This window comes from Peribacillus sp. NPDC056705 (genome assembly GCF_043656335.1).
Map to the genome: position 1 here is coordinate 57672 of NZ_JBHTYI010000014.1, position 48068 is coordinate 105739.

The following is a 48068-nucleotide window of genomic DNA, read 5'->3' on the forward strand; positions in this document are numbered from 1 at the left end:
GTGGTCCTTTTAATATTAAAGGTCAAACTTACCATACTAAAATATAACATGTGATCGTTTATCAATCTGGATATTTTGAATTTGCTATCTATACACATTCAATTATTTCTCTTTTTGTATGTCTTCCCAAGGTTCAAATGAAAAGGGAATTCCAATCATTTTAGCAGTCAATTCATCATAGGAAACTAAATCTTTTTTTGACAACTCCTTTAAGGAACGTTTCCCCATCGCTCTTAATGCCATTTTCATTTCTTCTATACTTGCTGTAAAGAATTTCTCTGCTGCTTTTACTCCATCTTCTATCTTAAATTGATCCTTGAATTTACCTTGATTCCAAACAACTTGTGTAGGTGGTTCAAAGGGAAGAGCATTCAATGCTTGACTATGTGAGACAGCAAATAATATGGCAGATCCTACATAAACAGCATCAGCACCGAGTGCAAGTACTTTTAAAAAGTGCCCAGGTACTAATAGCCCTCCTGATACAATTAAACTAATTTGTCCCTTCATCTTTCTCTTTTCTAAATGATTAACAGCCCGGACAACTGCATGCAATGTTGGTATTCCCATGTCATCGGATAAAATGGGGGGGGCACCGTGTGTGGCTGCTTGGCCGCCGTCAATCGTAATGAAATCAACACCGAGTTCAATTAAATGATCTATATCATCTTCGATTTTTCCACCTGCCCCTATTTTTATACCAATGGGAACACCACCAGTTATGCTCCGAAGTTCATTAACAAGATTTTTAATATCTTTCAATGTTTGATTTTCAAAAAAATGTTCAAAAATGACTCCATCCTCATTTTCTTTAAGCCCCATCACTTCACGAGCCCTACCTGTTAAATTTTCGGGTGAAATTTTTCCACCCATCCCAACTAGTGCGCCTTGTCCTAACTTAATTTCAATCATGTCGGCACGCTTAATAAGCTCTTCTTCCTTTGACCATTCTGTTTTTGAAAACTGTAAAATATATTTTCCTGCTTTATCTAATTCTTCAGGTATAACTCCGCCTTCTCCGGAATTAATCGCGGTTCCTACGTTTTTTGCTGCTTCTGCCAAAGATAGCCTTGTTTGTTCACTAAGTGCAATACCATAGGCCATCCCTGTAATCATAAGAGGAATTTTTATTTTCATTGGTTTTTTTGCTTTTGGTCCAATGGTCACCTTAACATCAACGTCTTCTTCACCATCAATAGGAAATGGTGTCGTTTGTGCAGGGATAAAGGTAATTGGATCCAAATGCGGCCATTTTTTTGAAGAGCCAAGTGGTCGATGCAGGACGTCGCCTGTTTCTGCACGTAAGCTATTTTCAAGCATATTTTGAACTCCCATATGCCTTAGTCCTGGCATCAACTCCATAATATTTTCTTGATAGCTGTCGGTTAAAATGATTTTCCCCATTTTCTTAACTAAACGTTTCATAATCCAACGCCAACCAATAAGCATGAATAAAAATAGGACAAATATTATTGCAACCATTACAAAAGATAAATAAGATAGAATGTTCGACATATTCACTTCTCCACATAATCAAATTAATTTAACAGCTCAATATCCTTGCTGTTTTCAAAAAAAGGAAAGTTTGTTATAGGGTGAAAGTCATTGCAGAGAGCAATTGAAAATACAAGTCACATCAAATGATTTTCTGGGCTTTTTTCAGCCCTTAACTAAGTAGATATAAAGGAGATACTTTTCATGAACTTACTAGATGATAACGCTCACCGTCCTTGGCCAATACCTTCAAAAAAGTGGATTATGCAACAATCTTGGAGAAATCTCTTGTTTATCCATTGGCCTATTCCAGCTGAAATACTAAGACCGCATATTCCTCCTCATTTAGAAATTGACACCTTTGATGGATATGCCTGGTTGGGAGTTATTCTCTTCGTTATGGAGGGAATTTATCCTCGTGGATTGTCATCTGTATCATTAACCCCTAAATTTTCAGAAATCAATGTAAGGACATATGTTCAATGTGATGGTAAACCCGGTATCTTTTTTATGTCTCTTGACGTTGAGGACTGGGCCTCCTATACAATAGCCAAGAAATGGTTTCGTTTGCCCTATTATTCTGCACAAATTTCTTTAGAAAAAAAAGGACAAACCTTTCATTGTCAAAGTATTCGTAAAGGAAAAACAAATACTCCAATTAGATTTAATGCAAAGTACGCTCCAATACCAGTAGTCCACTTTCCTAAAAAAGGAAATTTAGACCATTGGCTCACAGAGAGATATTGCTTGTATAGTACGGATAATGGAGTCAATATCTATTGCGGAGAAATACACCACCGTCCTTGGCCGCTACAAAAAGTAGAGGCAGAAATATGTACGAATACACTTTTTACTCCCTTTAATTTTGACCTTACTGAAGTCAAACCGCTTTTTCATTTCTCTAAAGGTGTTGATACACTTATATGGAATATTAAGAAAACACGGTTCCAGTGTAAAAAGATTCCTTGAACTATTCATTTCTTTCTAATTCGAGGATTAAGAAACTTCACTTAACTTCAATACTCAATATCCCTCACATCTAAAACTTAAATGTGATCGGAATGCAAATAATGAAGAATCCATTTTATTTAATGAGTAATCCCTTAATGGTCGTTTTGATATTATAAAATAGCCCTTAGCGTGTAAGTAATTTTGAACCCTAACGCAAAATACAAACAAGAACAAGTATCTGGGATGACTCTTTTCGGAGGAGTTATTGCAGTCTTTGGAGCTATTTTAGCAAGTTTAGAATATGAACACCTATTTCAATACCAAGTAGCCCCATATTGATAGAGGACAGCACTCGCTTCCCTTATTATGTTTCTAAATCATTATCAATGGCTAATGGGAATAGAAGAAGAACAGGGTTTTGTTGTAGAGGTCGTCAATCACAAATATGATTTTAAAGCTATCGTAAGAATCATCCAAGAGAACATAAAGGCTTTATAAAAAGATTCGAATTTCATCTAGCATTCAAGCAGAATATAAAGTTGAAGATATGCTACAAATGCATGTCGAGCTTTAGATTACAATCAGTAATAATTCGAAAAAGGGGGAACAAGTCGACTGGATCACTTATCATCCTGAAAATTGTAAATTTAAGTCTAACCATTTTCGAAGAACTTTTTAAATATACTTCTCTGTGATTATCTGGTCTTCTTCAAATTCTCTCACACGGCGCGTCAGTATTGCTTTTGAAATACCGGGTAACAACATCTGAATTTCATTAATCATCTTGTTCTTTTAGACATCTTCATCTAGAGTAGATGCATATATGATATAGAGGTGAAGAGATGGCATTTAGGCTATTACGGTATTTTATTTTTTTTCTTGGTTTAACTTTATTTGGATTAGGGAATGCGATTGCGGTAAATGTTCAATCCTTGGGGCTGCACCCATGGGAAGTTTTAAACGTCGCTCTGTTCCAGCGGTTCGGGTTCACGATTGGGACGTGGAGTGTCATGTGTGGTTTAGTACTTGTGCTGATCGCCTTTGTAGTTGATAGGAAGTATATTAGTATTGGTACCTTTCTAAATGCCTTATCAATAGGACCAATCATGGATTTTTTCTTACATCTCAACATTCTTCCTCATGAAACGGAGCAATTATGGTTGAATTTACTCATCTTGTTGATGGGTATCATCATATCCGGCATTGGCGGAGGAATTTATGTGGCTGCTGGAATCGGGGCAGGTCCTCGAGATGGCTTCATGCTAACCGTTTCGGAAAAAACCGGGTTATCGGTCAGCCTGGCAAGAATCGTTGTCGAGAGCCTCATCTTGATATTCGGGTTCGTCCTTGGAGGTCCAGTGTTTATTATGACGTTTGCATATACCTTTATTCAAAGCCCGATCTTTCAGTTTTCCATGAAGCTGATGCGTTCCTATATCGCTAGTTTGGAGAAGAAGCAAAAGGGACAATTTGAGCTTCCATTATAAATTGGAAAGTGGATTAAAAAATGATACAGATATTGATGTACGAATATTTGCTGAGATGATTATCGAAAAACTCAACTATACAGATGAAGATTTTTTAAAGGGATTTGGGTTTTGATAAAAGAGTCAGTTTTTCTTTTCAAGACCACATTTATCACATTAATGAACATTCTAACCAATGGCATCTCTCAGATTTGAATTCGATTTACAATCGTATTGTACAACGGAGGAGCTACTACAACAGGCAATATTGGATGGAAAGCCATTAGAGGAAATATGGAGTAATGTGAAAATATTATAGTGTGCTATATAACTAACGGGTGACCGCGACCAATATGAGCGAGCAAAAAATGAAGGAATCCTCATAAGAGAAGAAGAAGTCTAGTCAGAAAATAAATAATTCCCTATCAAAAAACCACACATCACGGTGTGGTTTTTCATTTTTCTTCCTTTTATGCTCCTTTTACATCCATTCCCTTCATCATCGAACGGTCTTGGAGGCTTTCGGAACGCATGCTATATGCCACAAGCTTCTTCTTGTCCTGTTTTACGACATCCACATGGTCGCCGTACACGAACACCAATAACCGAATCTCTCTTTTGCCTTTTTTCGTATCGATGACCAATGGCTTCACACCGCTCTTTGGGAGTAAAAACAAGGACTCGTTTCCTGGAAATATATGATTTTTCTTCAAAACCATCGCTTGGTTAACATCCTGAATCACTTGGTTCTTCTCTTCCCCTTCCAATCGTTTTCCGTCCATCGTAATCACGGTATCCCCGTCACTAAGTGTTGGATGCATCTTAAATTTATTCAAAAGCCAATTGACGACATCGGTTGGAAGGCAGGTAACAACTAGTTTAAATATCGATAAAATAATGGTCAAAATCAAAACGGGTCCTGTCATTTTTTCATCATCTCCGTATGTTATAAATGTCTCATTATAAACAGCTGCCTCTATATTACCAAAAAGAATGGACATTTTTTCTTCGGAAATATGTCCATTCTCGTAACGTTTTCCTTTTGGGGCGTGGGTATAAACTAACGGACAGGGGTTGCTGCCACAGCCTTTTTTCTTATGGCGCTAACGGGGCAGGTTAGTAACATAAGTTAAACTTATGAATCTGTATAAATAACCCACGATTTTATTTATGTATCATATTTGATATGTTAAAGAAAAGAAAGGGGATTTGAAGTGAGAATTTTTGATGCACATTTTCATATTATTGATTTTGATTTTCCAATCATCGAAAACCAAGGATATTTGCCACCCAGCTATGTTGTAGAAGATTATCAAAATGAAACTGCTGATTTGAATGTATTAGGTGGTGCGATTGTATCTGGGTCATTCCAAGGCTTTGACCAAGAATATTTATTGAAGGCACTTAAACAAATGGGATCAACATTTTGTGGCGTCACACAATTACCTTTTACGGTGAAGGACGAAGAGATTATAAGTTTAAATAAAAATGGGGTAAAAGCATTACGTTTTAATATAAAAAGAGGCGGTTCAGAAGATTTATCGAAGCTCGATTACTTTGCTAGGAGAGTTTATGATTTAGTAGGGTGGCATAGCGAGCTTTATATTGATTCAAAAGCGTTACCCGAAATTGCATCAACTATTGAAAAATTACCTGCGATATCAATTGACCATTTAGGATTATCTGAAGAAGGATTACCTCATTTATTAAAGCTGGTGAATAAAGGCATTCGAGTTAAAGCCACTGGTTTTGGTCGTGTAGAATTGAATATTGAGAATGCCTTAAACTCAATTTATGATATTAATCCAGACGCTCTTATGTTCGGAACGGATTTGCCATCTACAAGGGCGAAAAGGCACTTTGAGTATGCGGACATTGAATTGATTCAGCGTCTATTTGATGAAAAAGCTACCGAAAAAATATTGTATACGAATGCATTAAAATGGTATTTTAAGTAATTCATCCATAAGATTTAGAATGAAAATTTAAAGTTTGTGAGTGAGTACACTTAAACTAACGGGGCAGGTTAGCTGAATAAGGATAAGTCGAGTAGCAGGTATGAACTGACCCCATAAAGTAAGACAGGAAACTTTCATTTTATTTATATATGGTTTAATCCTATAATTAGGAATAAGAATATAAGTTTATTTTCAAAAATTACAGTCGTAAGTTGGAGGAGATTTCATGACGGATTTCGCTATACGCCTTGCCACCCCTGAGGACCGCAAAGAGATTTTCAATGTTCACCGTCATTCAGTCCGCAACCTCTGCTCAGAGCAATACACGGAAGAGCAGATCAACATGTGGCTGGATGGGAGGGAACCGGACATGTACCTCCCTGCCATAGAACACGGGGAGCTTTGGGTCGCCGTGTCGGACAGGAAAATCCTTGGTTTCGTCGAAGTGGAGGGCAACGAGGTAACCAAACTCTTTGTCTCCGGAGCGGCAGCGGGTTCAGGAGTCGGTAAAGCCTTGATGGTGAAGGTCATCGGGCACATTCGAAAGAATGGGAAGACACGGATCTACTTAGAAGCCACAACCACGGCGCGGGATTTCTATCGCAAATTGGGCTTTGTTGAGACGGGAACAGGCACTTTCTCTCAAGGCGGAGCGGCGGTTTCGTTGGAAATCGTCAAGATGGAACTGGTCTGAATCCGGTGCCGGGCCGACCGTGCAACGAGAATTGCACTCACCAATGACAGTATAAGTAGAAAACCACCAATAGGGTCGCTCTTTAGTAGAATAGCCTCTCGGCATTCCCCGAGGCAGGTGGTGCAAGGATTCCCCTGCACCACCAAAATTGTAATCCTCCCACTTTCGTAGGGGGATTTTACCTCCTAAGTATGTTTCTAAAAAAGACTGTTCTTGCTAAGCTATGGAGTATGTAAAGAAGAAATTTCAAGGCCTAATGAACAATATAAGGACTAAAATAAAAGTCTATTATACCTTTGAAGAGTCAATTAATCCTTCATGTTAGTGGATTGCTTGACTCTTCATTTTCGTTTACCTGCAAGTTTCTTTTCGGAAAAGCAAAGAAATCACGAGATTGTACTTACCCTTTGGCATTGCGCGGGAGCTTATTAGTTGGATTAATTGCTTTTTCCAAGTCTTCTGCTGCGATCACTGGATCTACTGTATTGCTATTAGCTTTTCCCTTTTGACTATTGCCTTTATCACGCTTTTGGCTCATGCTCAGAACCTCCCTCCATGTAGCTTCATTTGTTAAGATGGATTAATAGATGGCGACTTATTCACCAAACGAGAAGGTTCTCGTTTAGTTGTGTATACATCCATATAGGGTTTAATATGTAAATGATGTCAGCTAATGTTGTATAGACAATTCAATGTTTAAACATTACCATCTTTAAATTGTATTGATATTGTGAAATGTTGTACTTAAACAAACAGGTGCGTTAGTTCAATAAGGGAGGTTGCTGAAGCAACCTTTTTGTTATGCAACTAAAGGGGCAGTTAGTTTAATAATTTTGTTAGCAGAGTTTTATTTAACAAAAGGAGGCGATAGCTTGTTTTTATATCATATGGTCATTGAAAATGATAGTGACATAAATATAAGTCCGCAAAGGGTTTTAAAGGAAGGATTAAATCATAGAACAGCAACAAGATGGTATTCAAACAGCGGTAATTTATTTCCAGAATTAACAGAGCGTTTCAGACCTGAAAATTCACCAAAATGGATTGATTTTAAAGTTGCTTTCGGTGCAGATTTGAAACCGTATGAAAAACCTCACTTTCAATTTCCTGTGTTTAGTGATAAAATACTAGCTTTTAACCGAGATATATCAAGTGATTTATTTGCCTATATTGAAGATAAATATGATGGGGACAGAGGGTACTTTGTTGAAGGATTACCTTCAAAGGAAGATTTAATGAAACAGTATTGGGAAAGTATGTACTCTTGATGAGTTTTTGAAATGCAAGCCTTTTAATAACCCTGAAATTTATATTTTTGAAACAGTTCCAGCAATGTTAATTGAGTATATAGAGTAAAATCTTGTTCAACTAACGGGTAGCTTTAGTTCAATAAGGGAGGTTTCTGATGCAGCCTTTTTCTTATGGCACTAACGGGGCAGGTTAGTTCCATAAAGTTTTATAATTTTCTTCGAAAGAATACCTTGCATTATAAAGTAATATAAAATATATTAATTCCAAGAGGTGGAAAAATTGGAGATTAATAAAGAAGTCTTAAAAGGTCACATAGACACGCTCATCCTGTCACTTTTACATAGGAGGGATATGTACGGCTATGAATTAGCCAAAATCGTTCGAGAAAAGAGTGATGATCAATTTGAATTAAAAGAAGGTACACTTTATCTGTCTTTAAAGAGATTAGAAAAGAATGAATGGATTTCTTCTTACTGGGGGGATGAGCAAGGACCAGGTGGAAGAAGAAAATATTACAAACTTACATCAATGGGTGAAGAAGGATTTGAACAAAAGCGTTTGGAATGGGAATTTGTAAGAGATGTGATTGATTCGTTTTTGGATTGGGGGAGAAAAAATGAGAGAAATTGAAACATTTGTTGATTCGGTTTATCAAAATGTTGGTGGAAATAAAAAAGAAATACAAGAATTAAAAGATGAAATGAAAGGTCATTTATTAGAGGCTGTTCACGAGTTAAAATTAGAAGGAAAGTCTGAACAAGAAGCTATTGAAATTTCCATTGAACGTTTCGGCGGAGAAAAAGAAATGCGTTCTATCGTCGGTCAATTATTCAAAGCACAAAAGGTATTTGCCAAACGTGTGCTTCATATAGCATTATCATTTTTTGTTCTTACATCAGTTATCATTGGAGTTTTATGGGCGATGGATGAAGCAGATATGAACGAGAACTGGAGTGTTACTGAAAAAATAATCGGTACAGAAAAAACAGTTGGCATCTTGGAGGGGAAAGAAACGATTTCAGAAGATATGAAAAAAGAAATTGATGCTTTAGTACAAGATAAAAATCAAATTTTAAATCTTCAAGTCTACAAAATGGCTGATGTTAAAAGAGTAACTGAAAGTGGCTCGATTTCATATCACGTAGATGAAGCTACACCAGTTTATCGAATTGGAAAATCACCTTCTGATGAGAAAAATTGGATGTTGATTGATTTAGGTTATGAGGTAAACGATAACAATACATGGTTTGTTCAAATGGAATCAATTAAACTTTTTGCGTTTATACCTTTTGTTTCATTGATCGGTTTTGCGATTTATGCGACTTTGTTTACCATTTGGGCAACAATCAATGCGTATCATCATAAACGATTGAATGTTGGTTGGGTCATTGCTTTTGCTTTCTTGAACGTTGTAGGTTATTTGATTTATTTTTTAGTTGGGAAAAAGGTCACATCTAAAACAATTAGTTGATTTCTTCTTGAAATAAAAAGAATGGTCGCCTTTTTTCTTTTTTCATAAGACAAAAAGATTGTGAAATATTGTACTTAAACTAACGGGTGCGTTAGTTGAACAAGGAGTTGTCTTTAAGGCAGCTTTTTTTTATGCAACGGGGCAGTTTAGTTCAACAAGAAAATTGATTCATAAATGTCACATTAGGCTAAAATTACGACATAAAGAAGTACAATTAATCAGCAGTATATTTGGTTGATTCATCAAATTCTTTAACAGAGAAGGTTAAAAATCTCCATAAAAAAGAAGCTACGATTTCTTTACTCATTAATTCTAGTAATATCACAACTCAATTAACGGTTGATAAAATGAGACAAGGGTATTTATATGAATCATGTTGAATTGTTAAGTAATTGAAGTTATTGGAAAGGTGTGTTAATTTTGGATGTTGAATTAAAATTTTTTTCCGAAAAGGCACTTAAACATATGTTTATTGGAAGTCAATTGGATGGAGTAAAATTTGGTGTTGGACCAGGTGCAATTCTGATTCGATTTATGAATTATAATAATTCTAATAATCAACCAGATGATCTATGGCTAAATATTGAGTCAAAATGGAATGTTTTTTCTTCAGGAAATAATGATTATCCTAACTCGGAGGATGAAATGAGCGAGTTAACTGAAGAGGATGAATATAATTTAGTCTTTAAATTACGGAGAGAAAAAGTTGTTGACATTAAATTAGGTGAAACTGTTCCGCACCTTTTTATCGTTTTTCAATCTGGTCAAACCTTGTTTGTAAACGGGCATCACAACATGTATGAATGTTGGCAAGCAGGTGACGGTGCTGGATATACTGGTGATAATTGGCTGATAGTTGCAACCCCTGGTGACGATATCGATATTGCTTCTTGGGCTCCTGATGAATTTTAGGAAAGGAGTGAACGACAATTGAACTAACGCATGAGTTAGTTATTAATAAAGACACCTTGAGTGGATTAAAATAACTATTACTTTAGCTCTGTTTGTTATTATTTCATATTTTTTGTATCTCTAATTCTTTTTCTTATGGCACTAACGGGGCAGGTTAGTGGAAGAAGAAAAAGGAATAATGAAAAGTAAAATAAGAAGTTGAGTAACATCACTAGAGGGGAGAAAGTAATATGGTTGATATAGATGACCGAACGGTGTTTGAAAATATCCGCATAGATTTTTGGGTTTGTGATTGTATAACAGAACCGGAGTATATGTATAGTGTTGACGGTGAATATGAAACAACTTTAATTGAATTCTGGAAAAACTACAATCGTTTTCCACTTAAGGTTATCCATAACTTTGTAAGGGAAATGGATGATTTAGATAACGATGATAAAGTGTATAGATACCAAATTGACGAGGTTCATTCGATAGATGAACTAAAACATGTTGGGTGGAAATTAACCTTGGAAGACTTTTTATTCGCTGTTTTCATATAGATTGTTGCTTTCCTAGTTATACTGAACGAAGGTCCGTCCTATATTGGTTTCGATGGATCGAAATTGATAAACTTTTGAACTTTGAAAAACAGGTGGAGGAAATACTTATTTCAGCCTGAAAAAATCAAACGACTTAACTGTTAATGCGTTTAGATGTGCTGTGTAATCAAAAAAGATAGAGAAAATTCTCTACCCTCGGTCTTTATCTTCTTTCTCTTTCAAATAGTTTTCATAAGCCTCTTTTGCTTTGTCTGGTTTTGGTGCATCTTTTGATAACCTTTTATGTATGTCGTTTAAAAGATAAAGCCCTCTAAATAGTGCGCCAGCAACTATCCCAAAAGCAAGGAAGCCACCAACCAAAGGTCCCATCATAAGCAATAGATAACCTAATATAACAGATAAAATAATTGATATTAACAAATACAAAGTAAATTCCCCTTTATTCTATTTATCAGTAAATAAACTTAACCTATTATTACCATAATTATATCACATCTAAAAAATCATTAAAAAAACAACAAAGTTTACGAAAACAGCCTTTTTATTACTAATTCGTCAAAGGAAATATGATTTAAGAAAATTGATAGAGAAACATTAAAGGGTAAAATTCCGGCACAGTGCCCTCTATTCGAATTAGGTCCAGGCGATACTCTAACAGAAGTGATTATACACGGACATTCTTTTTTAGTTGGTACAAATGACTCTAATTTATCCACGAAAGAACAAGTCAAAAAAATTGTACTATCCTGAAAGCTATTCATAACTTTCGTTTTTGAACTAACGGGTGCGTTAGCTTTAGATCAAGCTGTCTTTAAGGCAGCCTTTTCTTTATGCAACAGTTGAATTGAAGAAGATGGTAAAATTAATAGCAAAGTAATTCTTGTGGGGAGGGTTATATGGAGCAAGTAAATTTTTTTGACAACAGTCTTTTTTACGAAAAGGTAAAGAAAACTTTCTACTTACACAAAAAGTTAATCAAAGAACATTTGCCAGAAGCTGATGTCCAGCACGTTGGAAGTACAGCTGTCCCTAATTGCCTTACAAAGGGTGATTTAGATATACAAGTGCGTGTTACTACTGAACAATTCCCAATGGCAGTTCAGACACTTTCAGCCTTATATGAACTAAATGAAGGTAGTGTCAAAACCGACAGTTTCAGGGCATTTAAAGATGATTCAACCGTTCCTCCTCTCGGTGTGCAATTAAATGTAATTAATTCTGAATTTGATTTCTTTTGGAAGTTCCGAGATGTTTTATTAATAAATGATAAATATCGAAAGGAATACGATGATTTAAAGAGGAATTACGAAGGAAAAGAAATGGATGAGTACAGGGAAGCCAAAAATGAGTTTTTTCAAAGAATTATTGAAACACCAGAGTTTAAAAAACTGTGATCCTTAATTAACTAACGGGTGCGTTCGTATTATAAGGTTAGCCAGTTTTTACTGGTTGACCTTTTTTAAATAGAATCTATTATATCAGTAGCCAGGGTAGGACGTACGGGTGCGTGGGACTTGATCCCGTGAACTAAACAGTCCGCCCCCTACTTGTAGAAACATGTTTGAGGCTGGTTGGGACGAAGATCTCGTATAACAAGCGAAGCTATGACACTACATGGAGGACTAGGGGTACTGGTTAGTAAGTAGAGGAGGAAAAAACAATGAATCCAGTTGTTGGTCTGGATGTGGTAAAAGGAGAGAGCCAAGTTCAGGCATTTTTAGACCAATCTAAACCGTATGGGAAGAGCTTTTCAATGAAGCATACCAAAGAGGAGTTAGAACATTTTTTAGAATTTCTAAAAGAAATTGAAGAGGTGACAGGGCAGATGCCTATGGTCATTTTAGAATCTACAGGGCATTACCATCTCCCGTTATTCAATTCTTGGAGGATCAAGAGATTCTATATATCTTACTAAATCCGATTATTTCTTATCAGGCAAAGAAGTCCAGTTTACGGAAGGTAAAAACAGACGCTATCGATGCGTACCAGTTGTGTGTACTGTATTACAAGGAGGATTTAGAACCTCATAAAATGAGAGGAATTCAGCTATTAGACCTTCGGAATTTGTCCAGACAACAGGAAATTGTAACGAATATATATGTGGAAGCTAAACTTCAGTTTCACACCATTTAAGATCAAGTGTTTCCTGAATACCGGAAGGTTTTTGGGGATCTATATTCGAAGGTTTCTTTATTGATGTTAAAGGAATATCCTACTTCAGAGGCGGTATTAACAGCCGGAGAAAGTAGACTGGCAGAGAGTGTTATAGAGTTCTGTCCTAGCAGATCGGGTGAATGGGCATGGGGAAAAGCAAAAAAAATAATGGATTCCGCATCTAGAAATCCATTCCAAAAAAACGTGTATGAAAGTCACGTAATCAATCTTCGTATGTATATTGAGTTGCTTTTTCATTACCAGGGACACCTTTCTGATTTGGAAGATCGTATAGTGGCCCTGGCAAATGAACTGGAAGAATATAAGATCATCCAATTGATTCCCGGTATCGGAGAAAAAATCGCAGCCACGATTATCCCTGAAATTGGTGAAATCGATCGGTTTAATCATCCGAAAAAACTGGTGGCCTTCGCTGGAGTGGATCCAAGTGTTCACTCATCGGGTAAGTTTACGGCAACCATTAATCGTATTACTAAAAGGGGTTCGAGCAGACTACGTCATTCTCTGTATCTTGCCGTGCTATACGGCATAAGGAGTTCAAGGAACAAAAAGCTTAAAGCTTTCTTTGATAAGAAAAAATCGGAAGGAAAGCCAGCCAAAGTGGCGATCGTTGCCTGTATGAATAAACTTATTCATTGGGTTTACGCTTTATTAAAGAGAAAAGAAGCATTCCTAGATTTATCCTGATTAACGGTTTTGTGAAACAGAGAAAAATCCTTCCAAAAGGGTTTTGAAGGGTTATTTGGCATGGCCAAAAATAGTATATCATAAGGGAAATGAAAATATTAGAGAAAGATATTGACATCCTATTAGCTGGTTACTTCATTACCAGGAGCTGATCAGCAGCTCCTTTTCTTATGCAATTATAGGGGCAGGATATTTGAAAAAGAGGTATTTTCAAATAGTTAAAAATATTACTTTATAGATAATTAAGTTGTTTAGTTTTGTTTTAGAAATGCAGTGCCCATCTTGTGATGGGAGGTTATTAAAGCTGTCTACTTTAAACAATATTTTAGGAATAATAAAGCTATTTATTTTCAGAAAAAGAATCATATTTTAGTACCAATTCATAAAAAATTAAAATCTAAATCATCTAAGTGTATACATCTAATATCACTCATTCGTTGTATAAGTATAGGGAGGACAAAAGATGAAAAAAGAAAATGTATTAACCTCCTACCTTATCAATTTAGGAGAGGAAGTGTTCAAGCTATTACTAGCGAGAGGAGCCAAAAAAGAAGATGCAGAAGATATAATTCAAAACACCTACTACAAAATTTACACGCTATTGGATAAATTAACAGAGAGCAATATACGTCCTTGGTTTTTTAGAGTATCACTTAATCAATATATTGATTTGAAAAGGAAAAAGGAGCAGCAGAACATTTACTTAACTGAGGGAATTTATTCCAAGCTATCACACATCGATTGCGATTTTGATACGGTTTTAAATAAAGATGAGATTTTTTATTTATTAAAAGACATAAAAAAAGAATACAAAGAAATTTTCTTTTTAAAGTATTACTATGATTTTTCATATGAAGAAATTGCAACTATTTTGGATATTCAAGTAGACAGTGTAAAGCAAAAATTATATCGTGCACGTAAATTTATTCACTCAAAATTAGGAGGACCATATTGATGGAATCTTCGTTAAATGATGCTTTAAAAAAGGCTAAACGAAAACATCTACTAAAAATTATCATCACTTCAATTATTGTAGTACTAATTCTCTTACCTATCTTTTATAAAACAGGTAACTACTTTGCAGCGAAAAGCTCTACAAAGCTTCACGGAAAGCTTTTTTTACATAATGCCATTGCTGAACCTAATATTCAGATCGACTCTCAAGTAACCAGTAATTCATCGATGTTTGGGGGTAACATTATTACAAACCGTTCTAAGAATATTAATGGTTATGTAGTTCAATGGAGCACTCTTACAAGTTCATATGATTGGTTTCGAGTCAATATTGACACGAACGAGTTAGTACCAGGATTTCATTGGTCTGATACAGAGTTCTATGAGTATGATAAACAGACAAAGAGTAAATCAGCAACATTTTATCATCCATCCATAAAAAAATACTATAATGGTGTACAAAATGAATTAGGGGAAATTTCGGAAATGGAGTACCACGTTGCAGAAGTTGCCATTTCCTTTGATAAACCATACACGTTACAGGAAATACAAGCAAAAATCCCTGATAATTTAAACATCGTATGGTTGTATTTGGCTTCTCCAATTAGGGATGAAAGCAAGGGGCCAGCTGGTATGCCAGTTTATGGGTTTGAACTTTCCGACACCCCTAAAGAATCATATTCAAGCTTTGTCGATGGTCTTAAAGAGTATGATTCAAATGGGGATGATGAAACAATTCAAGAATTTTTAAAGGTAAATAAAAATAAGCAGTTCGGTGAAGTGAAAATTTTAGGGGTAATGCTCACTGGAAAAACAAACAATTTCAAAGCCTTAGAGAATCAAAATTTTATCCGCGGTGCTTCAGTAGGTGCCACTGCACAAATCGTTCCTTATATTAAACCTGAAAAATAATATGCAAGAGACCCAATAAAAATTATGTTCTTAATTAACTAAATGGAGAAAGTTTAAGCTTAAGACTGCTAATTAGCAGTGTTTTTTGTTATGAAGCTAACGGTACAGTGTTCTTGGAAAGAGTGCTAATGAGATTTGATCTATTTTAATACATAGAAAACACAGTTTGTGAATAGATGTACTTAAACTAACGGGTGCGTTAGCTGAAGATCAAAGCTGTCATTAAGGCAGCTTTTTCTTATGGAACTAACGGGGCAGGTTAGGCTAAAAAAGTTACGATAAAAAAGCGAGCCTTTTTACCAAGGGCTCGCTTTTTACATTTGTTTTTTTTGATTTAGGATACAAAACTAATTAATAAAGAAGATATTATTACGACAGAACAAATACTTAGAACAATAAACGGAAATCTAGATTTACTGTTAAAAGTTGCATAAGCCAATACAGAGGTAAAAAATAAAAATACTACTTGCATCCAAATAGGCTGTTCAAAAGGTCCAGTACGTAACAAAATAGTTATAGCCAATATAGCAGCAATTATTATTATAAAAAACGAAACCTTTTTCCCTTTCATTTTTATCACCTCCTATATATTTTATGCGCAAGGTCTTGTGCCGTAATACCAACTTCCAGTTTTGCTATAAGATTTACTGAATTTTTTTCCAGCTAAAGTGAAATTAATTTTTGGATTTTGATATCTATATTGATACAAATTTTCACATCCGGTAAATTTTTTGGAACCACTTCTATAATTATCAACTTTAAGAGTACCACTCATTAATTTTGAAGAGAAATAAGTTCCTAGTCCAACAACACCTAACCATGCGCCAATTGTACCAGCATAATCTGTTTTAGCAAACTTAAAACCAGTAAGAAAAGCAGCAGCAAGTACACCGCCAACGACTGTTACTATAGCATTTAAAGAATTTACATGTTTGTTTAAACTAAGAGTGGTAGTAGACATATACTTAGGTGAACTTGAAGTAGCCATTATAGAAGAAACAGTAACTCCTGAATTTACTAATTCTGGTTCTATTGATTCATCAATCTTTAATTCGCCTTTTTCACCATTCAATAAAAAATAATCATCGCCTTTATGATAAACAAATTCTTGTATATCGCCTGTAGATGATTCACTAGTTACTTCAACAGTATCATTTTCAACTGTTTCAATTGTGGAAAGAACAATTTCATTGTCAGTTTCTGTTTCAATAACTATCTTTTCTTCTGTTGATTCTAATACATTTACTGATAAATCTTGATTATCTTTAGTTGAAGCATTAACAGTAATTGGTCCTATACTTCCTAATATAAGTGATGCAGCAAGGATGAACGACAAAGGTTTTTTATACATTAATTAGGCACTCCCTTTTTTAAAATGTAAAGATTAAATTTTCATATTTAATAGAAATAGATATTTACACTATAATTATTTTAAAAATGCTATTAAACTAAATACAAAAGAAATATTAACTAAAATATTTTTGATGAGCTCCTCACTACTAGATATTCAACACACATTGGTAATTATGGACAATTCAGGATATAATTTCAATGATTATTTTTAAATAATTAAAAAATGAAGACAAGATGAAAAGAAAAATTACAAGTTATGGAGTTTCAGATACAATGAGCGATGAATAAAAAAGGAGTCTTTTTTCGTAATGAGGGTTAAAAAGAAAGAATTGCAAACACCTATCTGCGATTCATAAAATCGGGGCTTGTAAGTACATTTCTTAATTATCCATCAAAAAAGTGGTGAAAGTTTAATTCCAAAACTCCCACCACTTTTTTTATTTTCTTCTTCTTTAGCAGCTGCTATTTCTAATATTTTTTCTTCTAATCTCTTATTCATTTGAGTAGTTAGAAGACGATTTCTTTTTTCTACAGCATCATTCATCTTCATTTCAAAACCCTGAAACATGATTTCTCTTTCCTCTTCTATAGCCTTCTTGACTGTTTTATGATTAAGTTTTTCCAATTCACTCTTTGATAAACGGATTTCACAGCGTTTTTCCCCTCTAAATCCATTGATACAACGGCTTTAATCCCGTCTGCAAAAACTACATTATTAGAAAGTGATTTTTTGAGTTCTCTAAGCGCTTTAAAATCGCGTTCATAATAAATTCGATGTTTTTTTTCATTTCGATCAAAAGTATATCCTATTAGTGTGTTGTATAACTTGTGTTCAACAATCGGTCCATTTAACGGAATAACTTATTAAGTGGTGAAAAGTTTGGGGAGAAGATATTACCAAGGGAAGTTTTTATTTCTCAAAATAGTAACTACGCTGCTTATACTTTTATTTTTAATGATGCCATATTTCAGTTCGATTCCTCATAGAATAAATTCATTTTTAATACCAATAACGATAATATTTTTTTTCGTAACAGATTACTTACTTGTTAAAAGAGATTTGAAGGATAAGTGATTTAATTCATATTTATATAAAAGTGAAATGAAGTTTCCTCTCGCAATTGTTGAATAAGCTTCACTTTTCTTCTTCAACTAACGGAGTGCGTTAGTTGAAGATCAGAGGTCTTTAAGGCAGCTCTTTTCTTAAGGAACTAAAGGGGAGTATAAAAGTGGCTTATCGAACCTCGATAAGCCACTTTTAAAATTAAAATAAGGAATAATTACAGAAGTTTTATTCAACTAAAGGGGCAGGCATTTTAGGTTTTATTTTTATAAATATCTTTACCAATATAGTACCTACCATTATTCTTTTTGGTTACTTCTTTCTGTACTACCATAAGAAACAAAGCAGCTCGAACTCATATAATTAATTTTCATACCGTCTCATTTGCGTCACAGTTTGTGTCAACTCACAAAAATTCTTAAAGAACCATCGGTTGCGTTAATTCATTAATGAGCTTTGACATCAGCTCTTTTCTTATGGGGCTAACAGGAGCAGGATGGTTTGAATAAGATATAAGAATGATTTTCATTTCAAATAGATGCATATCCGTTTCGAATCTATTCATTGATTCATATCCTATTAATATTAGGGAGGGGATGAATAGATGGCATCTAATGATGAATTAATTTGTCAAAAGTTTGCTAGGATTATCGGCGGCCAAGAAGGATTTGCGGGTGGAAAATGTGTGACAACCATAAATCGAAATGAAATAAAAGCAAAAATTTTAGGAAAACGTTTTAGGGTGACCTCTTCTTTCTCATTTGAATCAAGGGATAAGACTGGACAAGCATTGTGCCTAGGTAGGGTAGCACTCTTGCAAAGTGAAGTCGAGAATTTTGTTGCTTTGATTCTTAAACAAGGAATAATAGTTTCATCGATACACAATGAGTGGCTATTTGATGATCCGAATTTGATATACGTTAATATCGAAGCTGTTGATGATCCATTAGTTTTTGCAAAGAAAGTCAGAAATGCGTTAAGGAACTAACGGATTTCCCACTTGTCTGATTTTTGATGAACATAATACACGGTGAAAACCCGGTTTTGTTGAACTGATCAGTGCGTTAGCTAATGATTGGAGCTGTCTTTAAGGCGGCTTTTTCTTATGGAACCTAAGTACTAAAGGGGGATTTTTAACAAACGGTTGGAGTAAAATTTCATAAAGAATTGTTTGACTTTTCTTATAACTTTGCTTAATATTCAAGTGTTCAATAAAACACTTGAATAGATAGATGGTGATTTTACATGTTTAATGATCGCGATTTAAAAGATTTATTGTATCAAGAGTTCGCAAGAATAGGTAAAAGCCTTTCTAGTCCGAAACGATTGGAAATTCTTGATATTTTATCTCAAGGTCCAAAGTCGGTGGAGGCATTATCTCAAGCTGCTAATATGTCTGTGGCGAATGTATCTCAACATTTACAAATCCTTGCTAATTCTAGATTGGTAAAGTTTCAGAAGAAAGGGAACTACGTCATTTACGAACTGGCGGATGCAGCCATTTCGGATTTTTTAACTTCCTTGCATACATTATCAGAAAAACAGTTTGTACAGGTTCAACAAATTAAGCAGGAGTTCTTAAATGTCAATCTTGGCATGGATGGGGTTTCACTTTCAGAACTTAAAGAACGGATGGATAAAGGTGAGGTTATTTTGTTGGATGTAAGACCTATGGAGGAATATGAAGAAGCTCATATTCCTGGTGCAGTTTCTATGCCAATTGAAGAGTTAAGTGAGAAGTTTTCAACTTTGCCAACCAATTGTGATGTGGTTGCTTATTGTCGTGGTTGTTACTGTTTAATGTCAGTGGAAGCTGTTGAACTTTTAAGATCCAAAGGTTTTAATGCATTTCGTCTAGAGGAAGGTGTACATGATTGGAAATTACAGAATGATAAATGAGGTATTAACAAATGTCCAATAAAGCAATGTCCAATAAAGCATATCAATTGAACCAGAGTTATGTAGATTCTCAAGAAAAACAAAAAATGTTATACAAACGCACATTAATTATTGTAAGTATTTCTCAAATTTTTGGTGGTGCTGGGTTAGCTGCTGGAATTACGGTGGGGGCACTTCTTGCGCAACAAATGCTTGGCACAGATGCATTTGCTGGACTTCCTTCGGGTTTATTTACTTTAGGGTCTGCAGGGGCTGCTTTAATCGTAGGGAGACTTTCTCAACGTTACGGTCGTCGTACAGGTCTAACAGCCGGTTTTATGATAGGTGGACTTGGGGCAATAGGAGTCATGACTGCAGCTATAATAAATAGTGTTTTCCTTTTATTTGCTTCCCTGCTTATTTATGGTGCGGGTACAGCGACAAATTTACAAGCTCGTTACGCTGGTACGGACTTAGCGAACAATAAACAACGAGCTACTGCTATTAGTATTACAATGGTGTTTACAACATTTGGTGCAGTCGCAGGTCCGAATTTAGTGAATGTAATGGGGGACTTTGCTACATCCATTGGCATTCCATCACTTGCTGGTCCTTTCATTTTATCAGCAGCAGCATTTATCCTGGCAGGTCTTGTACTTTTTGTCATGCTTCGCCCAGACCCATTAGTGATAGCAAGAACGATAGAAGCGTCCAACCAAGAAAGAAAGGTGTTAGAACATTCGACTGATGCTGAACAAATAGCAAACAAAAGAGGAATTATTGTTGGTGCGACAATTATGGTCCTTACTCAAATCGTAATGGTGGCTATCATGACAATGACACGAGTTCATATGGGACATCATGGACATGACTTGGGTGATATAGGCCTTGTTATTGGATTTCATGTATGTGCCATGTATCTCCCGTCACTGGTTACAGGTTTCCTTGTTGATAAGTTTGGTCGTACTGCCATGGCCATTGCCTCTGGAGCCACTTTGCTTCTGGCAGGTTTGATATCAGCGATTGCACCAGGTGATTCCATGATTTTTCTAGTGATTGCTCTTTCCTTACTTGGATTAGGTTGGAATTTTGGTTTAATAAGTGGGACTGCTCTGATTGTTGATTCAACTGAAACTTCAACTCGGGCTAAAACTCAAGGTAAAGTGGATGTTTTAATTGCCTTATCAGGGGCTTCGGGCGGAGCCTTATCCGGAATGATTGTGGCTGGTTCAAGTTATACAACATTATCATTTATTGGAGGGTTATTATCTTTATTATTGATTCCAGTGGTTATCTGGTCCCGGGGAAGTAAAAAAAGGAATTTGAACTAACAGATGCTTTAGCACAATAGGCGAAATAAAAAAGTCATTTCCTAACCTATAGGAAATGGCTTTTTTTGCTAGGAATTGCTTATCATACAAAATGCCGTAGGTTTGGGTGATGCCCCTTCGATGATAAAGGCTCTTTTCGTAAAGATTGTTGTTTTTAAAACTAAACTATTTAAGGTTGATTGCAGCGCAGGTGCGAGACTCCTGCGGGAGCACCGCGGAAAGCGTGCATCTGGAGGGGAAATCAACCACACCGCTTTACTTGGTAAATAGGAACAAAGAATGCGAAAACAGCCATGATAAAAAAGGTAAAGCATGTTTTAAAAGTTTGGTCAAAACATGATTTTATATATTTAATTGAATTGTCCATGGCGAGAGTGAATTCATCGATGAATTATTTGGAGTAGCTTAAGCTTATATTCAATTGATGATCCTAACGTGTCATAACTTCACTAGAACCCAATTACCTAACAATTTGGGTGAATTGTCTGATACAAAAGTTTTTTTCCCACATAGTTTAATAAAAAGTATGACTACTCCAGCGGTGTTTGACTAATCACGGATATTTAATAAAGAACAGTATTCAACATTAGAGTATAAAACTATGCTTGTATATGAGATTGGAACATAATGAATCTGTCGTGACCTTACCCTTATTTTGGCGGAAAATACTTTTAAATATATTACAGGAGGGGTTTTCATGGAGAACGCAATAATTGTGCCTTGGGAAGAAGATGAACTTACTCATGAGTTTTTTGTTCCTGAATATATTGAAAAAATGGCACTGGAAGTTCTTGAACATTACGGTTTCTCCGTTCAGAACATGCATGTTGTTACAACAAAACCAGATAAAGGCGGCTCTATATGGAAAATGGAAACAAGTTCAGGGCCGAAGAGTTTAAAGCTTTTGCACAGAAGACCTACAAGAAGTAAATTTAGCTTGGGAGCTCAAGAATATTTAGTCAATGTTAAGGAAGCAAGAGTACCGCCTATCGTGAAAACCAAAGATGGAAATGATTATGTTGAGGCTGGAGGGAAGTTATGGTTTGTCGCTGAGTGGATCGAAACATTGGCACCTGTAACAAAAGATTTGGAAGGAGCCAAACACCTTTGTAATGCTCTCGGCGAATTCCACCTTTTAAGCAAAGGGTATGTTCCGCCTCGACAAGCTGAAGTTGCATCCAGATTATATAAATGGCCAGCGACTTATGAAAAAGTCATTAACAAAATGGATTGGTTTCGAAACATTGCCAATGCATATGAAGAAATGCCTGCAAGCCCCCACTTGCTGAATGTTTTAGATCAATTCGAAGAACAAGCAAAAAGAAGCTTGGAAAAATTAAATGAATCAAGCTATTTAGAGTTAGCACAACAAGGAAATGAATATTGGGGATTAGTGCATCAAGATTATGGCTGGTCAAATGGTCAAATGGGAGCTAATGGAATGTGGATTATTGACCTTGACGGTGTTGCTTATGACCTTCCCATTCGCGATTTGAGAAAACTGATTACCGGCACAATGGCAGATTTATATAGATGGGATGCAACTTGGGTAAGAGAAATGATCAAGTCCTATCACGAGGCAAATCCAATTTCATCGCAACTGTATGATCTCTTAATGATCGATTTATCTGGTCCAAATGAATTTTACAAGAATGTTAAAGAAGTAGTATATGAACCTGAACTATTTCTAAATGATCAAACAACAGCCATGATTCAAACAATTGTTGATACCGATCAGACAAAATGGCCAGTTTTAGAAGAAATTAAAGATGATTGGAAGGGAATAGAACAAACATGAAAATTTTAATGATTTGTACCGAAAAGCTTCCGGTTCCTCCAGTACTAGGTGGTGCCATCCAAACCTATATATCAGGCACCCTGCCATATTTAAGTAAAGTCCATGATATTACGGTTTTGGGAATTAATGACCCATCACTCCCTGATCAAGAAACGATTGATGGAAACCGTTATGTACGTGTACCAGGAAAAATATTCGAAGTATATCGAGAAGAGGTTATTAGCTATCTTCAAGCAAATCATTTCGATCTAATTCATATATTCAATCGACCTCGACTAGTCCTTCCTGTCCGAAAAGCGGCACCTAATTCAAAAATTATCCTCAGCATGCATAATGATATGTTTAATCCAGAGAAAATCAATCCCGAAGAAGCAAAAGCGGCCATTGAAGAAGTTACAAATATTGTTACTGTCAGTGATTATATAGGCAATGTCATCAAAGACTTATATCCACAAGCTTCATCAAAGATTCGCACAATCTATTCTGGTGTAGACACCAACCGATTTCTACCCGGCAGTCACTCGAAAATGCAAGGAATTCGTAATGAATTACGAAAAGCAAACGGTCTTGAAAACAAAACGGTCTTATTATTTGCAGGAAGACTATCCAATAATAAAGGCGTCGATAGGCTAATCCGGGCATTACCTGAGCTTTCAAGTAAATTTAAGGATTTAGCTTTAGTGATTGTCGGAAGTAAATGGTTCAGCCAAAATGATGTAACTGATTATGTAGCTTATGTAAGAGCATTGGCAAAAAAGCTGCCTATCCCAGTTGTTTCAACTGGTTTTGTCGCGCCTAGTGAAATACAAAATTGGTTTGCTGCCGCTGATTTATTCGTGTGTACATCAATATGGCAAGAACCGCTTGCACGTGTCCATTATGAAGCAATGGGTGCAGGGCTTCCAATCGTAACAACGGCAAGAGGCGGAAATCCAGAGGTCATTCGTATAAGAGAGAATGGGCTTGTAGTAGAGAATCCAGAAGATCCTGGATGTTTTACAGAAAAGATTACAGAAATTCTATCAAACAGATCACTAATGGAAAAAATGGGCGAACGAGGCAGGGAACTTGCCCTTGCTTTATATCAATGGGATCGAGTTGGATCTGAGATACTTGAAGTTTGGAAACAATGACTGTTTAGACCAATCAAGAGTTATATGAACATGGATTACACTATATTGGAGTTGCTTTTACTAAAAAAGACTTGTCACTGGTGCTGCAGGGATCACATTTATGTGAATAATTTCTAAAGGATGTGAAAAACGAAGTGATTGGCGAGGATACATTTGCAGGACCTGCCCCTATTCCCCCTATTTGCTAAGCAAGTTAACCTTAAAGCTCTCCAGAACCACCCCAAGTTTCAATTTTATGCAACAAATTGGTCAATGACACTCCTCCTGAAAAGCAATCTTACGAAAATCAGCCTTTATAAAAAAGCGGTTTTACGGTTTAAGGAAAAAACATTGTGCCTCACTTCGGAAAATTGTCGTAATAAACAGGATGGTCCTTGTTTAACTATTGGGGTGCGTGCTTTAGCTGAAGAACGGGGCTGACATTAATGCAGCTCTTTCTTTATGTAACTAAAGGTTCAGGTTAGCTTAACCTGGACCAAAAATATTATTGAAGCGTAATTAGATTTTGTGCCCTTAATAAACTTACAACTACTTCTTCATACAAACGATAGATTGAGCACTTTCTTCCATCTATTTAAACTGATAGAGAAGTCCTCCTTGTTTGATGCTGGGTCAATGCGTTGACACTCATACATCATACAAGAGGGCTCTTTTTCTTTCCGAAGATAATGCCGAAAATAATACTTATCATCATATGAATGATCCAGGCATTTAGTAAGCTGCTGCTCGCCATCATCCCTCAATCATGGCTATCTTACCCATCATTTGCATGATCATTCCAAAGATAATTTCACCAATGATGCCACCTATGATTCCAGTTTTAATTGCTTTATTAACCGGAAATTGCACGTTGATCACTCCTTTTTCTTTTGCATTGTTATCGTACCAGAGTGAAAAAAACAATTCTATAATGCTAATTACAAAAATCAGAATTGGACAATTTCCTATTCTTTATTGAATTCAAATTAGTTGTTAGTTAAGTTCAAAAATTAAATGGCTAATAAATAAGAGCAAGCATATAGCTTGCTCTTTCCGTAAAAATAGATTTATTTAGACTTTAGATTCTTGCCTATATATTGAACAATCTTTCTAAGCTCTGTCGATGTTGGACGACCAAATGGACTGGTTTGTTTCTGTTGATATAGTAGTTGTCCATTTTCATCCACAAGAAAATAAGCAGGTTCTCCATGAGTACCATGATCTTCATAAGGTGCATCATCACCGTGATAGAAAACATCGTAAGCTTTTAAAGCAACCAGGAATTCATCTGATAAAATCGGGAACGATAAGCTGTTCTCCAATGCCATATTCCTTAAGTTTTCTAATTTGTCCGTAGACAAAGTAATAAGATGTACATTTTTCCCTTCAAAGAAACCTTTGCTCTCTTCAAGCTCCTTCAGATCATGGACACAAACAGGGCACCAGGCGCCTCTAAAAAAAATAATTAATTTCCAGCCCTTATGTTCTTTAAGATCGGCTTCTAAAGAGAATTCCTGTCCTGAAATTTCAGGAAGTATAAAGTTTGGAACCTTTTCACTTAATTTAAAAGTAGTCATTTTGTCTCCTCCTTTTAATAAATGGATAGTGTATATATTTTCAAATGCTAAGTTACACACATTATATTATCTTAATTAGCAATTAAAATATGTAAGCTTCATTACATTGCTTGGAAATATCAAAAATCACAAGAACTCCAACCATTCACAATAGTTAATGGGGTACATCCCCATCAACTTAAGAAAGATAAACGCCCCCAAAACGAAAAAAAATGAGCTGACTTCTCATAGTATATATCTATAGAGAAAGAAAATTTTCGTTTAGGGGGTACTTCAAAACCTTAGCTTGATGGCGATGTGGAGTACCCCTTAACGTTGTATCCGCATTTTCCTGACGCTACCCCTAGTAGCGGTAATGCTTCCAAAATAAGATTTAACTAAGTTTGTCGTTTACTTTAAAGCTGTTAATAAAAAACAACGGATTATTTCATTCTGGTGATATTATTCGTATGACTTGGGAATGATAACCGTCATTGATTTCGAGGGAGTATATTCCCCTTTTGATATTAGGGGAGAAATTAGCCGCAATATATCAATAGTTGTTTTGATCCTTAATAAACAGGGAACAAGTTGGATTAAAGTGGATAAGGAGATGAGTCTATGTTTCATTACACCGTAGAAACGAATCAATCAATCGAAGAATCAATGGCAGTCTTAGAGGAAAAATTAAAAGAGGAAAAATTCGGTGTGCTTTGGCATTTTGATATCAAAGAAACTTTACAAAATAAAGGGTTTGAATTTGATCAACCCTATCATGTATTGGAAGTTTGTAACCCAAAAGAAGCGCAACGGGTATTATCAGAAAATCAAATGGTTGGCTATTTCTTGCCGTGTAAAATTGTTGTTTATGAAGATGGAGGCAAGACGAAAATAGGCATGCCGAGACCAACATCTTTAATTGAAATGGTCAGCGATTCCTCTATTAAAGGATTTGCCCAGGATATTGAAGACCGTTTAATTGCGTGTATCGACCGGGTCGTGCAATAGCATAGTGTGGCAAGAGCTGAACCCTTGGACGAGGATGGTATACTCTGTCTCAAGGGTCTTTTTTCATATATGATGTTTATTCCATCGCCTGAACAAGTTCCTCTACTCTCGGAGTTATCAAATAGAAGAAGGAAAATGGACAATTCCCGAGGTAATTGGTCATTTCATACCTTGGGATGAGTTTGTTATGAAGTTAATCGTACTGGCGAAGACGAAACTGTCCGTTTTTGGGATACAGAAAGCATGATCATAAAAAATGATGTACCCCTTAAACTATCAGCGATACTTACCTTTGAATGAGATTTACAAAGCATGGAATTAATATCCCCTCATTTCAACATCGATTACATATTATGAGAACTTAATTTACAACATACACGGCACTCATGTTCAATTAAAGGTTGAGTTAGTTCATTCATTAAGGAACAGGAAAATGAAAAAACTTTGTCGTTTTATGATTCCCCCAAACCCTGTGTAACAAGGAGGAGTTTAATTTCCAAATTTTCAAAGGTATCCTACTGATAATGTTCTGAAATAATAAGAAAAAATGCGGGAGATACCAAATGAAAAACCATAAATTTTATCAAGTGATTATCACTATTTTTATACTTGTCTTAATGGTCGATCACCCGGCCCATGCAACGGAATGGGAAGATGAAGAAGGACCAATAAGCTTTAAAATTGAGATGTTGCCTTGGGAAATCGTGAACAACATTATTCCTAATAAAACTATTTTCACCATTATTGATATTGAAACGGGTTTATCATTCAAGGTTCAGCGAAGAGCAGGCAGCCATCATGCCGATGTACAGCCACTAACCAAAGAAGATACTCAAATCATGAAGAAAATTTATAATAATAAATGGAGTTGGAATAGAAGAGCCATTATTGTATTAATCAATAATCAAATGATTGCTGCATCCATGCACGGAATGCCACATGGTGCCGGTGCTCTTCAAAACGGCTTTTCAGGTCATTTCTGTGTTCATTTCTCTGGAAGCATTACGCATCGTTTGAAAAACGAAGATCTTTCACATAAATTAATGGTATTGAAAGCGGCTGGTAAGCTTGACGATTATATACAAACGGTAAGTCCTTATGAACTTATACGTATTTTTACCATTGCCGTTAACCAAGGAAATCATAAATTATTAGCAATGACCTTATCAAATCCGGGACATCCTAAAACTGTCAATAAACTTGTTGAAGATATTACATATTTTGGAGTGGTTGAGCCTTTAAGACAACCGCCGGAACAACTAAATGGGCTATTTCTCGTGGATGTACCCGTTCAAGTAGCTATTAATAAGAAGAGAGAAGGCAAAGAAAAAAAGGTAATGCATTTTATGATCCGAAGGGAAAGTTTGACTGATCGCTGGTTCATTGATCAAGATTCGCTCCATGAAGACTTAAAATAAAGGGATACATGCAATGATTAATCCTAACTATATTAGTGTGGGGGGCATTCAAATGAGATTAACATGGATTGCCGGAATTTTACTATTCGTTCAACAAGTGAATATCTCTGAAAGCTTATCGGTAACTCAACACGGGCAAACGATTGCCACTGTCAACCGTGCTGATGTTACTATGCCCTCACTAAATGTTCCTATGATGGACTTGGATAAATACAATCGGTTTATCGAAAAACTAGATCGCCAAGTGTACCAAAAACCTGTAAATGCCACTATCGATAAATATGGTAATATGCTGCCTGGGCGGGTAGGTTATAAGCTGTACCATCAGGCGTTTAATGAGCAATTTTATTCCTTTTTGTATAGTAGTAAAGCATACAAAGTGGAAGTGCCTTTACTTGCCATTTATCCAAAAGTTGACATCGAATTGCTTGCTCAGATACGTGTGAAAAAAATAGGTGAATATAGAACCTATTTTAATCAGAACAATAAAAATCGTTCAAATAATGTCTTGCTTGCAACAAAAGCGATTAATAATTATGTCGTGTTTCCAGGAGAAACGTTTTCTTTTAACCAAGTCGTTGGCAAGAGGACAGGAGACAAAGGATATATGCTCGCTCGGGTTATAGTCGAAGGAGAGTTTTCTGAAGGGATCGGTGGAGGGATCTGTCAGGTATCATCCACCCTTTTTAACGCTATAGACAATGCAGGATTGCAAACTATTCAACGCTATTCCCATTCTAGGAGCGTTCCTTATGTTCCATCTGGCCGGGATGCTACAGTAAGCTGGGATGGTCCTGATTTTAGCTTTAAAAACAAGTACAATCAACCTATCCTCCTACGAGCTACAACACAAGGAGGAATTGTGAGCGTCGCAGTGTATTCTTCAGATATGATTAATTATGAGGCCCGAAAAGTTCCCAACGCTTCAAAACACATATCAAAAGAAATTTCGGTGTGATTAATAAGTAAACGCAAGCACGTTCTGTCGTAGACAATCCCCACTAAAAGAAAGATGCTGCCCCATTAATACAATCTTCCATTAGAGGAAAACTGTTCGTAAAAGTACACTTTTACGAGCTTTTTACTGTTGAACATGCTTTTGATTAGTTGAATAAGAGATATGTTAAAAGTTTAACTACTGTTACTAATTTATGGTACTTAATATTGACCTTTGGCTACGAGGCGGATGGGTGATGGATTTTCTTCTTGGAAAGATCACTCGGTCACATTCTGATATTGATTTAGTTACTTGGATATAGCATCATGAGCATTTGGAACAGGCGCTTGTTAATGATGGTTTTCAACTAAAGCCAGTCAGCGAGTTTCAAACCGATTTCCTCAAGAACAATGTCAATGTGAGTTTTGTATTTGTTAGGTATTCGGATAATGGCGATATAGTCGCTAACGGATTTCCAGAATGGGTATGGAGGAAAGATGCCTTGCCAATGAGACCTTATAATTTACGAGGTATATCAATGAATGTTTTAAACCCATACCAATTACTTGAAGAAAAAAAAGTTTACGAACAAGGAACAGGAAGGACACTTCGTCCAAAGGATCTTAAAAGCATGGAAATTATTCAAAAGATCATTGATGTAAATAGGTAGAAGTTAAATAAGGTTCTTATTGAGCTAACTAATGGAGGTTGCTGGGGCAGCCTTTTTATTATGGAACTAACTGGGCAGGATATTTGAACAAATATATCAAACTATAAGAATAAGGGGGAGATGAATGAAAATGAATGACGAAAAAATCAACTCGGCCAGTGGAGTAGTAATAGCTGTTAGTAAAAGTGATAAACACACATTCAGTAAGGAAAATTGCAATAGTATAAAGCTGTTGAAAGGTTTGGGCGTTGAAGGAGATGCCCATTTAGGTAAAACCGTAAAGCATCGTTCACGTGTAGCGGCTAACCCAAATCAACCTAACCTGCGGCAAGTTCACCTAATACACTCAGAATTATTAGATGAATTGAAAGATAGGTTTAATGTTAAAGCTGGTCAAATGGGTGAAAATATCACCACAAAAGGTATCGATCTGCTTGAATTACCGAAGGACTCGTTACTATATATTGGGGAAACAGCGGTTATTAAAGTAACAGGCTTACGAAATCCATGTGCCCAAATCGATCAATTTAAATCAGGACTGATGAATGCTGTCTTAGACCGGGATAAGCATGGGAACTTGATACGTAAAGCAGGAATAATGAGCATAGTTTTGGAAAGCGGTGAGGTTCACCCAGGGGACGTGGTTAGAATTCAATTACCTCCTTTACCTCATACACCTCTTGAAAGGGTATGAGGTTTTCAAAAGAGCCGTTTTTATTTTCAGTAAAACAAAACAAACTTAACTGGTTGCTATATTTCTACTAGGGGGTTGCTGAGGCAGCCTTTTTCTTATGTATTGATGAAATTAATCATTTTTAAAGAAAGTAAGCGGCAATAAAATTCTACAAGGAACCCGCTTGAATAATAGGTAAATTATGGTATTGTTAAATTGGAGGTGATTACTTGAGGAAATGTTTTCTTTTTATTAGCCTATTTATTGTTTTATCCTTTTTATCAGCCTGTTCATCAAATCCTTCTATAGAACTAGTAGATGCGAATGTTGATATTGTTAAAGATAAGAGTTTACTTGGTTCAATTGGGATAACTGAAGGAGAAAGAAAGGGAGATGAGCTGGTCCCGACAGCTTTATTTTATAAATTCTCCATTAAAAATACAGGTAATAAAACAGCTGGTATTGAAGAAGTTGATAAAGGAATTGAACTTAAGATTGAGCCTAAAGACAAACTGAGAGCGGTGTCAGAAGACGTGATAGGCTTCAATATTTATGATCCCGAAGAGTATAACGGGAGTGGTGTAGGGTTCGGTCATTCCTTTTTATCAGTTCTTAAGCCTGACGAAAAGGGTGAGTATACTCTTAACTACGATTTAGGTGTAAGTGAAGAAAATTCCCAAGTTCCACTACTTGTACCTTCAAAAGATAAATTAGATGAACTTAAGAAGCATGCATTGGATGCTTTTTTAGTTGTAACAATTGAAAATCAAGAAATAGCAAGATTTGACCTGAATAAACTTAAAAACTAACGTTAGCTAAAAATTGGAGCTGTCATTAAGATAGCTTTTTCTTTATGCGGCAAAAGGGCAAGTATAACTTAATTTACTGTTGAAATGGAGGATTATAATGGGCCAAGTAAAAGGGAAAATTGCCATTATTACGGGAGTAAGCCGGCTTAAGGGGATTGGGGCTGCTATTTGTAAGGAGTTAGCTGAAGCGGGTTACGATATATTTTTTACTTATTGGACGGCATATGATAAAAAAATGCCTTGGAGTATTGAATCAGATGAGCCCATGAAATTAAAAGAAGAATTAATAAAAAAGGGGGTTAAGGTATCATGTATGGAGTTGGATTTAACTTTATATGATGCACCTGAACAACTTATAAATGAAGTTTCTGAACAACTTGGTTATCCTGATATCTTGATTAATAACGCAGCATACTCAACTAACAATGATTTTTCAAATTTGACTGCCGAAGAATTAGATAAACATTACATGGTAAATGTTCGTGCAACGACACTATTAAGCAGTAAATTTGCTCAAAGGTTTGATAAGAAATCAGGCGGAAGAATTATCAACATTACATCAGGTCAGTCAAAAGGACCGATGCCTGGCGAATTAGCTTATGCAACAACAAAAGGAGCAGTTGATGCTCTAACCATCACTTTGTCGGCTGAACTCGCCCCTTTAGGAATAACGGTTAATGCAATAAATCCAGGTCCAACTGATACAGGTTGGATGACAGAGGAAATACAAAGTAAATTAAAACCGATGTTTCCTTTCGGCAGAATAGGAAAACCGGGGGATGTTGCAAAAACTATTAAGTTTTTAGTGAGCGTTGAAGCAGATTGGATTACAGGGCAGGTTATACATGCAGAAGGTGGATTTAAAAGGTAAATTAAACTAAATCTTCTTTGTTCAGATATCTTCAATAAAAAAAGGTTGCTGTGGCAGCCTTTTTATGTAACTTTTGTTATAGGATAATGGTGATATATTTGATGGGCAAAATATTAGGTGGAAAACTCCGAAAAGAAGGAAGTGCTAAGCGATGAATTTAGAGATGGTTATGCAGGAACTTGAAGCCCTTGGCAAGGAACGAACTAAAAAAATATACATATCCAATGGTGCGCATGAGCCGCTTTTTGGCGTGGCTACAGGCGCTATGAAACCAATCGCAAAGAAAATAAAAATAAGTCAACATTTAGCTGAAGAGCTTTATTCGACGGGGAACTACGATGCTATGTACTTTGCAGGCATTATTGCAGATCCAAAAGCCATGACTGAGTCGGATTATGATCGTTGGATGGATGCTGCGTATTTTTATATGCTGTCCGATTTTGTAGTGGCCGTAACTTTAGCAGAGTCGGATATTGCACAAGAAGTTGCTGATAAATGGATCGCAAGCGGTGAAGAGCTGAGAATGTCGGCGGGCTGGAGTTGCTACTGCTGGCTTTTAGGGAATCGGCTTGACGTTGAATTTTCAGAAAGCAAGATTTCCAATATGCTTGATAGTGTGAAGAATACGATTCACGATTCGCCAGAACGAACGAAATCCGCCATGAATAATTTTCTATACACCGTGGGGATTTCATATTTGCCGCTCCATGAAAAGGCAGTCGAGACTGCAAAGGCAATAGGAATAGTGGAAGTCAAACGGGACAAGAAAAAAAACAGTTTGCTAAATGCTTACGAAAGTATTCAAAAAGAAGTCGATAAAGGAAGGCTTGGTTTTAAACGCAAATATGTAAGATGTTAAAAAATTAGCCTCGCAATATGAATCAACTATCGTGAAAAGGTTATTACCTTCTCGATGATTTTGATTGGATACATGAAAATATCCTTCTTAAACTAATGTGTGCTTTATTTCAATAAGGAAGGTTGCCGAGGCAGCCTTTCTCTATAGGTTTAATAGAAGTTCAAGGGAGAAGAAAATGACACAATCATTGATTTTTGATATGGATGGTACATTATTTCAAACAGATAAAATTTTAGAAATATCCCTTCAAGAAACATTTGATCATTTGAGGAATTTGAGTTTATGGGAGCAAAAAACGCCCATTGAAAAATATCGAGAAATTATGGGAGTACCTTTACCAGTTGTATGGGAAACCTTATTACCTGAACATTCGAGCGAAACCAGACAACAAGCAAATGAATTATTCCACGAGAAATTAATTACTAATATTAATGTAGGCAATGGTGCTTTATATCCGTATGTAAAGGGAATTTTTGGCCATTTAAAAGATAATGATTGTGCAATATACATAGCAAGCAATGGGCAAATAGAATATTTAAATGCAATCGTAAAGTATTATCATTTAGATAATTGGGTTACGGAAACATTTAGTATACAACACATACAATCTCAAAATAAATCAGATTTAGTACATACAATAGTGAACAAATATAATGTTGAAAAAGGTGCTGTAATTGGTGATCGCTTATCAGATATTAAAGCAGCAAAAGATAATGGTTTAGTAGCGATAGGGTGTAATTTTGATTTTGCTCAAGAAAATGAGCTTGCGCAAGCAGATATCATCATTAACAGCTTAGTTGAATTGAAATCAGTTTTAGAAAAATTAAATGACAAAAGCAATGGGGGAAATAGGCAATAAGGTGAGTTGGTGAAGTTTTTTCTGTTTGCAACAATTGGGGCAGGATAGTTTAAGAAGATACATCCATCTGTATTATTGAGTGCCAGCGCATGTTATAATGAATGACTTAAGATAATTACTGTTTTTGGACGGATGCCAAGTAAAGCCTCCGCATAGCGATAAAATATGGAGGTGTAAGAGATTGAATAAACAATGGACGATTGGCAAAATTAAAGAATTTGTTGAGAACAATTCGGAAAGTAAGTTGCTAACGACGGAATATCACGGTTTTTCTCAAAAGTTACTATTTAAATGTATATGTGGTAGCAATTTTGAAAAAACGTTTACGAAGTTTAAGAATAATAAACAACGTAAATGTGAAGTGTGCCAACCGCCTAAAGCTGCACGATAACATAGTGAATAATCGAAGTGCTGATTTCTTTATGAAGTTGGCACTGTTTTTATTTAAGGGGACTAAATGTGGATTTCCTGAAGGGGAGGTCTGGACGATTATTCCCTCTTAAACTAGTGGGTGCGTTAGCTTTAAAAATGGGGTGTCATAAGGCAGCTTTTTTTTATGCAACTAAAGTCTCAGGAAGGTTGGGATTAATGGTATAATAAAAGATAGTGTGTGGAAAGTTTTTCTAATAGTGGTTTTAAAGATGACGGGATTTACCTAATAGTGAGGTGCGGAATGCGAAGTTCGAAAAATAGAAAAAAAAGATCGGAAAAAATATTAAAGACCCTAAAGGTACCAATAAATAAACATTTACCCTTAACGGAAAATGAAGAAGAAGTTTCTCTTAGAACAAAAGAAGAGATCATTAACAGAATTATTCCATTAGCGATAGTCTCAGCGAAAGCTATGGAGGCTCCGTTAGAAAAAATTGAGGAATTTATTGAAAGATATGATGCTAACGAATTATTCACAGAAGAAGAAAAAAAGTTTTTAATGAAAAAACATCTGAATCAGAACGAGCTGATCCAGTACTCTTGGAAGTTGGAATGTATTTGGCTTCTGCTTTGGTCTGTAAATCTAATATCCGATATAGATGTTCCAGCCGATACGTGTAATGCTGAATATGTTTTTGAGACGGTTTTTCTTCATTCTAAAAAAGAGTTGCTTGATAAATCCTCTATAAAACCATCCAGTGATATATTAGATAGCCTTGATTTTATTTATAGAGCACATTGGGCGGTACGAGAAGCCCAAATAAATCATTTGGAAGTTCCATCATCTCTAGATGAAGGCGTTGTATATGAAAGACACTACACTCTTAATTGGCTAGTAAATTATATGGATCAAGAATGGGAAGAAATAAGTACAGATACATAAAAGCGCGAATACTTTCATGCTCCCTTATCAGGGGTAAATGTGAAGTTATCCACTTATTTTAACAGGTGATTGCTTCAAACAAGGAAGGCTGCTGAGGCGGCCTTTTTCTTATGGCACTAACAAGGCAGGTTAGCTGGATAAGGGACGAATTACCAGTACAAAAGTTTTCAAATTTTGAGATAATCAATAAGCACCAATGTAATAGGTGTATTAGATGCAATTGTATGCATGAAATGAAGTGAGCATTTCATGGGGAATGTATTACTAGGGCTGACAATCGGAAAATTCATTGCAGCCTATATAAGGCAATACACAGATTATAAATAAATTGTAGGTTCCATAAAATACATAGTTAAATAATTTAATCTTATTGAACTAAAGGTCGGTTCAGTTGAAGAGAGGGTTGCGACGAGAGCTCATTTTTCACGTAAAAGAACAGACATGTTATAGTATAGGAGAATCGGATTTTATTTTATCTGAGGTAATCTTAATCATCAAAGGAGTTTATTCATAATGCATGTGCTACAAAAAACACAAAAAATAGTTCGCTATCAGAATCAACAGGGCAATATACATTACGGTATTGTTGAGGATGAAAAGATATTACAACTGTCTAGCAGTTTTGCTGAACTTGTCAACAAGGAAATAAAGTATGACGGGGTAGAGTTGAAATATAGTGACATAAAAATTCTGGAACCTGTAAAACCTTCGAAAGTTGTTAACTTCGGCTGGACATATGCAGGTCATGCAAAGGAAACAGGGGGAGAGGCGAACCTTGTAGAACCATTTCTATTCTTAAAGCCGTTATCTTCGCTTATTGCAGACAAGGAGAAAATTATCCTTCCGCCAAACGAGCTATCCAACCAAGTTGAACTTGAAGGGGAAGTAGCCTTGGTGATTGGAAAGCGCGGAAAAAACATCAAAGAAGAAGATGCGCTTGATTATGTGTTCGGTTGCACGATATTTAATGACGTCACAGCAAGAGATCTTACAAAAAAAGATCCACAGTTTACGCGGGGCAAAGGATTTGATACGTTCGGACCTTTGGGACCGTGCATCGTTACCGGGGTAGATCCCACTAATTTGCGGATTGTGACCACTTTAAACGGCCGCGTTGTCCAGGACGGAAACACCAATGAAATGTCTCTAAGCATTCCGTTTCTAATCAGCTGGCTTTCACAGGTAATGACACTGGAGCCAGGTGACATTTTGGCCACGGGTTCACCATCTGGCAGCTGCCCGATCAAGTCGGGGGATGAGGTCGTTGTTGAAGTCGAGAACATCGGTCGATTAACTAATGATGTTCAGTAAGATGTGCCAGCATTCTTCATAACCACCACAAATGCTTATAGTTAGTAAAGATCGGAGCTGTCTTTTAAGGCAGCTCTTTTTCTTATGGAACTAAAGGGGCAGGGTAGTTTGAATATGTAATAGGGTAGTTATGGATAATTAAAAGGGGAAAGATATATAAGTGGAGAATGAGTTTATTTAAGTGATTAAAGGAGGCGAACAGTGTGAATAAAAAATTATTAAGGGTAGGAACTACCTATATCCCAGTTTCAAATGTAGAACTTTCTTCTGAATGGTATGTAAACAAATTGGGGGCAGAGTTAAGCTATAAAGACGAAGACAAAGCAATTCTTAATTTTGCGAACCAAAGTATTTTCCTTGTTAAATCTAAAGAAAATCAAAGCTCAAATTTCTATGATATTTACGGTGTTGAGCGTTTTTCTATAACTTTTGAAGTTAATGGAATAAATGCTTTAGAAGCTATACATAGAGATTTTAGCCAAAAACAGATTAGAGTTAGTGCAATTGAAAGTAGAGGACATTCTGGGGAAAATTTTATTTTCTTCGATTTAGATGGTAATAAATTTGATGTATGGAGTGAATTAAGTCCAATCTTCAAAGAAAAATACCTTATCTCGCAATAGAGAAGAATGTTTTCTGGTTGAACTAACTGGTGCGTAGTTAATGAAGAAACTTGTGCATACTTATATCGTGAATGTCATGCGGAGGCATGCTGATTGAAATGTAACAATATTTTCTCTTGAATCATTTTTGGTATAATATTTGGGCAGGTGAGAAGAATAATTTGAAGTCTGGCTATATGCATGTTTCTTTGACCAAAATTTAAAAGAAAAAATTTGAAGAATGGCTTAGTTTTTGGTGAAATGTGGATTCCCGTTGTTAGGAAATAAAGAGTGAAAAGGAGAGATGTTAATGTCCTATATAGTTGATTTTAAAAATGTGTCTACGGTTGGTTTAGAGTCTTCACCTGTAGTAGAAACGCTTGCTGGTTTACGTGCTAATGAAGCCCGGTATTTTATGAACAAATACAAGCATGAATTTACGGTTGTAGCAGCTAGCGAAAGCCAGGAGACCCTTGATTATGTGAACCGAATTTTGAAAGAAGAACGTGATATTGAGTTTGCGGCCAAACCTTTAGAAACTTCGCGTTTTCAATTGGAAAATATCAAATTTGCCTACGTCTTTTATGAGGATGGTCTTGAGGTCAATGTCATGTATACGGTTGATGGCTCTAAGAAGCGGGCCGTTGGTTTTAAGCTTTCTGAGGGGATGGAGGTACCAAAGGAGTTAGAGGAGAAGTTTAAGTTTGCTAGGCAGAAGTCCAAACTAGCTGGAACAATTCGGGGCTCGTTTTTTGTAATTAAAGGAGAATACTAAAGGTAGGCCAGATTGTTGAATAACTTGCAGTAGGAAAATTAGAATATATAAATTTTAGATAATAATGAGTACAACCTCCCGATCATAGGGAGATTGGGAGGTAAGTCTGGTATTAGCCGAAATATTATTTTTTTACAGCGTGGATGTAATGAATCGTTTCGAATGCAGACAAATAGTCTGTACGATTACGAAAGAATTCATTATTAATAGTAACAGGTGATAAATGTTCATAAATGAGTAAACCTGAGTTTTCTAACATTTTCTCCGTTTCATCATAAGTAAAACATGATTTCATTGACTCACCACTAGCTGAAGCCATTTGAACCATATTTTGAACTCGATTAGACATTCCTTTTTCTTCAAAAAGTTTGTCGTCTGCATAATCAAAAACGATAGAACTTCCTGAGGGAACTTTGGTAAATAATTTATTAATCAAGTTGGCATTTTCCTCTTTTGTTAAATAATAAGAAACACCTAAAAGACTATACAAAGTTTTTTCATTAGGCATAAAACCTTCTTCAACAAGATTTTGAACAGTGAATTCTTTGGTGAAATCCATTGAAACAAAATGAAGATTATCCGGAATTTGATAATCAGCATTTGCTAACCTTATCTTTTTAAAGTCTTGTGTGGCTGGGTAATCAACTTCAAATATCTCTATACTGTCGTTTAATTCTGGGTGTCGGAAACAAAAGGTATCTAATCCAGCTCCTAGAATGACATACTGTTTAACGCCTAGCAACATTTCGTGAAATAATACATTTTCGCAATAGGCAGCACGTGCCAAAGGCGTTGGAGAAAGTTGAACTTGTGTAATCCATTTTAAAATTTCATCTGGATGATCTTGAAATTTCCTTGCAATTTTATTATTAAAGAATTGAATTCCTTTAATCATGTTCTCACTAATATCTCCAAATTCTTCTTGGGTAATTAAATCCATTGCAATAAAATCATCAAAAATTTTGGGTGTGTCATATTTACTGTGGTATGCTCGACCAAATGCTGATATTAAGGAAGTTAAGCTTGATTCATTTTTCTTCATACATTAATCCTCCCATATAACAAAAATAAGATTCCCCTGGCCAGGAGAATCTTATTATAAACATAAATTTTTTAACTGTAAATTATAGCATAAATAAATTTTTTTGTCAATTACTTCGTTTTATAATAACTAATAAATTTCTATATATTATGGTAGAAATTTTATTTTAAGTAATAAAGAATGTTGTTCAAGAATCGCTTTTCTTAATCAACTAATGTGTGGCGTTAGCTGAAGATCGAAGCTGTCTTTAAGGCAGCTTTTTCATATGGAACAATGCTTTATACAAACTTAATCGTATAGAAAAACTCTTCTAAATTTCATGCAAAATAACGGAGGGAGTAGCTAATGAATATTCGTATTTTAAAGGAGTCCGATGCCCATTTATACCAGGAAGTGCGATTGAATGCATTGAAAAATAACCCAGAAGCATTTGGTTCAACATATGAGAGAGAGGTGGGCTTTTCGTTAGAAACGGTAAAGGAACGAATAAAACCAACTAGGGACAAGTACATTGTAGGTGCTTTTGATTATAGAAAATCTTTAGTTGGAATTGTTACTTTTATACGTGAAAACAATATCAAAACCAGACATAAAGGGAATGTTTTTGGGATGTACATAGCTCCAAGCAATCGAGGTCAGGGTTTAGGGAAATCATTAATGAATGAACTTATAAGAAGGGCGAAGAATTCTGATGGATTGGAACAAATCAATTTAACTGTTGTATCTGATAATGACTCCGCAAAGAAACTATATAAGTCTTTAGGATTTGAGGTCTATGGTACAGAACGAAATGCCTTAAAGTATAATGGGCACTATTTTGATGAGGATTTGATGGTTCTAACTATCTGATTATTGAGCTAACGGGTGCTTTAGCTGAACATGAAGAATATTTAGTTTACGCAGCTTGCCCGACTTATATATAATAGATGAAAACCATTAGGAGTTGACTTTATGCTTAATCGGATCAAGAATAAATTGATTTCCGCACAAGAAACGGGAGAAGAAGTAGATAATATCTACGCTATCTTACCCCCTCCAGGAACCATTATCGGAGAGGCAACGGAAGAAGAAATGGAAAAGGCAGCAGAGCTTGAAATTAGACATATGGCTTTCATGAGGTTGCAGGAAATGAATATACAATTTGACGGTGCGTCTTATAAAGAACTATTAAAAGAGTTTCAAGATTTTGAAACCGATTCGAGTAAATTTTGGAGAGATATATCCAGCCGTTTATCCGTTCCGTATGAATGGCCAATCAGAATTGATCATGCAAACAGCCCTATTTATATTGGTGAACACGATTTATATGAAGAAGAAGAGATTGAAGATTGATACTGAAATTTATGCTTGGCAAAGTCGTATAGGTTCATGCATTCATTATTAATGTATTTTAAATCGATTTTTAGAGCGTTATCCATAAGGGTTAACGTTCTTTTTGTTTGCAAAATTAGCTGGATAGTGAAGTAAGTGGATTTTTCCTTACTTTTTTGTTAACGGGTGTTGTTAACTGAAAATCGGAGCTGTCTTTAAGGCAGTTTTTTCTTATGGGACTAAAGGGGCAGGATAGTTGAAGAGTGCAGTTTGGCCTTTGTTCAGCAATTGACCATATTCTTGAATGAAAGAGAAGGGATTATTTGTAAGTGAGTCGAAGTTAATGTCAGAGATGTTATTTAGTTTAGCATTGGGACGTACAGTAAAGAGAAAGAAAATTATAAAGAAAGTGGGAGATCTATTGGATACAAAAGTGATATTGAAGCGATTCGAACAGGTGGCTACGTACTATATTGAAGAGTTAAGTAAATATTCGCTGGATGAGTTTACAAGAAAGCCTTCTGAGGATGAATGGTCATTAGGACAAATGTATAATCATTTAATAAAGAGCACCCTTCATCTTCAATTGAAAGCCATTAAGCAATGTGCTAATGGCACTACTTCCGATGACGGTAAAAAAACAGAAATAGGCGAATCGATTTTCAAAGAAGGAGAGTTTCCTCCAATCAGGTTACAAGGTCCGGATACACCGGATTTCACACCGCCAAACCCTACAGGAAAAGAAGAAGTAAAGAAAGGACTGCTTCAAATCATTGAGGAAATGCAAGAGATAGAGAAAAAGCTCTCTGACATTCCGGCCAGCCAGAAAGTTCAGCACCGGAGAATGGGATATTTAAATGCAGAGGAATATTTTCAACTAATCGAAATGCATTTCCGGCACCACTTACGGCAAAAAGAACGTATCGATCAGTTTCTTTTAAAAGTAAGTAAGTAATCTTTATTGTTGAAGCAGTTATTGACCGTCGGAATATTAGCAGGAGCCCAGTTGAGTAGTTTAAAGAGCGCTTTAATGGAGTAACGAAAAAAGTCCAATTTCTCAATTTTAATGCTGAGAAATTGGGCTTTTTAGTATCGGAATTTCCTTAACATTATAAATCCGTATTCTCCTGATGCTACCCCTTATGGAACTAAAAGGGCAGGATAGTTGTAGAAGGTCTTTATTCTTTATTGTTCAGATAGAGAATAGCATTAGGTAAAGGTTGATTAAAGAAATTTAATATGAGGAGGCCAAAATGGTTGATAATAGTTATAAGAAACAACAGCTGAAAAAAGTTAGAATTTATATTTACATCACGATAGCATTACTTTTTTCAATGATATTTATATTTGTTAGCATGTTATTTTTGTATTTTCCTATGATAGGCATTTTAGACATTGTGTATTTTCCATCAAAACTCGCAATTTTTTCATTCTTAATTTCAATTGTATTTTCTGTTTTAGCCATAAAGAAACTCTTTGGAAAGATATTGTTCATATTAAACATATTTCTAATGCTATTTATGATTTTTTATGGACCATAAATAGATAAAGGCTGTTTTCGCATACTTTGTTGCTATTTACCAAGTAGTGCGGTGTGGTTGATTTCCCCTCCAGATGCTCGCTTTCCGCAGGGCGGGCGGAAGTTTAATAAGGGAGCTGCTTCGGCAGCTCTTTTTCTTGTGGCACTAAAGGGGCAGGATCGTTTAAGTGAAGTAATTTATAGTTTGGTTTTATTATTTGTATAATCTAAGGCTTAAGACCGATATTAATTTAGACTGTAGAGGTATAGTAATAATAATCAATAAATGTTAAAATTTTCTTGGTTTAGCGAATGAGTGTATGGTTCTGTTTCTTGGAGGGAGGGCGACAATTATTAAAAAAGTTTGTATGAAATTTATATTTGCTTTTAGCGTATCTATATTTTTATTCGGATGCAGCATAGAAAAAGAAGACTTGAAAGAAGACCCTGGGCTTGATAAATCCCAAAAGATAGAAGTATCGTCAGAAGAAAATCCGGAATTGGTTTTAAACGTTATAGACAACCAAGAAGATGTAAATGAATTTGTTAATACACTTGAAGTTGATAAATGGAGTATTGTGGATATTCCTTCAAATTCGACTAAAGGGTATATTTATAAGATGTACCAAGAGGATACAGTCAAACTTGGAGAGCCTATTACTGTTAAAAAGGAACTTAAACAAATCGCCACAATTATTACATATAAAGACAGTCCTTATATCGAATTTAAAACCAAGAAACTAAATTTGCATTTTAAAGTTCCAAAAGATGTAGCAGAATACCTATCTAATAACGAAAATTAAAAACATAACCGTACAACAATTTCGTTAACTGGATGAAGAGTACGCAACCAAAAGATGTTTGAAATAGGAATATTTGGTTATTTTTAACTATTTGAATAATTAGTCCATTTTGATATTATAAAAGGGATAAAGATTGGAGGAGGAAATAACATAAAAAGCTTATTTTCAATCTTAAGTACCTTTGTGTTAGTTCTGGTAGGTGGAATGGTATTTAGTACTTCTACTGCTCAAGCAAGTGTTCCTCAGTATTCTTTTCAAACAGAAGATGGAAAATGGGATGGAGAAATTGGAAATCCTAACAAAGGTAGTGACTTAGAGGTGGAACTAGTTTCCCCCATTTATTTAAAGACCGCTTCTGGAAGTGTGTTATTGACTAATTATAGTAACTTATGGGCTCGTCTTTGCAATGCGAGTACTGGAAAGTGCACAGGCTATCATAGTTTAGCAGGTGGAAGTACAGTATTCACAGGTATGAAAATTGGTAAATTTTATGTTGATGTGAAAGATGGATATTCCTCTGGAAAAGTATATGGAAAACTACAAATTATTTTCAAATAACTTTTAATGCTTGCTACTCATTCTCAATGGGTAGCATTTTGTTTGAAAAGTTTCGTAAATAAATTTATATTTAAATATTTTTGTATAATTTACTAGCATTGAATTTTACAACTTCCTTTTTTTCAGATGAAGGGAAGCGTACTGACATCACTAGCACGTTCACCAACGCTACAAAGGGTAAGGCCACAATACTACAAGATACAGGAAATGTTGTTTGTATGACATGAAATATAGTTTGATACTTGGTTATTGAACTAACGGGTGCGTTTGCTGAAGATCTGGGCTGTCTTTAAGGCAGCTTTTTCTTATGGCACTAAGGGGGCAGGTTAGTTCATGAAGGGCAAATGAAAGTTTATGTCGAAATAATTAAGAGGTTTGATTAAATGTAAAAGAGGTATAACAATGACTGTTTCCTTAAATCAAATTTCCACAGATGAAAAGCATATTCTTAAGAATTTATATTCCCTTTATTTACATGACCTTTCGGAGTATACCGAGGGTTTAGACATATCATCAGATGGTTCATTCGAATTTGATTCATTTGAATTGATTTGGAAGAGGGAAGGGTTAACACCATATTTTTTGAAAAAAGATAAGATGATTGTAGGGTTTTTATTACTATTGGAAAGGCCGTTTTTAAATAAGGAATATGATTACAGCATCAATGATATTTTTATTTTGAAAAAATATAGAAGAAAGGGTATGGCCATTGCATTATTAAAGAAATTGTTTAAACAAAAAAAGGGTTGCTACTTTGTTGTTGAATTAGCCAAGAATATTCATGCCGTTATATTTTGGAGAAAGATTTTTAGTGAGCTGAAAATAGATTTTGAAGAAAAAAAGAAAATGATAGATGATGAAGAATGTTTGATGCAATCCTTTCAAATTTAAACTGGATTATTAACTACAAGGGTTGCCGCGGCAGCCTTTTTCTAATGGAATGAACGGGGCAGGTGCTTATAAATTTAACTAGTGTGACGATCCAATGAGGATTCATGCATTTTTTGTCATTAAATTTATAAAATGGTTAAAACTATAATAATGTGACTTGAACTTGTTAAGAGTCATGATACGGTTCCTTTGTCATGCAACCATACAGTTGCTTGTACTTGACAGGCAACCTTTGGGTTGCTTATACTCGATATATGAATTGGGACAAAGACGCTATATTCAAAGCACTTGGAGACTCGACTAGGCGGCTTATATTAGACGAACTATCCGAACGCAACGAACTGACGTTGTATGAACTTACGGTACGTCTCATTATGAAGCACGACATTTCCATTTCGCGACAAGCAATAGCTAAACATCTTTCTGTATTGGAAGATGCAGGGCTCGTAAAATCAAAACGAAAGGGAAAGTATCGAGTAGTTATATTCAACAACGAACCACTTAAAAATTTGCTAAAAGGATGGATCGAGTAATTTTATAAAAACGGAACAAGACTTCTGGCAATCGTGTTGGTCCGTTTTGCTTGCAGCCGGATTGTTAGCACAGCACCATGCGTCACAAATATCAAAGGAGGTAAAACATTATGAAAATCATTGTTACCAGCATATTCGTACAAGACCAAGACAAGGCACTGGAATTTTATTCAGAAAAGCTGGGATTTGTAAAAAAGCAAGACGTTCCAATGGGGAAATTCAGGTGGATCACGCTTGTTTCTCCCGAAGCTCATGACGGTACCGAGCTTTTACTCGAACCGAATGAGCATCCTGCCGCACAGGAGTATCAAAAGAAGATATTTGCAGATGGCATCCCGGCAACAATGTTTGGCGTTGCAGATATTCATGAAGAGTACAAACGATTATTGGAAAACGGCGTGAAGTTTACTATGGAGCCGACAAAAATGGGCGAAGTCACAATAGCTGTCTTCGACGATACATGCGGCAACCTTATTCAGATATCGCAAAAGTAACATCATTGTGTTTTAATCAACAATTAAACAGCTTTATGGTAACCCTGTCCTAATTTTAGGACAGGGTTATACATGTTTAAGAAATTTTTCTCATTCTGCAATGGAAATGTGCCATTGTGGTCATCTAAACTAACGGGTGCGTTAGCTGATTAAGGAACAATAAAAGATCTCAATGGAATTAATAATTGATTCTTATAACTTTATAGTAATTCTGTATTTTACTGAATCATGAAAAAGTGATACAGTATTTGGTATATTTACAAATATTTTTAAATGGGGAGGCTGTCAATGGAAATGTAAATTCAATTTTTAAAGGCCATTTCTACTTTCTCATTCAATAGTCAAATGTGAATGGAATGATCTATTTATTGACAAATTGTGTGATGAGGCTATTAATCTTTCGTTCAGGGAGGACAACGTATGAAAAAGTTTTTTGCTTTTCAAGTATTAATAGCACTGTTTATTGGAGCACTTATCGGACATTTTTTTCCTGTACTTGGCCAATCCTTAAGACCGATTGGAGACGCTTTTATTCATCTTATTAAAATGATTGTTGTGCCTATTGTTTTCACCACTATCGTCATTGGGTCATCAGGCGACGGAAACATGAAAAAAATGGGTTCATTGGGACTTAAAACAATTATTTGGTTTGAATTTATTACCACTCTGATTCTAGGTATAGGTCTTATCCTGGTTAACGTTTTAAAGCCTGGTGCTGGGCTCAATTTATCCCATCTTGCTCAAAAGGATATCACACAATTAAATGAAAGCGTTACCAAGGTTGTCGATTTTAAAACGATGCTTGTTAATATCATACCAAGCAACATTGTTGATGCGATGGCAAAAAGTGATTTATTAGCCGTTATATTCTTCGCTATTTTATTTGGTGCAGCTGCTGGAGCAATTGGCAAAAAGTCAGAACCGGCTATGAAGTTTATGGAATCAGTTGCAAATATCATGTTTAAACTGACACAAATGGTGATGGTAACGGCACCGATTGGTGTACTCGCTCTCATGGCAGCCTCTGTAGGTCAGTATGGCATTGCCCTTTTAATCCCTATGACAAAGTTGATTGGGGTTGTGTATCTTGGGCTTGCTATCGTTATTTTCATTTTATTCCCAATAATTGGTTGGTTCTTGAAGATTTCTTACTTTAAAGTGTTTCGAATGGTATGGGATTTGTTCCTTATCGCTTTTTCTACAACAAGTACGGAAACGATTCTGCCTCAGTTAATGGAACGAATGGAAGCATACGGTTGTTCGAAACGCGTTGTTTCATTCGTTATTCCTTCTGGGCTATCACTGAATTGTGATGGTTCGACATTGTACCTTTCAGTTTGCTCTATTTTCTTGGCACAAGCATATGGCATCCCGATGGATTTTGGCCAACAGTTGATTGTAATGGGGGTTCTTGTTGCAACTTCAAAAGGAATCGCCGCTGTTCCATCCGGTTCGCTAGTTGTCCTTTTAGCTACCGCCTCAGCAGTAGGGCTTCCTGCAGAAGGCGTCGCAATTATTGCAGGAATTGACCGTGTGCTGGATATGGCACGTACTGCTTGTAATACACCAGGACATGTTCTCGCTTGTATTGTCGTTTCGAAGTGGGAAAAAGAGTTCCGTCAGGGAGAATGGAAAGCTCAAACCGAACAGTCAAACATTCGGCAGGTGCCACCAACATTTTGATGATACGTTAAGCAAGCAAGGACCTGATATTCTCATCCCCATTGTTGAAAGTCATGAGTATGGGGTCTGAATAGTCATCTTGAAGATTTTTTTGAATGGTATAGAAATGGATCAGGAAAAAACGTCAGTGAAAGTTGAGAAATAACGTCTTCCTTATCTTAAAATCGGAACTGCCTTTTAAGGCAGTTCTTTCTTTTGGCCAAGCCATAACATGAGGATCACTTAGATTTCCAGATGGTTACTTAATGTTGCAAAGGCAGCTGTCTTTGGAAGTAATGCCCATTCTCAAAAGTCAAATTGATTACAACCTAGGAAGGACTTTTCTCGCGCCTAGGAAAAGCCAGGTACTAAGTACGAAAGGCATTGTCAGGGCTGGAAGTCCATAGGGTAAAAGCCAGGTAGCTACACTTGCCGTTAAGGGTACTGTCACACAAGCTGCGATGATTCCTGATATAGGCGCAAATCGATTATGGCCCTCTTTAAAAACTATAGATACGGCAATGCTGGTTAAAATCGCATTGTAGCCATAAAGCCCCAAGATAATTAAAGAGTGTTCCCCTCCAAGTACGAATGATATGAGTAATGCAAACGCATTACCTAAAATGGAAAAAAGGCCATATTTCCATCCGGCCCAAAATACGCCAATAAATAATAGAATGCCAGCTAAGGTACTATCCAGAAAAAAAATTTGCCCTATCCCATTAAAACTCCCTTCCAGCCAATTAACCTTTCCAGAGATATTTAAGGTCCAGTGTGATAAGTCTTGAGGAACTAGTCCCGGACTTAACTGGAAAGCCTTTAACTTGTAAGATGCAAGCAACATAAACCAAGTCAGAATGATAAAAGGGAATGTAAGGATGGGAATCCCCGTGTTTCTCATGAAATGCATCATTGCTGCGGAAAAGATTGCCGCTAAAGCAGCTCCAACTAAAGCGATGAACCACTGAGAGGGTCCAGTTAAAAACAATGTTAGTGCAATGCCTGTTAGCACGGAGTTATATCCGTATAAACCTGAATTCACAATGTTTTCATTAGCACCTCCCAGTTTTCCGATTAGCATTCCTATGATTGAGGAAGATAGAGTAATGATCCCTAAAGGATAAGAATAAATCGTGATCGCCATTAGGATAATGAAACCAGTAACAGCATTCTCAATCAATATGACTTGAGAGATTCCTTTCAGTGATGACTTCATTAAAGAAAGAAACATTCCATCGGTCAATGAAGTACGTTTGTCTTTTTGCATAATACTAACCCCTCAATTAAGATATTTAAAAAAATAGGTTCAGATACAATCATTTCATTTTCTGCAGTTTTAAAAAATATCCTCTGAAACAAAACATGTTAATCATGCATTAAGAGTTTAAGTACAGCAGAAGGACAATGTAAAAACCTAAACGAAAAATGTAGATAATCATTTTCCGAGTTTACCTTTTTTATAGGGGATTTTTGCAAGTCCTATTTTTCCGGAAAGAGTTCTCCCTCCTATGAATATAATCCTTTAGCTTTTCTTGAATTTCCTCCTTACAAAGTCCATTCACTTAACTTTAAATTCATAAAATTATATAT

53 protein-coding genes and 2 pseudogenes are annotated in these 48068 nt (G+C 35.8%); 42 read left to right on the plus strand and 13 right to left on the minus strand.

Annotated features, from left to right (window positions below):
- Window positions 1–102: 102 nt before the first annotated feature.
- A complete protein-coding gene (locus ACFRAK_RS17215) occupies window positions 103–1515 on the minus strand; it encodes an FMN-binding glutamate synthase family protein (protein ID WP_387706494.1) in 1413 nt (470 codons plus the stop codon).
- 183 nt (window positions 1516–1698) lie between these two features.
- Here ACFRAK_RS17215 and ACFRAK_RS17220 point away from each other — a divergent pair, with 183 nt between their 5' ends.
- The gene (locus tag ACFRAK_RS17220) at window positions 1699–2463 is read left to right on the plus strand and encodes a YqjF family protein (RefSeq protein WP_387706492.1); all 765 of its coding nucleotides are present in this window, start codon (window positions 1699–1701) and stop codon (window positions 2461–2463) included.
- A 657-nt stretch (window positions 2464–3120) separates the two neighbouring features.
- Here the strand turns inward: ACFRAK_RS17220 and ACFRAK_RS17225 are convergent.
- Window positions 3121–3228: a winged helix-turn-helix transcriptional regulator gene (locus ACFRAK_RS17225; RefSeq protein WP_387605004.1), complete on the minus strand. Its 108-nt coding sequence runs from the start codon at window positions 3226–3228 to the stop codon at window positions 3121–3123.
- Window positions 3229–3287: 59 nt separating this feature from the next.
- Here ACFRAK_RS17225 and ACFRAK_RS17230 point away from each other — a divergent pair, with 59 nt between their 5' ends.
- Window positions 3288–3932 (plus strand): YczE/YyaS/YitT family protein, encoded by a 645-nt coding sequence (locus ACFRAK_RS17230; protein WP_394572145.1) that lies wholly within the window; start codon window positions 3288–3290, stop codon window positions 3930–3932.
- Window positions 3933–4381: 449 nt separating this feature from the next.
- Here the strand turns inward: ACFRAK_RS17230 and ACFRAK_RS17235 are convergent, their stop codons facing one another.
- A complete protein-coding gene (locus tag ACFRAK_RS17235) occupies window positions 4382–4837 on the minus strand; it encodes a YfmQ family protein (protein ID WP_387605010.1) in 456 nt (151 codons plus the stop codon).
- A gap of 288 nt (window positions 4838–5125) precedes the next feature.
- On the opposite strand from ACFRAK_RS17235, the gene ACFRAK_RS17240 reads away from it, so the two are divergent.
- On the plus strand, window positions 5126–5869 hold the full coding sequence (locus ACFRAK_RS17240) for an amidohydrolase family protein (RefSeq protein ID WP_387605002.1): 744 nt from the start codon (window positions 5126–5128) through the stop codon (window positions 5867–5869).
- Window positions 5870–6095: 226 nt separating this feature from the next.
- Window positions 6096–6563 carry a GNAT family N-acetyltransferase gene (locus ACFRAK_RS17245; protein ID WP_387602774.1) on the plus strand — a complete coding sequence of 156 codons (468 nt, stop codon included), beginning with the start codon at window positions 6096–6098 and terminating at the stop codon, window positions 6561–6563.
- A 400-nt stretch (window positions 6564–6963) separates the two neighbouring features.
- Here ACFRAK_RS17245 and ACFRAK_RS17250 read toward each other — a convergent pair whose 3' ends face one another.
- Window positions 6964–7101, minus strand: a complete 138-nt coding sequence (locus ACFRAK_RS17250; protein ID WP_169787518.1) for a hypothetical protein — start codon at window positions 7099–7101, stop codon at window positions 6964–6966.
- A gap of 241 nt (window positions 7102–7342) precedes the next feature.
- On the opposite strand from ACFRAK_RS17250, the gene ACFRAK_RS17255 reads away from it, so the two are divergent.
- From ACFRAK_RS17255 to ACFRAK_RS17275, 5 genes are all read left to right on the plus strand, one after another.
- Window positions 7343–7831, plus strand: a complete 489-nt coding sequence (locus tag ACFRAK_RS17255; protein WP_387708356.1) for a hypothetical protein — start codon at window positions 7343–7345, stop codon at window positions 7829–7831.
- Window positions 7832–8093: 262 nt separating this feature from the next.
- Entirely contained in the window at window positions 8094–8444 is a 351-nt protein-coding gene (locus ACFRAK_RS17260) for a PadR family transcriptional regulator (RefSeq protein WP_289338216.1), read from the plus strand.
- Entirely contained in the window at window positions 8431–9285 is an 855-nt protein-coding gene (locus ACFRAK_RS17265; protein WP_387708353.1) for a permease prefix domain 1-containing protein, read from the plus strand. Before ACFRAK_RS17260 ends, ACFRAK_RS17265 begins: the two co-directional genes overlap by 14 nt.
- Window positions 9286–9705: 420 nt before the next feature.
- Window positions 9706–10197 carry a hypothetical protein gene (locus tag ACFRAK_RS17270; RefSeq protein WP_387602769.1) on the plus strand — a complete coding sequence of 164 codons (492 nt, stop codon included), beginning with the start codon at window positions 9706–9708 and terminating at the stop codon, window positions 10195–10197.
- A gap of 230 nt (window positions 10198–10427) precedes the next feature.
- The gene (locus ACFRAK_RS17275) at window positions 10428–10739 is read left to right on the plus strand and encodes a hypothetical protein (protein ID WP_394572146.1); all 312 of its coding nucleotides are present in this window, start codon (window positions 10428–10430) and stop codon (window positions 10737–10739) included.
- Between the two features lie 189 nt (window positions 10740–10928).
- Here ACFRAK_RS17275 and ACFRAK_RS17280 read toward each other — a convergent pair whose 3' ends face one another.
- Window positions 10929–11165, minus strand: a complete 237-nt coding sequence (locus tag ACFRAK_RS17280) for a hypothetical protein (protein ID WP_394572147.1) — start codon at window positions 11163–11165, stop codon at window positions 10929–10931.
- 470 nt (window positions 11166–11635) lie between these two features.
- On the opposite strand from ACFRAK_RS17280, the gene ACFRAK_RS17285 reads away from it, so the two are divergent.
- The 4 genes and pseudogenes from ACFRAK_RS17285 to ACFRAK_RS17300 all read left to right on the plus strand — a co-directional run bounded on the left by ACFRAK_RS17285 (window position 11636) and on the right by ACFRAK_RS17300 (window position 15467).
- Window positions 11636–12133: a GrpB family protein gene (locus ACFRAK_RS17285; protein WP_387708922.1), complete on the plus strand. Its 498-nt coding sequence runs from the start codon at window positions 11636–11638 to the stop codon at window positions 12131–12133.
- 266 nt (window positions 12134–12399) lie between these two features.
- Window positions 12400–13601 (plus strand): annotated as a pseudogene (locus ACFRAK_RS17290) (IS110 family RNA-guided transposase).
- 463 nt (window positions 13602–14064) lie between these two features.
- Window positions 14065–14556, plus strand: a complete 492-nt coding sequence (locus tag ACFRAK_RS17295; RefSeq protein ID WP_387604999.1) for an RNA polymerase sigma factor — start codon at window positions 14065–14067, stop codon at window positions 14554–14556.
- Window positions 14556–15467, plus strand: coding sequence for a sigma factor regulator N-terminal domain-containing protein (locus ACFRAK_RS17300; RefSeq protein WP_387604998.1), 912 nt, complete (start codon window positions 14556–14558; stop codon window positions 15465–15467). The genes ACFRAK_RS17295 and ACFRAK_RS17300 overlap by 1 nt, the downstream gene beginning before the upstream one ends.
- Before the next feature lie 334 nt (window positions 15468–15801).
- Here ACFRAK_RS17300 and ACFRAK_RS17305 read toward each other — a convergent pair whose 3' ends face one another.
- The 4 genes from ACFRAK_RS17305 to ACFRAK_RS17320 all read right to left on the minus strand — a co-directional run bounded on the left by ACFRAK_RS17305 (window position 15802) and on the right by ACFRAK_RS17320 (window position 18448).
- Window positions 15802–16038 carry a hypothetical protein gene (locus ACFRAK_RS17305; protein ID WP_342614601.1) on the minus strand — a complete coding sequence of 79 codons (237 nt, stop codon included), beginning with the start codon at window positions 16036–16038 and terminating at the stop codon, window positions 15802–15804.
- 21 nt (window positions 16039–16059) lie between these two features.
- Window positions 16060–16818, minus strand: a complete 759-nt coding sequence (locus ACFRAK_RS17310; protein WP_387603195.1) for a hypothetical protein — start codon at window positions 16816–16818, stop codon at window positions 16060–16062.
- 393 nt (window positions 16819–17211) lie between these two features.
- Entirely contained in the window at window positions 17212–17445 is a 234-nt protein-coding gene (locus ACFRAK_RS17315) for a hypothetical protein (protein WP_387603198.1), read from the minus strand.
- A gap of 856 nt (window positions 17446–18301) precedes the next feature.
- Window positions 18302–18448, minus strand: coding sequence for a hypothetical protein (locus tag ACFRAK_RS17320; RefSeq protein ID WP_387603201.1), 147 nt, complete (start codon window positions 18446–18448; stop codon window positions 18302–18304).
- A 39-nt stretch (window positions 18449–18487) separates the two neighbouring features.
- Here ACFRAK_RS17320 and ACFRAK_RS17325 point away from each other — a divergent pair, with 39 nt between their 5' ends.
- From ACFRAK_RS17325 to ACFRAK_RS17345, 5 genes and pseudogenes are all read left to right on the plus strand, one after another.
- Window positions 18488–18871 carry a DUF1259 domain-containing protein gene (locus tag ACFRAK_RS17325; protein WP_387706093.1) on the plus strand — a complete coding sequence of 128 codons (384 nt, stop codon included), beginning with the start codon at window positions 18488–18490 and terminating at the stop codon, window positions 18869–18871.
- Window positions 18872–19128: 257 nt separating this feature from the next.
- Complete coding sequence (locus tag ACFRAK_RS17330) at window positions 19129–19782, plus strand: ArsR/SmtB family transcription factor (RefSeq protein ID WP_387603207.1); 654 nt, start codon at window positions 19129–19131, stop codon at window positions 19780–19782.
- A gap of 11 nt (window positions 19783–19793) precedes the next feature.
- Window positions 19794–21092, plus strand: coding sequence for an MFS transporter (locus ACFRAK_RS17335; RefSeq protein WP_394572148.1), 1299 nt, complete (start codon window positions 19794–19796; stop codon window positions 21090–21092).
- Window positions 21093–21789: 697 nt separating this feature from the next.
- Window positions 21790–22890: a CotS family spore coat protein gene (locus tag ACFRAK_RS17340; protein WP_387603212.1), complete on the plus strand. Its 1101-nt coding sequence runs from the start codon at window positions 21790–21792 to the stop codon at window positions 22888–22890.
- Window positions 22887–24020: pseudogene (locus tag ACFRAK_RS17345) on the plus strand (glycosyltransferase family 4 protein); the annotation flags it as partial. The gene ACFRAK_RS17340 and the pseudogene ACFRAK_RS17345, both read left to right, overlap by 4 nt.
- Before the next feature lie 1049 nt (window positions 24021–25069).
- Here the strand turns inward: ACFRAK_RS17345 and ACFRAK_RS17350 are convergent.
- Complete coding sequence (locus tag ACFRAK_RS17350) at window positions 25070–25579, minus strand: peroxiredoxin family protein (protein WP_387603215.1); 510 nt, start codon at window positions 25577–25579, stop codon at window positions 25070–25072.
- A 600-nt stretch (window positions 25580–26179) separates the two neighbouring features.
- On the opposite strand from ACFRAK_RS17350, the gene ACFRAK_RS17355 reads away from it, so the two are divergent.
- From ACFRAK_RS17355 to ACFRAK_RS17425, 15 genes are all read left to right on the plus strand, one after another.
- A complete protein-coding gene (locus ACFRAK_RS17355) occupies window positions 26180–26566 on the plus strand; it encodes a DUF302 domain-containing protein (protein WP_387603218.1) in 387 nt (128 codons plus the stop codon).
- Window positions 26567–27129: 563 nt separating this feature from the next.
- A complete protein-coding gene (locus ACFRAK_RS17360; RefSeq protein ID WP_387603221.1) occupies window positions 27130–27984 on the plus strand; it encodes a hypothetical protein in 855 nt (284 codons plus the stop codon).
- A gap of 52 nt (window positions 27985–28036) precedes the next feature.
- Window positions 28037–28942: a VanW family protein gene (locus ACFRAK_RS17365; RefSeq protein ID WP_387603223.1), complete on the plus strand. Its 906-nt coding sequence runs from the start codon at window positions 28037–28039 to the stop codon at window positions 28940–28942.
- Window positions 28943–29135: 193 nt separating this feature from the next.
- On the plus strand, window positions 29136–29243 hold the full coding sequence (locus ACFRAK_RS17370) for a nucleotidyltransferase domain-containing protein (protein WP_387603225.1): 108 nt from the start codon (window positions 29136–29138) through the stop codon (window positions 29241–29243).
- Window positions 29244–29255: 12 nt separating this feature from the next.
- The gene (locus ACFRAK_RS17375) at window positions 29256–29591 is read left to right on the plus strand and encodes a hypothetical protein (RefSeq protein WP_394572149.1); all 336 of its coding nucleotides are present in this window, start codon (window positions 29256–29258) and stop codon (window positions 29589–29591) included.
- A 130-nt stretch (window positions 29592–29721) separates the two neighbouring features.
- Window positions 29722–30285 carry an MOSC domain-containing protein gene (locus ACFRAK_RS17380; protein ID WP_387603715.1) on the plus strand — a complete coding sequence of 188 codons (564 nt, stop codon included), beginning with the start codon at window positions 29722–29724 and terminating at the stop codon, window positions 30283–30285.
- Between the two features lie 209 nt (window positions 30286–30494).
- Complete coding sequence (locus ACFRAK_RS17385) at window positions 30495–31073, plus strand: hypothetical protein (RefSeq protein WP_387603231.1); 579 nt, start codon at window positions 30495–30497, stop codon at window positions 31071–31073.
- 97 nt (window positions 31074–31170) lie between these two features.
- On the plus strand, window positions 31171–31944 hold the full coding sequence (locus ACFRAK_RS17390) for an SDR family oxidoreductase (protein ID WP_387603233.1): 774 nt from the start codon (window positions 31171–31173) through the stop codon (window positions 31942–31944).
- Window positions 31945–32095: 151 nt separating this feature from the next.
- Window positions 32096–32803 (plus strand): DNA alkylation repair protein, encoded by a 708-nt coding sequence (locus tag ACFRAK_RS17395; protein ID WP_394572150.1) that lies wholly within the window; start codon window positions 32096–32098, stop codon window positions 32801–32803.
- A gap of 175 nt (window positions 32804–32978) precedes the next feature.
- Window positions 32979–33662 carry an HAD family hydrolase gene (locus ACFRAK_RS17400; protein WP_394572151.1) on the plus strand — a complete coding sequence of 228 codons (684 nt, stop codon included), beginning with the start codon at window positions 32979–32981 and terminating at the stop codon, window positions 33660–33662.
- A 181-nt stretch (window positions 33663–33843) separates the two neighbouring features.
- A complete protein-coding gene (locus tag ACFRAK_RS17405) occupies window positions 33844–34053 on the plus strand; it encodes a hypothetical protein (RefSeq protein ID WP_387603241.1) in 210 nt (69 codons plus the stop codon).
- 282 nt (window positions 34054–34335) lie between these two features.
- Entirely contained in the window at window positions 34336–34977 is a 642-nt protein-coding gene (locus ACFRAK_RS17410) for a DUF4272 domain-containing protein (RefSeq protein WP_387603244.1), read from the plus strand.
- Window positions 34978–35490: 513 nt separating this feature from the next.
- Window positions 35491–36288 (plus strand): fumarylacetoacetate hydrolase family protein, encoded by a 798-nt coding sequence (locus ACFRAK_RS17415; protein ID WP_387603247.1) that lies wholly within the window; start codon window positions 35491–35493, stop codon window positions 36286–36288.
- A gap of 203 nt (window positions 36289–36491) precedes the next feature.
- A complete protein-coding gene (locus ACFRAK_RS17420; protein WP_387603250.1) occupies window positions 36492–36911 on the plus strand; it encodes a VOC family protein in 420 nt (139 codons plus the stop codon).
- A 289-nt stretch (window positions 36912–37200) separates the two neighbouring features.
- Complete coding sequence (locus ACFRAK_RS17425; RefSeq protein ID WP_394572152.1) at window positions 37201–37665, plus strand: phage tail protein; 465 nt, start codon at window positions 37201–37203, stop codon at window positions 37663–37665.
- A 124-nt stretch (window positions 37666–37789) separates the two neighbouring features.
- Here the strand turns inward: ACFRAK_RS17425 and ACFRAK_RS17430 are convergent, their stop codons facing one another.
- Window positions 37790–38707: a class I SAM-dependent methyltransferase gene (locus tag ACFRAK_RS17430; RefSeq protein ID WP_394572153.1), complete on the minus strand. Its 918-nt coding sequence runs from the start codon at window positions 38705–38707 to the stop codon at window positions 37790–37792.
- 345 nt (window positions 38708–39052) lie between these two features.
- Here ACFRAK_RS17430 and ACFRAK_RS17435 point away from each other — a divergent pair, with 345 nt between their 5' ends.
- The 3 genes from ACFRAK_RS17435 to ACFRAK_RS17445 all read left to right on the plus strand — a co-directional run bounded on the left by ACFRAK_RS17435 (window position 39053) and on the right by ACFRAK_RS17445 (window position 40973).
- A complete protein-coding gene (locus ACFRAK_RS17435) occupies window positions 39053–39556 on the plus strand; it encodes a GNAT family N-acetyltransferase (RefSeq protein ID WP_387706108.1) in 504 nt (167 codons plus the stop codon).
- 102 nt (window positions 39557–39658) lie between these two features.
- Window positions 39659–40039, plus strand: coding sequence for a hypothetical protein (locus ACFRAK_RS17440; protein WP_387603259.1), 381 nt, complete (start codon window positions 39659–39661; stop codon window positions 40037–40039).
- A 400-nt stretch (window positions 40040–40439) separates the two neighbouring features.
- A complete protein-coding gene (locus ACFRAK_RS17445) occupies window positions 40440–40973 on the plus strand; it encodes a DinB family protein (RefSeq protein WP_394572159.1) in 534 nt (177 codons plus the stop codon).
- A gap of 351 nt (window positions 40974–41324) precedes the next feature.
- Here ACFRAK_RS17445 and ACFRAK_RS17450 read toward each other — a convergent pair whose 3' ends face one another.
- Window positions 41325–41483, minus strand: a complete 159-nt coding sequence (locus ACFRAK_RS17450) for a hypothetical protein (RefSeq protein WP_192206579.1) — start codon at window positions 41481–41483, stop codon at window positions 41325–41327.
- A gap of 374 nt (window positions 41484–41857) precedes the next feature.
- Here ACFRAK_RS17450 and ACFRAK_RS17455 point away from each other — a divergent pair, with 374 nt between their 5' ends.
- The 6 genes from ACFRAK_RS17455 (at window position 41858) to ACFRAK_RS17480 (ending at window position 46499) form a co-directional block, all read left to right on the plus strand.
- Window positions 41858–42340 (plus strand): hypothetical protein, encoded by a 483-nt coding sequence (locus ACFRAK_RS17455; protein ID WP_387603262.1) that lies wholly within the window; start codon window positions 41858–41860, stop codon window positions 42338–42340.
- Window positions 42341–42544: 204 nt separating this feature from the next.
- Window positions 42545–42898, plus strand: a complete 354-nt coding sequence (locus ACFRAK_RS17460; protein ID WP_260289009.1) for a hypothetical protein — start codon at window positions 42545–42547, stop codon at window positions 42896–42898.
- 402 nt (window positions 42899–43300) lie between these two features.
- Complete coding sequence (locus ACFRAK_RS17465; protein WP_394572160.1) at window positions 43301–43789, plus strand: GNAT family N-acetyltransferase; 489 nt, start codon at window positions 43301–43303, stop codon at window positions 43787–43789.
- Between the two features lie 254 nt (window positions 43790–44043).
- Window positions 44044–44322, plus strand: coding sequence for an ArsR/SmtB family transcription factor (locus ACFRAK_RS17470; RefSeq protein WP_076370470.1), 279 nt, complete (start codon window positions 44044–44046; stop codon window positions 44320–44322).
- Between the two features lie 110 nt (window positions 44323–44432).
- A complete protein-coding gene (locus ACFRAK_RS17475) occupies window positions 44433–44816 on the plus strand; it encodes a VOC family protein (RefSeq protein WP_387603265.1) in 384 nt (127 codons plus the stop codon).
- Window positions 44817–45236: 420 nt separating this feature from the next.
- The gene (locus tag ACFRAK_RS17480) at window positions 45237–46499 is read left to right on the plus strand and encodes a dicarboxylate/amino acid:cation symporter (protein WP_394572154.1); all 1263 of its coding nucleotides are present in this window, start codon (window positions 45237–45239) and stop codon (window positions 46497–46499) included.
- A 301-nt stretch (window positions 46500–46800) separates the two neighbouring features.
- On the opposite strand, the gene ACFRAK_RS17485 is transcribed toward ACFRAK_RS17480, so the two are convergent.
- Window positions 46801–47745 carry an urea transporter gene (locus ACFRAK_RS17485; RefSeq protein WP_387603271.1) on the minus strand — a complete coding sequence of 315 codons (945 nt, stop codon included), beginning with the start codon at window positions 47743–47745 and terminating at the stop codon, window positions 46801–46803.
- Between the last annotated feature and the right edge of the window lie 323 nt (window positions 47746–48068).

Coding starts and splice junctions, on each gene's coding strand:
- ACFRAK_RS17215 (WP_387706494.1), bottom strand. CDS start 1,515: ATGTCGAACATTCTATCTTATTTATCTTTTGTAATGGTTGCAATAATA.
- ACFRAK_RS17220 (WP_387706492.1), top strand. CDS start 1,699: ATGAACTTACTAGATGATAACGCTCACCGTCCTTGGCCAATACCTTCA.
- ACFRAK_RS17225 (WP_387605004.1), bottom strand. CDS start 3,228: ATGATTAATGAAATTCAGATGTTGTTACCCGGTATTTCAAAAGCAATA.
- ACFRAK_RS17230 (WP_394572145.1), top strand. CDS start 3,288: ATGGCATTTAGGCTATTACGGTATTTTATTTTTTTTCTTGGTTTAACT.
- ACFRAK_RS17235 (WP_387605010.1), bottom strand. CDS start 4,837: ATGACAGGACCCGTTTTGATTTTGACCATTATTTTATCGATATTTAAA.
- ACFRAK_RS17245 (WP_387602774.1), top strand. CDS start 6,096: ATGACGGATTTCGCTATACGCCTTGCCACCCCTGAGGACCGCAAAGAG.
- ACFRAK_RS17250 (WP_169787518.1), bottom strand. CDS start 7,101: ATGAGCCAAAAGCGTGATAAAGGCAATAGTCAAAAGGGAAAAGCTAAT.
- ACFRAK_RS17265 (WP_387708353.1), top strand. CDS start 8,431: ATGAGAGAAATTGAAACATTTGTTGATTCGGTTTATCAAAATGTTGGT.
- ACFRAK_RS17275 (WP_394572146.1), top strand. CDS start 10,428: ATGGTTGATATAGATGACCGAACGGTGTTTGAAAATATCCGCATAGAT.
- ACFRAK_RS17285 (WP_387708922.1), top strand. CDS start 11,636: ATGGAGCAAGTAAATTTTTTTGACAACAGTCTTTTTTACGAAAAGGTA.
- ACFRAK_RS17295 (WP_387604999.1), top strand. CDS start 14,065: ATGAAAAAAGAAAATGTATTAACCTCCTACCTTATCAATTTAGGAGAG.
- ACFRAK_RS17300 (WP_387604998.1), top strand. CDS start 14,556: ATGGAATCTTCGTTAAATGATGCTTTAAAAAAGGCTAAACGAAAACAT.
- ACFRAK_RS17305 (WP_342614601.1), bottom strand. CDS start 16,038: ATGAAAGGGAAAAAGGTTTCGTTTTTTATAATAATAATTGCTGCTATA.
- ACFRAK_RS17310 (WP_387603195.1), bottom strand. CDS start 16,818: ATGTATAAAAAACCTTTGTCGTTCATCCTTGCTGCATCACTTATATTA.
- ACFRAK_RS17320 (WP_387603201.1), bottom strand. CDS start 18,448: ATGAATAGATTCGAAACGGATATGCATCTATTTGAAATGAAAATCATT.
- ACFRAK_RS17325 (WP_387706093.1), top strand. CDS start 18,488: ATGGCATCTAATGATGAATTAATTTGTCAAAAGTTTGCTAGGATTATC.
- ACFRAK_RS17330 (WP_387603207.1), top strand. CDS start 19,129: ATGTTTAATGATCGCGATTTAAAAGATTTATTGTATCAAGAGTTCGCA.
- ACFRAK_RS17335 (WP_394572148.1), top strand. CDS start 19,794: ATGTCCAATAAAGCAATGTCCAATAAAGCATATCAATTGAACCAGAGT.
- ACFRAK_RS17340 (WP_387603212.1), top strand. CDS start 21,790: ATGGAGAACGCAATAATTGTGCCTTGGGAAGAAGATGAACTTACTCAT.
- ACFRAK_RS17350 (WP_387603215.1), bottom strand. CDS start 25,579: ATGACTACTTTTAAATTAAGTGAAAAGGTTCCAAACTTTATACTTCCT.
- ACFRAK_RS17355 (WP_387603218.1), top strand. CDS start 26,180: ATGTTTCATTACACCGTAGAAACGAATCAATCAATCGAAGAATCAATG.
- ACFRAK_RS17360 (WP_387603221.1), top strand. CDS start 27,130: ATGAAAAACCATAAATTTTATCAAGTGATTATCACTATTTTTATACTT.
- ACFRAK_RS17365 (WP_387603223.1), top strand. CDS start 28,037: ATGAGATTAACATGGATTGCCGGAATTTTACTATTCGTTCAACAAGTG.
- ACFRAK_RS17370 (WP_387603225.1), top strand. CDS start 29,136: ATGGTACTTAATATTGACCTTTGGCTACGAGGCGGATGGGTGATGGAT.
- ACFRAK_RS17380 (WP_387603715.1), top strand. CDS start 29,722: ATGAATGACGAAAAAATCAACTCGGCCAGTGGAGTAGTAATAGCTGTT.
- ACFRAK_RS17390 (WP_387603233.1), top strand. CDS start 31,171: ATGGGCCAAGTAAAAGGGAAAATTGCCATTATTACGGGAGTAAGCCGG.
- ACFRAK_RS17395 (WP_394572150.1), top strand. CDS start 32,096: ATGAATTTAGAGATGGTTATGCAGGAACTTGAAGCCCTTGGCAAGGAA.
- ACFRAK_RS17400 (WP_394572151.1), top strand. CDS start 32,979: ATGACACAATCATTGATTTTTGATATGGATGGTACATTATTTCAAACA.
- ACFRAK_RS17410 (WP_387603244.1), top strand. CDS start 34,336: ATGCGAAGTTCGAAAAATAGAAAAAAAAGATCGGAAAAAATATTAAAG.
- ACFRAK_RS17415 (WP_387603247.1), top strand. CDS start 35,491: ATGCATGTGCTACAAAAAACACAAAAAATAGTTCGCTATCAGAATCAA.
- ACFRAK_RS17425 (WP_394572152.1), top strand. CDS start 37,201: ATGTCCTATATAGTTGATTTTAAAAATGTGTCTACGGTTGGTTTAGAG.
- ACFRAK_RS17430 (WP_394572153.1), bottom strand. CDS start 38,707: ATGAAGAAAAATGAATCAAGCTTAACTTCCTTAATATCAGCATTTGGT.
- ACFRAK_RS17435 (WP_387706108.1), top strand. CDS start 39,053: ATGAATATTCGTATTTTAAAGGAGTCCGATGCCCATTTATACCAGGAA.
- ACFRAK_RS17440 (WP_387603259.1), top strand. CDS start 39,659: ATGCTTAATCGGATCAAGAATAAATTGATTTCCGCACAAGAAACGGGA.
- ACFRAK_RS17450 (WP_192206579.1), bottom strand. CDS start 41,483: ATGGCTAAAACAGAAAATACAATTGAAATTAAGAATGAAAAAATTGCG.
- ACFRAK_RS17455 (WP_387603262.1), top strand. CDS start 41,858: ATGGTTCTGTTTCTTGGAGGGAGGGCGACAATTATTAAAAAAGTTTGT.
- ACFRAK_RS17460 (WP_260289009.1), top strand. CDS start 42,545: ATGGTATTTAGTACTTCTACTGCTCAAGCAAGTGTTCCTCAGTATTCT.
- ACFRAK_RS17465 (WP_394572160.1), top strand. CDS start 43,301: ATGACTGTTTCCTTAAATCAAATTTCCACAGATGAAAAGCATATTCTT.
- ACFRAK_RS17470 (WP_076370470.1), top strand. CDS start 44,044: ATGAATTGGGACAAAGACGCTATATTCAAAGCACTTGGAGACTCGACT.
- ACFRAK_RS17475 (WP_387603265.1), top strand. CDS start 44,433: ATGAAAATCATTGTTACCAGCATATTCGTACAAGACCAAGACAAGGCA.
- ACFRAK_RS17480 (WP_394572154.1), top strand. CDS start 45,237: ATGAAAAAGTTTTTTGCTTTTCAAGTATTAATAGCACTGTTTATTGGA.
- ACFRAK_RS17485 (WP_387603271.1), bottom strand. CDS start 47,745: ATGCAAAAAGACAAACGTACTTCATTGACCGATGGAATGTTTCTTTCT.